Raw genomic sequence first — 57,671 nt, 5'->3', positions numbered from 1 at the left:
GATCCGGACAACGACTTCCTGCCGGCTACCGGTACGCTGGACCTGTACCGCGAATCCGCTGCCGGTCCCGGTCGGCGTGTCGACAGCGGCGTGACCGAAGGCGACCGGATTTCGCCCTTTTACGACCCGATGCTGGGCAAACTGATCGCCTGGGGCGAGAACCGCGAGGAAGCGCGCCTGCGTTTGCTGGCGATGCTCGACGAAACCTGCGTTGGCGGTGTGCGAACAAACCTCGCCTTTCTACGTCGCGTAATCGCTCATCCCGCTTTCGCGGCTGCAGAGCTGGACACCGGTTTCATCCCGCGCCACGAATCCGAGCTGATGCGAGCACCCGGCGAGTTACCGGATGCGTTCTGGCAACTGGCAGGCGAATGCTACATACAGACCGAACAGGAACATGTGCGGACCGACGACCCCTACTCGCCCTGGGCCAACCGAGAGGGCCTACGCTTGGGCATGCCGAAGCAGGTGACGGTGCACCTGCAGTGCAACGGCGAAAGACGACGCGTACGGCTGCTATCAGCGGCCTGTCTTGGCGAGGGAGACGCCCCAGTCCTTGCTCACGAATCAGCTACGGCCTCAGATGCGGCCTTCGCGAACAAGCTCGCGCCTGCGATGGCTAGGCGCCGGCCGAAAGCCATCCGTCAGGGCAAGACGCTGTACCTGGAATGGAATGGCGAACTGCAAGCCGTAACCGCGTTCGATCCCATCGCCGAGGTCGAGGCCAGCCATCAGCACCAAGGCGGCCTGACAGCCCCCATGAATGGCAGCATCGTGCGGGTGCTGGTCGAGGCCGGGCAACGTGTTGAAGCTGGCGCAACGCTGATCGTACTGGAAGCGATGAAAATGGAGCACAGCATTCGAGCTGCCGAAGCGGGCGTGATCAAAGCCGTTTACTGCGCCGAAGGCGAGATGATCAGCGAAGGCGCCACCCTGGTAGAGCTTGAGTGATGACAGCCACCTGCGGCTGGCAAATCAGGCAGCTGCCGGCCTCACCGAGTGCCGGCGGTGCAAGCCGGGTTGGTGAGAACGCGTTTTGCAGGAGCGCGCTTGCTCGCGAATGCAGCCCCCCGAGTCGGCTGATTCGCGCACATGCAACGGGACGTCGCCCCCGCTCCAGCAGAGGCATAGTCGCTGCGCAGCGGCTACGTCCTGAAGCGGCGTACCAGACCGTTCAGACCAACCGCCAGGCGCGACAGCTCCTGAGTTGCAACGCTGGTCTGTTGCGCGCCGGCGGACGTCTGCACCGAAAGGTCGCGAATGCTGACCAGGTTGCGATCGATCTCCCGCGCGACCTGCGCCTGTTCCTCGGAGGCGCTGGCAATCACCAGATTGCGCTCATTGATCCCAGCCACTGTTTCGGCGATCCGTCCCAGGGCGACGCCGGCCGCCTCGGCCTTGTCGAGCGTGCTCTGTGCCCGCGCTGCGCCTTGCTGCAACGCATCGACTGTCAGCCCGGTGCCTTGCTGGATGCTTCCGATCATCGACTCGATTTCGCGCGTCGATTCACCGGTGCGCTTCGCCAGCGCTCTCACTTCATCTGCCACAACGGCGAATCCGCGACCTGCATCTCCGGCTCGCGCGGCCTCGATGGCGGCGTTCAGGGCCAGCAGGTTGGTCTGCTCGGCGACGGCGCGGATCACGTCCAAAACACGGGTGATATTGTGCGTCTGATCGGCCAGCTCCCCAGCACGGGCCGAGGCGCTGACAACATCGTTTGCCAATGCCTGGATCGAAGCGATGGCATCTTCAAGCTGAATACGGCCCTGCTGAGCCGACTCGCTGGAAGCCCTCGACGCCTCAGAGGTGGATACGGCGTTGCTGGCCACCTCTTCCACCGCGCAGGTCATTTCATTGACTGCCGTAGCGGCCTGTTCTATCTGGTCGTTCTGCCGCTGCAGACCTTCGGTGCTGTCCAGCATGACGGCACTCATCTCTTCGGCCGAGGCCGTCAGCACGTGGGCCGAGTCGTTGATCTGCCTGATGATGCTACGCAGGTTGGTCTGCATGTCGCTCAGCGAGGTCAGCAGCTCAGTGGCTTCGTCATTGCCGTTAACATAGACCTCATGGGTCAGGTCGCCTTTGGCAATCTGCTTCGAAACGGCGACGGCCCGGCGCATGGGTCGTACGATACTCGCGGTCAACAGCAGCGCCAGAACAACCGTCGAAATCACTGCGATCAGGATCACCGAGGCAATCACCAGCTGCGCTTTCTTGTAAACGGAAGTAGCCACGTCGACAGCATGATGAGCGCCCTCCTCGTTGAAGGATCGGAGCTTCAACAGGGCCTGTTCGAATTGATGGCTGAGGTCGCCGATCCGCGCGTTGACTGCGGCGACCTGCTCAGCGCTCGGGTTGCTGGCAAGCACACGCTGCCGTTCCTGGAGTGCCTGTGGGTAGCTTGCGTATACATCCTTGACGATGCCAAACACGCGAGCTTCATCGGGGTTGGATATGTGCGCCTCGTAACGAGTCATCAGCTGACCAATTGCGTCCATGGCTGCAGCTATCTGCGCATCGCTTTTACGAAGCGACTCGGCATCGGGAAAAGCAAGCTGACGCATGGACTCGATCCGCACGTGCGCAAAATGCAGCGCCATATCGTCAGCGGCCGCCTGGCTCGGCATCCAATCGGAATCGATTTCACTGCCCGCGGCACGAATCGCCGCCATCTGCATCAGACTGAACAACCCAAGCGCGGTCAGCAATACAGCGACAAGCGCAAAGAACAACAGCGTGCGATGGGAAATTTTCAGTTTGCGTAGCATGGCGGTTCTCGAGCGTGATGCCCCGGCAGGGAGCGGGTCTGCTGTACTTATCTGCCATGCTGTCAAGAACTTGAGGGTGGAGAGTCTCCACATGACCCGGCGGTCAGGACTTTTTTCTACCGGAACGGAACCTGTACGTGTTGATGAGGATAAGCGATGACAACCACCACTGAGATGCCACGCCGAGTACGTCTGGTTGAAGTCGGTCCGCGTGATGGCTTGCAAAACGAAAAGCAGCCGATCAGCGTCGCCGACAAGGTGCGCCTGGTAGACGATCTAAGTGCCGCTGGGGTTCGCTATATCGAGGTGGGCAGCTTTGTATCACCCAAGTGGGTGCCGCAGATGGCCGGCTCTGCTGATGTTTTTGCGCAGATCAGGCAGAAACCCGGCGTGACCTATGCAGCGCTGACCCCAAACCTGAAGGGGCTCGAAGCGGCCATTGCAGCAGGCGTCAGCGAAGTGGCCGTGTTCGGGGCCGCTTCTGAAGCCTTCTCACAGAAGAACATCAACTGTTCCATCGACGACAGCCTGGCGCGCTTTGCGCCTCTGATGGCCGCCGCTCGCGAGAATGGCATACAGGTACGCGGCTACGTCTCCTGCGTGCTGGGCTGCCCGTACGAAGGCGAAGTGGACCCCAAGCGCGTGGCACATGTAGCTCGTGAATTGTTTGCCATGGGCTGCTACGAGGTATCGCTGGGCGACACCATCGGCACAGGCACGCCAGGCAAGACGCGCCAGCTGTTCGAGGCTGTCAGCCGCGAGGTGCCAAGAGACAAGCTGGCCGGGCATTTCCATGACACCTATGGCCAGGCGATGGCGAACATCTACGCCAGCCTGCAGGAAGGCATCTGCACCTTCGACAGTTCGGTTGCTGGCCTGGGCGGCTGCCCTTATGCCAAGGGAGCCAGTGGCAACGTAGCCAGTGAAGACGTGCTGTACATGCTGAACGGTCTGGGAATAGAAACGGGAATTGATCTGGACAGGCTGATCGCAGCAGGGCAACGCATCAGTGAGGTACTGGGTCGTCCCAACGGATCGCGCGTCGCACGTGCGCGGCTGACCATCCAATAGCCCAAACCCAAATAACAAGAGGCCTACATGAACAAGATTTATCCCAGCGCCGAGCAAGCGCTTGAAGGTCTGGTCGACGACGGCATGACGCTTGCCGTAGGTGGTTTCGGCCTATGCGGCATTCCCGAAGCGCTGATCGCCGCACTGCGTGACACCGGCAAAAAGGACCTCACGGTGATCAGCAACAATGCGGGTGTAGACGGTTTCGGCCTTGGTCTGCTGCTTGAGTCGCGGCAGGTTCGCAAGATGGTTTCCTCGTACGTTGGTGAGAACAAGGAATTCGAGCGCCAGTACCTGGCGGGCGAACTGGAACTCGAATTCACGCCGCAGGGCACGCTGGCGGAGAAGCTGCGCGCCGCCGGCTCCGGCATCCCGGCTTTCTACACCCGCACCGGATACGGCACGCTCATTGCCGAAGGCAAGGAAACGCGCCAGTTCAACGGCCAATGGTATGTGATGGAGGAATCGCTGCCGGCCGACGTGTCGCTGGTCAAAGCCTACAAGGCAGACAAGGCCGGCAACCTCGTCTTCAACAAAACCGCGCGCAACTTCAACCCGCTCGCAGCCATGGCCGGCAAAGTCTGTGTGGTAGAGGTTGATCATCTAGTGGAAACCGGTGAGCTGGACCCCGACCAGATTCACCTGCCTGGCGTCTATGTGCAGCGCATCATCCACAACCCGAACGCCGAAAAGCGCATCGAAAAACGTACGGTGAGGAGCTGATCATGGCCTGGACACGCGAACAGATGGCGCAACGCGCCGCGCAGGAATTGCAGGACGGCTTCTACGTTAACCTTGGCATCGGGCTGCCAACCCTCGTTGCCAACTACATTCCCGAGGGGATGGATGTCTGGCTGCAGAGCGAGAACGGCCTGCTCGGCATCGGCCCGTTCCCCACCGAAGACGAGATCGACCCCGACCTGATCAACGCCGGCAAACAAACGGTCACCGCACTGCCCGGCAGCGCCTTCTTCGACAACGCGATGAGCTTCGGCATGATTCGTGGCGGGCACATCAACCTGGCGATCCTCGGCGCCATGCAGGTCTCCGAAAAAGGCGACCTGGCCAATTGGATGATCCCCGGCAAGATGGTCAAGGGCATGGGCGGCGCAATGGACCTGGTGGCTGGGGTCAAGCGTGTCATCGTACTGATGGAACACACTGCCAAAGGCGCGCACAAGATCATCAAGCAATGCGATCTCCCGCTGACCGGCGTCGGCGTTGTGGACCGGATCATCACTGACCTCGGCGTACTGGACGTGACCGCGCAAGGGCTGACACTGGTAGAGCTGGCCGATGGCGTGAGCTTCGAAGAAATGCAAGACGCTACCGGCTGCACCATTCACCGCTGAGATCGCACGCCAAACGTTGCGACATGGCCCGACGCCACTGTGCATCGGGCCAGCACAGCGTGTAGCCTTGGCCGGCTTAACCCGTAGTAACCGCACCCGGCTCGTCGCGAGCTGCGGGTGGACAGGCAGGACTGGATACCTTTCATGGCAAAGCAGACGTACAGCATCTCCGATTTGGCCAACGAGCTCGACATCACCACCCGCGCAATCCGCTTCTACGAAGAACAGGGCATGCTGTCACCGACGCGCCGCGGTCAGGAGCGCATTTACAGTCCCAAGGATCGCGTCGCCCTGAAGCTGATCCTGCGCGGAAAGCGCATCGGATTTTCACTGGCGGAATGCAAGACGCTGATCGAACTCTACGACCCCAAGGCCGGCAACCAGAAGCAGCTGAATATCATGCTCGGAATGATTGCCGAACGCCGCCAGCAGCTCGAACAGCAATTGCTGGATATCCAGCAGATGCAGCTGGAGTTGGATACGGCGGAGGAGCGATGCCTGTCAGCTTTGAAAACCACCATCGGTAAGGAAGCGAGTTGACGCATCTGGGCTCGTTTATCTCGCTCGCCCACGGTGCCAGGGACGAGCTAAACGGTCGACCTCTCGACTACGAACCCCATAGCTGTGGGCTACAGGGTCCAGATTAGTAGACACATTTCCAGCATTCTGGACAGCTGTCCTGGCTTGATCGATCTATGTCTGACTGGCTGGACACAGTCGACTTGCACCACTCAGTTGCGCCGCTCTGATACGCGGGTTTCAGCTACATCTGAAGTCAGGCACAGAACCTGCTATAGCGTTGGTGTGCTACGCCAGAACAGCTGGCGGGACGACCAGTTACGGCAGTCTCGTTCCGCTAACGGCTTCAGAGCCGGATTCGACCACCGGTCAAAAACAACAAGAAAGAAGGAAACCTGCAATGTCGATCACCCGAAAACTTTCCCGCCTCGCCTGTGCCATCGGAGCCACCACGTTACTGAGCGCCACGTTGGTCAGCGGTCACGCCGTCGCTGCCGAAAAGATCCGCTGGCAAGTCCCGCTAGCCTTCCCCTCCCACCTGGTAGGCCTGACCACGCCAATCAAGCACTTGTCCGAATCACTCAAGACCATCTCGGGCGGTGATGTGCAACTGCGTTACTACGAGCCGGGCGAACTGGTGCCGCCGTTCGAAATCATGGATGCGGTCAGCAACGGTAAGTACCCAGCCGGCTACACCTGGATTGGCTATGACCAGGGGACAATCGCCGCACTGCCGCTCTATTCCGGAGCGCCGTTCAACATGGAGCCGCCGGCTTATCTGGCCTGGTACTACGAGGGCGACGGCAAAAAGCTGCTCGAGGAGATCTACGCTGAGCGCAATATTCACCCGATGCTCTGCAGCATCATCGGCCCAGAGGGTGCTGGCTGGTTTTCCAAGCCCATCGAGAAGCTTGAAGACATTGACGGCCTGCGCATCCGCTTCGCAGGTATTGGCGGCAAGGTGCTGGAAAAACTCGGTGCCTCGGTCACCATGATCCCCGGCGGGGAAATCTACCAGGCGCTTGAACGCAAGACGATCGACGCCACCGAGTTCTCGCAGCCGGCCGTGGACAAGATGCTGGGCCTGGACCAGATCATCAAGAATTACATCATGCCCGGCTGGCACCAGACGCTGACCACCTCCCACCTGCTGGTCAACAAGGACGTGTGGGACAAGTTGGAGCCGCAAAGCCGCGCGCTTATCGAGATGGGCTGTGAATCGGCCACGCTCAAAGGCTTCGCCGAAAGCGAGTGGGCCCAGCCAACCGCCTTGCGCGAGTACGAGAAGCAAGGGGTGAAGGCACAGGTGTTGCCCGATGAAGTCCTGCGCGAGCTTGAGCGCGTGACCAACGAGGTGCTCGATGAAATCGCCGCCAAGGATGAGATGTTCAACCGCGTCCTGACCAGCCAGCGGGATTTCATGAAGCATCACTCGATCTGGCACGGCAAAGGCTACCTGCCGCGCGAGTTCTACCAGTACGACTGACTGCTGCTCGTCCCTATGGGCGACTTGTGTGAGGCCGATCCACCGCATTTCACAGGCGTAGTTCCGGGACACGCTGCGACCGCTCATGGCTTGCCATGGTGAAGCGCAGCTTCGGCCCTCTCCTATCGCTTCAGGTGACCGTGCTTCCTACGCAGGCCGATCGCGGCACGGCCACTGGCCGTGCCATACCCCCGAGTATCGGATTACCGAGGTGGCTGTGTCCGTTCATCCCGTTTCCCCAAATGATGCATTGCCCGCTGATGAGTCAGGCGCATTGCCGCACAACAGGCTGTCTTGGTGGCTCGACCGGGCGCTGGTCGCCATTGGCGAAGCCAGTGCCTGGATCTGGCTGCTGGTGTTGGCCGTCGTACTGACCAACGTGTTCAGCCGCTTCGTTCTATCCCGCGGGTCCATCGCGCTGGAAGAACTGTCCTGGCACCTGTTCGGTGCCGCCTTGATGCTTGCCCTCGCCTACGCCGTGGTGCGTGACGACCATGTCCGCGTCGATGTGCTGCGCGAGAAGTTCACGCTGCGCAGCCAGGCCATTATCGAGCTGCTGGCCATTCTGGTACTGGCCTTGCCCATCGTGGTGCTGATGGTCGATGCGCTGGTGCCTTTCGCTTATCAAGCGTTCATCTATGACGAGCGCTCCCAGGCGCCGAGCGGATTGCCGCACCGTTTCATCTTCAAAAGTGTGCTGCCTATCGGGTTGACCTTGGTGGCGCTGGCGCTCCTGTCACGGGCAACGCGCTGCAGCACGCTGCTTCTCAACTTCCCACGGGCGCTACGTCGCCCCAACGAATGGCCGCGATCGCGGCCATGCGCAGCCCTGATGGAGTAGCCGTAATCATGGGTCTGGAAGAAATTCTCGTTATCAGCATGTTCGCCACGTTCATGGGGCTGTTGCTGCTTGGCTTCCCAGTCGCCTGGTCGTTGGCCGGCATCGGGCTGCTGTTCGCCGTGCTCGGTCATGTACTGGTCGAGCACTTCGATGCCGATCTCTGGTTTACCTGGGACGGCACTATCGGCGTGCTCGATGCGCGCATCTACGGCATCGTTGCAAATGAGCTGATGGTCGCGCTGCCACTGTTCATCTTCATGGGCATCATGCTTGACCGCTCCGGCATTGCCGAACGCCTGATGCACAGTCTTGTCCGGGTGCTCGGCCCGTTGCGCGGTGGCTATGCAGTCACAGTGGTGCTGGTAGGCATTCTGCTGGCTGCATCCACTGGCATCGTCGGTGCCTCGGTTGCGTTGCTTGGCATGCTGTCGATCGGTCCGATGTTGCAGGCCAAGTACAACAAGAGCCTGGCGGTCGGTACGGCCTGTTCGGTCGGCACGCTCGGCATTCTGATCCCGCCAAGCATCATGTTGGTCTTGATGGCCGACCGCCTGGGCACATCCGAAGCCTCGGTAGGCAAACTGTTCATGGGTGCGTTGATCCCCGGCATGATGCTGGCGGCGACGTACATCCTGTATATCGTCATCGTGGCCTGGCTGAAGAAGGACTTTGCGCCTGCTCCGACCAACCGCCAGAAGCTTGATGCAAAAGCCCTGATCGATGTGTTCTGGGCAGTGGTGCCGCCGTTCGTACTGATCCTTGCGGTGTTGGGCTCGATCTTCTTTGGCATTGCCACCACCACCGAGGCCTCCGCAGTCGGTGCCTTCGGTGCGGTCATCATGGCGGCTTGCAGCCGCAAACTGAACATGACGGTGCTCAAAGAAGCGCTATACCAGACCAGCCGGACCGCGGCGTTCATCTTCGGCATCTTCATCGGCGCCACGGTGTTCGCGGCTGTACTGCGCGGGCTGGGCGGTGATGATGTCATCCGCGCCGCACTGACCGGCTTGCCGTTCGGCCAGACCGGCGTGTTGCTGACCGTGCTGCTGATCACCTTCCTGCTCGGCTTCTTCCTCGACTGGGTGGAGATCACGTTGATCATCCTGCCACTGGTCGCGCCGGTGCTGTTCTCGATGGGCGTTGACCCGCTCTGGTTCGCGATCCTCTTCGCGCTCTGTCTGCAGACATCCTTCCTCACGCCGCCAGTAGGCTTCGCGCTGTTTTACATCAAGGGCGTCTGTCCGCCCGAGGTGACCACACGCGACGTCTATCTTGGCGTACTGCCCTACATCCTGATTCAGCTACTGGGGCTGGCGTTGGTGTTCGTTTTCGCACCACTGGCCACGTGGCTCCCCAACGAGGTGTACGCCCAATAAACCGACCGGCGTGGCATGGCTGCACTTATGCGGCTCGCCACGTTCCAACGGCTGCTTTAATTCTCGTTTCGGCTGCCTTGCCCCGCGTATTGAGCGCCTTTCATAATCGACCGATTCCAACCGGACTGTTCAGCTCATGGCCATTGCCCGCAACGATCTTGACCAAAACGGCCTGACGATCGGCGTTTCTCCTGAACGCTTTCGCGCGGTCGCCATGCCGCTGTTGTTCGACCATCTCAACGCTCAGTGCGAAGGCACCATCGCGGTGAATCGGCAGGCGCGTATTGTCTGGATCAACGACAAGTACGCGCAAAAGATCGGCATCAGCGATGCACGCAGCGTGTTAGGCAAGAAAATCGAGGAAGTGCTGCCCGCCAGCCGCCTTCGAGAAGTGGTTGAGAGTGGCCAGCCCAGCATGCTCGACCTGATGGCTTTCGGCAGCGAGCATTTCGTCGTGACCCGTATTCCACTTCGGGACGAAGACGGGACCCTGGTGGGCGCGCTGGGCTTCGTGCTCTTCGACCGTGCCCGGCACCTCAAGCCACTGATGTCCAAATTCACCACGTTGCAGACGCAACTGGTGGCGACCCAGAACGAACTGGCCAAAGCCCGGCGAGCCCGTTACACCATTGCCGGGTTCATCGGCACCAGCCCCGCCGCTAGCGAAGTGAAGCGTCAGGCCCGCCGCGCCGCGCAGCTGGACGCAACGGTGTTGATTCGCGGCGAAACCGGCACAGGCAAGGAGCTGCTAGCCCAAGGCATCCATAACCTCTCACCGCGCGCCAACGGACCTTTCGTTGCAGTGAACGTCGCTGCGATTCCGGAGACGCTGGTCGAAGCCGAGCTGTTCGGCACCGCGCCCGGTGCCTTTACCGGAGCGGATCGCAAGGCCCGCATCGGCAAGTTTGAACTCGCCAATGGCGGCACCCTGTTCCTCGACGAGATCGGTGACCTGCCGCTCGCCCTGCAAGCCAAACTGTTGCGCGTGCTACAGGAGCAGGAAATCGAGCCGCTGGGCTCCAATCAGGTCAAGCCGCTCAATGTTCGCGTCATCGCCGCCACACACATCGATTTGGAGGCCAAGGTCGCGGCTAACGAGTTTCGTGACGACCTTTACTACCGACTCAACGTCCTGGCGCTGAAGGTCCCGCCACTTCGCGAACGCGCCAGCGACATCCCGTCAGTCATCGAACATCTTCTCGACGACATTGCCAACCGCTCGGGGCAAGCGCCAATGGAGCTGACCGCGGACGCCGTTGCGCTGCTGCGCACCCAACCGTGGCGAGGCAACGTGCGAGAGCTCGGCAACCTGCTCGAACGGGCACAGCTGAGCACGGACGGCGCACCGCTCGAAGCCAGGCATTTCCTTCCGCTGTTGGCCGACCAGAACGGCAAGGCGATACAAGGGGCACCGGCAGTTCAGGAAACTGCAGCGCCCGCATCGCTGAACCTCTCCGAGGAAACGCCGCTGCAACGTCTCGCCGAAAGCATCGCCCAAGCGGAACGACGTGCCTTGCAAAGCGCTCTGCTCGCGTGCAAAGGCAACCGGAGAAAGGCCGCGATTGAACTGGGCATTTCCCGAGCGAGCCTGTATTCCAAGCTGCAGCTGCACGGGCTAAGCGAACGCTAGCGCCCGCGCTCGCCGCCGGTGCGGTCCGCTACTGCGCGACCCAACCGCCATCCATATTCCAGGCGACACCGCGGACCTGAGTCGCGGCATCGCTACACAGGAACAGAGCCAGCTCACCGAGCTGTTCCGGCGTCACAAAGTCCAGTGACGGCTGTTTTTCCATGAGTAGTTCACGGGTCGCCCGCTGGTGGTCGCCGTGGGCTTTGGCATTGTTGTCGATTTGCTGCTGAACCAGAGGCGTCAGCACCCAACCGGGGCAGATCGCATTGCAAGTGATGCCCGTCGTGGCCGTCTCCAGCGCGACGCTCTTGGTCAACCCAACCAGGCCGTGCTTGGCGGCCACGTACGCCGACTTCTGAGCCGAAGCCACCAACCCGTGCGCTGACGATACATTGATGATCCGGCCCCAGTTGCGCTGACGCATGCCGGGCAAGGCCAGGCGGATCGTATGGAAAGCCGAAGAGAGGTTGATAGCGATGATGCTGTTCCAACGCTCGACAGGGAAGCCCTCGATCGGCGCCACATGTTGAATACCGGCGTTGTTCACCAGAACGTCCAGCGTGCCGAATTCGCGCTCGGTCATGAGGACCATCTCGGCAATCTGATCGGCGTCCGACACGTCGGCCGGATGATGAAGCACCCGTCTGCCATACGCTGAGACTTGCGCCAAGGCGGCATCTACGTCACCAAAGCCATTGAGCATCACGTTCGCCCCCGCCTCCGCCAGCTTGCAGGCGACCCCCAGGCCTATCCCACTGGTCGAGCCGGTGACCAGAGCAGACTTACCATTGAGCTTCATGGCGGTCTCCGCTCGCAGTCGACGCTGGCGGTGCCGCGTATGTAAATGAAAGTCGGGCACTAGAGCAACTGGCGGGTAATGCCGGGGCAGATGGCGCGAGTAGAGCTAGCGCACCAGTGAGGTCGGAAAGGGGCGTCATTGCAAGGTCCTTATTGTTCTGGTTGCCACGTTCAGCGGGCCCGTCTCGCAACGTCATGTGCGGACAGGCGGGACCCTGGCTATAGAGCGAAAGCCGTGCCAATCCTCCAGTCGAATGGGAAGAGCCTGAGTTGCCGCCTGCGCCGCGCCATATGAACCGCCAGGGGCCCATGCCGCCGCGTGAGGCAAGCGGTCGCGATGTCCAGCGATCTGTACATGCGTGCTCTGATATACATTGGTCGGTCCTGCGTGTCCGGTCCGCTGGACCGCAGCACAACGGGTTCCTCACGGCCAGAGGCGACTGTCAGACCCTCCCAGAACCGGCATAGCGACCTGCTCCGTTACGCCCGGGTCTGCCTGGCCCGCGTTCGCTTTGGCGGCGATCTGATGACCGCCGGGAGATGGGCTGCTGCGGTAATTCCCCCTACGCAGCGTTCAGTAGATATTCAATCAAAGTGCGAGCGCAGGCGTGCATGCCGTCTTCTGTAATCAGCTCGTACCCGTGCGTATTTTCAGTCGGGATTGCCAGGCAGCCGGCGCGAGGCGAAGAACCCGAGCCGAGTACTGCGCTGGCATCCGACGCAAAGCCCGGCATCAGGGCAGGTTGAGGGGTGTAGCCACAGCGGATGGCCGCCCCCAGCAGGTCATCGGAGACGGACTTTGTATACAAGCCCTTCTCGTCCCCGGTCAGAATGATCGGATCCGAGCACAATCGGGTACCGTACTCCTCGGCGATGGGCCCTACTTCCACCGCGATGCAGACGTCACCCGGCAAGGTTCGTGCTGCGTACTGCGCACCCGAGTTGGTTTCCTCCTCGTTGGTGGTCAGCACGAAGTACAGGTCTTGCTTGAGTTCATCCCTGTGTTCCGCGAGCCGCTCGGCTGCACGCAATACAGCCACTACTGGCGCTCGGTCATCGAGAAAGTGTCCCGCTATCGCGTCATGCACGCGGAACGGCCGCCGCCAGTGTTGACTCAGGACGACCCGGGAGCCCGGCCTTACCCCTTTCTGCGCAAGCTCGTCTTTGGTTCGCCGGGTGATGACGTGCACATCGTTCCATTGCACGTTGCCGCTGAGAATGTGCATCGACTGGGACGATTCGGTCGTCCCGTGCATGGTTCCAAACGACAGAACCCCCGGCAGGTATTGCGCTTCGCCCATCACATCCACTGGGCACATCCCGAAGTTGACCGGGAAGGCGCCGCCCAATGCAACCACGTGAAGCCGACCATCGTCGCTGATGCGCTTGACCACCATGGCGATCTCATCCTGATGTGCCATGACCCGAATCGCTCGTGACTGCGCCGTTTCTCGTTCTACATTTGCGGCACGGATCACCCCGATCAGGTTGTTCGCCGCATCCACCCAGACCTCATCGCAGCTCGACTCGAGTTCCGCGCGGCACACCGCCCGGACTTCCTCTTCCTGGCCGCCTGGCCCGCGGGCTAGCAAGAGTGATTCGAGCAATGAAAAATCCGCTTCGACCGACATGCATCCTCCCGTTCTGTCTGCTCTACGGTGTGACAGCACAGCATCCGGAGGGTGCGACAGCGGTTAGGCGCCCTCTCGACGCACAACCGGCGCTTGCTGAGCCATCAACTCGGCGATCCAATCGATGAAAACCCGCAGCTTTAAGCTGACGTGCCGGTTCGGCGGGAATGCAACGTACATAGGCATTGGCTCGAGTTGCCAATCGTCGAACAGCGGCATCAGTTGCCCACTGTCCAGATGAGAGCTGGCCATATAGTCCGGCAGCCATAACACACCCAAGCCTGCCAAGCCGGCGGCCAGGTAGGCATTGCCGTCGTCGACCGACAGTACGTAACGACCCATTACGCTAACGCGTTCATCATCGCGATGCATGGCGTAGGGAAACACTTTTCCGGTCCGCGCCCAGAGGAAGCCCACGATGCGGTGGTGCGTGTTCTCGAGTTCATGCGGGTGGGACGGCGTACCGGCTCGTTCGAGGTAGCTGGGTGCTGCGTATACGCCCAGTTGCAAGTCGCCAATGTGCCGAGCCATGAGGGAAAGGTCGGTGAGCTCGCCCCCGCGCACAACGCAATCGACGTTCTCATCGATCAGATCCACCATCCGGTCGCTGACACCCAGGTCGAGCTGGATTTCTGGATATTTCGCATGAAAGGCAGGAAGTGCCGGTATCAGAATGGACCGCGCGAATGGACTGGGCACATCCACCCTCAGGCGACCCCGAGGCGACGTCGATGCACCGGACAGGCTGGTCTCAGCATCGTCCAGATCCGCCAGTAACCGCACCACGCGCTCGTAATACGCGGCGCCATCAGCCATGACATTGACCTTGCGTGTCGTTCGGTTGAGTAGCCTCACGCGCAGCCGAGCTTCGAGCTGTTGCACCAGTTGCGTCACGCTGGTTTTGCTCAGATGCAGGGTGTCAGCCGCTTTGGTGAAGCTGCCCGTTTCGACCACACGGGCAAAGGCCTGCATCGCAACAAAGCGGTCCATGTCGGCTCCGGCGCTAGGATTGTTTGGAGTTTGTGAACAGTGCTGATCAGGCTTGCGAGTTTATCCCTCCAGCGGGCAACCCTACAGTCTCTGCGTCAACTACCTGCTCGATATCAACTGACGCAAGAGGCTGTTATGAACACACGTGACGTGGTTTTCCCTGCTGGTCGACAAGCGTTGTATGAGCGTAACCGTTATTCGCCGGCCGTTCGATCCAACGGGATGCTGTACGTATCCGGACAAGTCGGCAGCCGTGAAGACGGATCGCCGGAGCCTGAGCTCGAAGCTCAGGTGGGGCTCGCCTTTGAAAATCTGAACGCGGTGCTAAAGGCTGCTGGCTGTACCTTTGACGATGTGGTCGACGTGACCGTTTTCATGGTCGATCCCCAGGCCAACTTCGAGCGAGTCTGGAGTGTCGTGCCGCAATACTGGGGCAGCGCACCGCATCCTACTGTGACAGCCGTCGGGGTGACCTGGCTTTATGGCTTTCAGTTCGAAATCAAGGTGATCGCAAAATTGCCTGAGTCATCTGCCGGCTGATGCCTCCTCTCAACCATAAAAAAGCCGCCGCCCATTGCGGGTGGCGGCTTACCTGCATCTTGCGTCTCAGTTGTTCAGCACAGCGTCAACCAGTGACTTGGCCTCGTCCTGAATGCGCTTGAGGTGCGCGTCGCCCTCGAAGCTTTCCGCATAAATCTTGTAGACGTCCTCGGTACCGGACGGACGGGCGGCGAACCACCCATTGTCGGTCACGACCTTGAGGCCCCCGATCGCGGCGCCGTTGCCCGGTGCTTCGGTAAGAATCTGTGTAATCGGCTGGCCAGCCAGCTCTCCTGCAGTGACCTGCGAAGCTGAAAGCTTGCCGAGTTTGGCTTTTTGCTCGCGGTTGGCGGGGGCATCGATGCGCTGGTAAACCGGGGCGCCAAAGCGCTCTGTCAGCGCCTGATAGCGCTCGCCCGGGTCCTTGCCAGTCACTGCGGTGATCTCCGCGGCCAACAAGCCAAGAATGAGGCCATCCTTGTCGGTGGACCAGGCGCCGCCCTGCTTGCGCAGGAAAGATGCGCCAGCGGACTCCTCACCACCGAAGCCCAAGCTGCCGTCCATCAAACCGTCTACAAACCACTTGAAGCCCACCGGCACCTCGACGACGTTGCGACCGATGCCCTTGGCGACGCGGTCGATCATCGAAGACGACACTAGCGTCTTGCCGATGCCCGCCCCAGCGCTCCATTCGGGGCGATGAGTGAACAGGTATTCGATGGCAACTGCCAGGTAGTGGTTAGGGTTCAGCAGACCCACCGAGCGCGCCACGATGCCATGACGGTCGTGGTCGGTGTCGCACGCAAAGGAGACGTCAAAGCGGTCCTTGTTCTCGATAAGACCGGCCATGGCGTGGGGCGAGCTGCAGTCCATACGGATCTTGCCGTCCCAGTCCAGGCGCATGAAGCGAAAAGTTGGGTCGACCCGAGTCGAGAGCACTTCAAGCGGAAGGCTGTAGCGCTCAGCGATGCGCGTCCAATAGTGCACGCCAGCGCCGCCCAGCGGATCAACGCCAAACGTCAACCCTGAATTTCGGATCGCTTCGAGATCGATCACCTGCTCCAGGCCACCGACATAGTTTTCGATGAAATCGAAGCGCTGAGTGGTCGGCGCTTTCAGCGCCTGTGCGTAATCCATCCGCTGGACGCCCTTGAGGCCGGCGACCAGTAGCGCATTGGCGCGCTCCTGAATCCATTTGGTCACGCCCGTATCGGCCGGACCACCATTGGTGGGGTTGTACTTGAAGCCGCCGTCGGCGGGCGGATTGTGCGACGGCGTAATAACGATACCGTCAGCCAGGCCGCTGCTGCGGCCTGCGTTGTATTCCAGGATCGCATTGGAGATGGCAGGCGTCGGCGTGTAACCGGGCTCGCCATGGGTTTCGCTGCAGCCAGCGTCGATGCGTGTCTCGACGCCGTTGGCCGCCAGCACTTCCAGCGCGGAGACGAAAGCGGGTTCGGATAACGCATGGGTGTCCATGCCGACAAAGATCGGTCCGTTGACGCCCTGCTCCTTGCGGTAGTCGCAGATCGCCTGTGTGGTCGCCAGAATATGCCACTCGTTGAAGCTGTTCTTCAGTGACGAGCCGCGGTGACCCGAGGTGCCGAAAGCCACTTGCTGCGCCGGATCGGATGGGTCCGGGCGCTCGCTGTAATACCGCGAAATCAACCGAGGTATGTTGGTCAGGGTCTGTTCATCAGGGAGGCGTCCTGCGTTGAGGTCGAGGCTCATCAGTCTTTCCTTTGGGGGATCGGTCGTTCGATTCAGGCAGAAACCTGGGGTCTGCCGATGGGTGTCGGGAAGCAAAATGACGGTAGTGGCCGGCATTTATCTACGCGCTTCGACCATGCACCCTCGGGCTTTGGTTCCCCACTGCTGCATCGAAAGCGCACGCGCATCGGCAACGCATGATAGAGCGCGCCACCGCTGCCGCGAAGATGGCGCGATTGGAGGCCTGCAACAGACCGAGATCAGACGAGCAAGCCGGCCCAGGCAGACGCCAGCAGCAACAATGCCATGCACTGATTGAATCGCTTGATCGATCGCGCTGATCTGAAGAGCCGCACCGCACCCTGCCCCAACGCAGCCCATGCGCACAAACAGGGAACTGCAACGAGAAAGAACAGCAATGCGTAGGTTCCGTAGTGCAACCAACCGGCGTTGGCGCCGGTAAAAACGCTGACCACCGCAAGCGCCGTCATCCAGGTTTTCGGATTAACCAGCTGCAGCCCGGCGCCTCCCCACGCGCCGACCCGGTCCTGGTCATCATGCGGATCGATTTCGGCAGCCGAGCTGCGAAACAGCTGCCAGGCGAGCAGACTGATCCAGCCCGCGCCCAGCCACGCCATGGCCTGTTGCAACCAGGGCAGTCCGAGCACCAGTTCGCCAAGCCCCAGCCCGACCAGGAGCACTATGGTCGCCGCCCCGGCACAGGCGCCAAACACGATCAATAGCGCAGCCCGCCAGCCATACTGGCTGCTGCTGCTGAGCACAAGGATGTTGGTTGGCCCCGGCGTGATCGACGCGACGAAGGCAAACAGAATGAAGGGCAGAAACTGGCTCATCGGCAACGCTCCACCCGGTTGCGCTGACCTATGCAGACGAAAGTGATCATGACGGAACACCTATTAGGGGGTTTCCGCCATATTCAGGCCCGAAGCCTTCAGCGATCTGGAAGGTTTGTGCAGCGTTTGCGGTAAGCGGCCGGGCTGAGTCCATAGGCACGACGGAACCAGCGCCCCAGATGGCTCTGATCAGCAAAGCCCAACTCCACCGCAACGCTCGCCGGCATCAGCCCCTGACGCAGGCGTTTGCGTGCCAGGCTCAGCCGCAGCTGAACCAGATAGGCATGCGGCGCGAGCCCGAATGACGCTTTGAACGCGCGCGTTAGCCGAAAGCGATCCACGCCGGCCGCCCGCGCTAGCTCATCGAGCCCCACATCCCGGTCCAGATGCGCATGCAGGTAATCCCTGGCCCTGACGGCAACGACCGGCAACCGGGGGTTGGTTTCCAGGCGTTGACGCCAGCGCATCCGTCCGGACAGTTTCTCCAGCACCCCATCGAGCGCGGCGTGGCGAATGATGCGCAGCTCCTCGGCATGCAGCGCGCTGAATGCAAAGGCGATGTGCTTAACCAGCTCGGGCTCATCGGCGAGGGTTTCGGTAAAGCTCGGGAGGCAGTTATCAGGCACGTCGTCGAACAGCTCGTGCAGCTGGGCCTCGAGCCAATGCGGCTGCAGGTAAAGCATCGAATAGGTGAAGCCGCCCGGCGTCGGTGCATGGCCGTCGTGTATTTCACCGGGTTCGAGCAGGAACGCTTGACCCGCCACGCTGCTATGCAGCGTCTTGCGGCAGTTGAACTGCTGCACCCCCTGTTCGGTAAAGCCGACAAGGTAGCTGTCATGCCAATGCGGGTCGTAAGCGTGCCCTTGGAAATGCGCGCGGATTAGCTCGATGCCCGTTTCAGCATCCAGCGTCAGGTCGACCCAACTGCCATCAATCATGTCGCCCCCGCTCTTGGTCTGCGCCTATTCGACGAAGATTATCGATTCACTGAGGACCAGGCGAGCTAGAACATCTGTGCAGCGATTGTTACCCCGCACGCCACTTGTCGGAATTCGTCAACCACAACAGCAACATCGCCCCCTTTCGGCCGATACAAACCGTGCAAGCTGTTACCTAGTGCAACTCCGTCGAGCCGGCCGTATCCAAATGACCTCTACCCTCGCAATCAGCACCTCCCATGAAGCGGCAGGCTATACCGCCTTGACCCGCAAGGCGTCCCTCAGCTTCATCTATGTCGTCGCTGCGCTTTTCATTACCGCCGCCCTGGCGTTGGTATACCTGTGCGTCACGCTGGACGAGCAGCAGGTGCAGCACAGCGAAACAGACGCAGCCAAGGCCATGGAGAGCAGACGAGACAAGATCGGCACCGCGCTGGCCGACTACGCCTTCTGGAACGACGCTTATAAGTACATGAACGGCGAGGTGGATGCCGCCTGGGCCTTCGATGGCGACAACATCGGCCCATCGCTATTTACGACCTACGGCCTGGACGGGGTGTTCGTTCTGGGTCCTGACGCGTCGACCCGCTATGCCATCGTCGACGGCAAGTTGAGCGACATGGATGCCAACGACTGGATGGCCGGCGACCTGCCTGCCCTGTTGGCCAGCGCACGCCAAAAGTCAGCTGAAGACGGTGTCACCCAAGTCTATTTCACCGTCATGGGTAAGCCGGCTGTAGTGTCGGCAGCGGTGATACGCCCGGACAGTTCCTACAATGATTTCGAGAATCTGTCCTATCTCGTCTATGTCGATGTCCTGACCAACCCGAAGCTGAAGGTGTTAGAGGAAGCATTCGATCTGACTGGCCTCACAGCGACCGTCGGTACCGTTCCGGACGGTGCGAGACCGAAGCTGACGCTGCAGGAAGAGATCGGCATCGCAACCACGTTGCAATGGCAAAGTGAGGAGCTGGGCCGGTCTGTTCTCAAGAAATTCCTGCCCATGCTTTTGCTGATCGGAACATTTGTCGCTGCGCTGATGTTCTGGTTACGCAGACGCATCATTCATGCAGCAGACATGATCGATGCAGTTCAGCAGGCACTGCGGGTGAGCGAGCAGCGTTTCAAGCATATTTCCGAAGCGTCATCGGATTGGATTTGGGAAACCGATCCAGAGCAAAGACTGACTTACCTGTCAGAACGCTTCACCCAAGTTACGGGCTTGCCTTGTCATGTCTGGGTCGGGCGTCCCCTCACCGATCTGCTGTCCTATGACAAACAACTGATGGCTGCGACCGCCGAGAGCGGCAACGTTACCGGGCGTAAACCAATCCCCTGCGAAATGCGCGACAGCAACCAGAGTCTGCGTTATTGCCAGCTTTCGGCCCGTGCCGTGCGAGTCGCAGACTGCTTACAGGGATATCAGGGTACCGTCTGCGATATCACGGAGGAGATCGAAGCCAAGGCGCGCATCGAGCACATCAGCCAGCACGACGCGCTGACCGGGTTAGCCAATCGCCACCGCCTGAATCATTTTCTTAATGCCCGCCTCAGCCAAGGCCTGAGTGGTGATCGCCCCGTCTTTCTTCTGGCGCTGGACCTTGACCGCTTCAAGCCCATTAATGACACCTTCGGCCATGCTGCGGGCGACCTGGTGCTGCGCGAAGTGGCCAACGCGCTCAAGGGTTGCACACGAGAGACGGACCTCGTAGCAAGGCTTGGCGGCGATGAATTCGTTGTGGTGGCCACCGACTGCCGGACCCAGGAACAGGCAGAACGGCTCTGCCAGCGCCTGATCGAGAAGATCAATCAGCCTATACGAATCGGAACGAACGACGTCAGCGTGGGCGCCAGCATTGGTATCGTCTCGGCGCCCTATGACGGGCTTACAGCAGAGGAGCTGCTGCGCTACGCAGACATCGCGCTCTACGAGGCCAAGTCCAGCGGCCGTAATCTGTTCAGGTTCTACGAGCCGGCGATGAACGAGCGAATCATGGAGCGCCGGCAATTGGAAATGGACATGCGTCAGGCGTTGCGCCGCCATGAGTTCCGCCTCGACTTCCAGCCTCGCTACGATGCGTCTTCGCAAACCATCGTCGGCGCTGAGGCACTGGTGCGTTGGAAGCATCCGATCCGTGACCTGCTCAGCCCCGGCTGTTTCATCCCATTGGCAGAAGAGACCGGCCTGATCGTGGAGCTAAGCGATTGGGTCCTGCGGGAAGCCTGCCTGAACGCACTGACCTGGAATGATGAGCTGATGGTCTCGGTAAACCTTTCACCGGTCGAGTTTCAGCGCAGTGATCTGGTTGACCGTATCGCCACCGTGCTCGAGAGTACCGGCATCGCGCCGCAACGTCTGGAGCTTGAGATCACCGAAAGCGTGATGCTCGAAGACGCCGCCTCGGCGCTGACGACCATGAACCAGCTGAAGGCGTTGGGAATCCGCCTGTCCATGGACGATTTCGGCACAGGTTATTCCTCGCTGAGTTACCTGCGCAGCTATCCGTTCGACGGTATCAAGATCGACCGCAGCTTCATTTCGGGGCTCGATCAATCGCAGAGCAGCGAGGCGATCGTTGATGCCATCGTCAGCATGGGCCACGCGCTCTCGCTGACGGTGACCGCCGAAGGTATCGAGACCCTTGCGCAACTGGACAAGTTGACTGAACTCTCCTGTGACCAGGCTCAGGGGTTCTACCTGGGTCGCCCCATGTCACCCCTGCTGTTCCAGCAGATGCTTGCTGATAAACAGGCCGAGGGCGTCGCCGCGCCCAGGTGCTAATCGCTCCGGGAGCCAGCATGATGGCTTCCGGCTCACCGGGCTCGCCTTTGCCCTTCAACCCGGGTTCGGTTTGGCCGGCCATTGTTCGTCCAACGCGGCTGAGACCGTTTCTGCCAGATGTTCGAGTGCGAACGGCTTTGTCATCATGCTCATACCCATCCCGAGAAACTCCGAGCGAATCGAGGCATTCTCGGCGTAACCGCTGATGAACAGAACCGGCAGACCTGGCCGCTTCTGCTGGCAGATCTCAGCTAATTGGCGGCCATTCAGACCGGGTAATCCGACGTCGGTTATCAGCAAGTCCAAGCTACTCAGACCATCGAGTAAACCCAGCGCTTGCTGACCCTCTTCAGCAATGTGCACCAGATAACCCAAGTCTCCGAGCGCAGCGGCGAGCAACAGGCGAACTGAATCGTCGTCTTCGACCACGAGGATAGTCTGCCCTCTTCCGCTGGTGACGTTCCTTCGCGAGGTGGTTGAAGACACGTCATCCACTGATGTGTGCGCCAAAGGAATATGCAAGGTTATCGACGTACCGGCCCCCTCCTGGCTGTTTACCGCGACGAAACCGTTGCTCTGCTGAACGAAGCCGTAAACCATCGAAAGGCCCAGCCCCGTGCCCTGACCCAGCGGCTTGGTCGTGAAAAACGGTTCGAAGATTTTGTCCAGCAAGGCCGCAGGAATGCCTACACCCGTATCCGCTACCCTGATGCTGACGTAGCATCCTTCCTGTCCGTTAAGGCGCATCGCCTCCGCCGCATCGATGTCAACCCGTGTCGTAGCGATTATCAGAACGCCGCCATCCGGCATTGCATCACGCGCGTTGATGCAGAGATTCAGCAATGCGTTCTCAAGCTGATTGGGATCAACCAGTGCAAGGCCGGCCTTGTCATCGAGCTGAACGTCGAGCCTGATGCGCTCAGTCAGGGTTCGCCTGAGCAAGTCGCACATTGACGTGATCAGCGGGTTGACTGGAACAGCGCGTGCTTCCAGCGATTGGCGACGGGAGAAGGCCAGCAGGCGCTGGGTCAACGCTGCCGCTCGGCTGGCGGAGGTATGGGCCGCCGTCATGTAACGGTCCAGATCGGCGTACTGCTGTCGGCCTATACGAAGGCGCATCAGGTCCAGCGCACCGATTACACCGGTGAGCATGTTGTTGAAGTCGTGTGCGATACCGCCGGTAAGCTGGCCAACCGCGTCCATCTTCATGGAATGCCGCAGCTGCTCCTCGGTTCGGGCACGCTCGTGGCTCTCCAGCTTCAGCTTTTCCATTGCTTCCTGCAGTGCTTGGGTTCGCGCCTCGACCTGGTCTTCAAGGTCGTCATTGAACCGCCGCAGCGTTTCTTCGTTCTGCTTCCCGGCGTTTACGTCGACAACGGCCAACGCAGCGCCTATCACCTGCTGCCGGGCGTCGTATAACGGCACGCCACTGACTCGGGTCCAGAGTTCGCCTCCTTCGTCCGGGAGGTAGCGAAAGTCGACACCAGCCACTTTTTCGCCACGAAGCACGCGAGCGCCTACGAACTGATCCCGCGCGATCGGTTGTCCCTGGCTGTCCACTCCCAACCACCGCTCGGCATGTTTCCCATCTACCGAAGGTATCATCTGGTTTGGCACGTATCGCTCATACGAAGGATTGCTGAGGATGGTCGCGCCACTTGCATCGATCAGGCATATGCCAATGGGCAAGTGCTCGATCAGGCTTTCAAGCATCAAGCGTCGTTGGCCCAGTTCAAGCAAGCGACCCTGTGTTGCGAGGTGGCGCCCGCGAGAGCGTGAAGCCATCGCAACGGTGCTGAGCAATGACGCCGGTGCCAGCGGTTTCTCCAATACAATCAGATCTGTCACAGACTCAGGCATCCGTGACTGGAGTGAGTGGAGCCCCGCGCGCGATTCGATCGGCTTCTCGACAACCACAACAAAGGGAACGTCCGTCCAATCATTCTGATTGCCCGTGGTAGCGGGCATCATGTGTGTCGACACGAAACTATCCGTAACGATCACAGCGCCTACCTGGCCGTCCAGCTGGCCGAACAGGTCATTCTCATCTGTGCAGAAGGAGATCGAATACCCCTCTTCAACCAACAGCTGGACCGTTCGGGGGTGTTCGATGTCGAAGCCTGTACCGACCAGCAGCCGCTTGGTCTCTAGGGAAATATCTGCAGTCACGTCAGAACTCATCTGGCTGGCAAGGGGCTATGATTACTGGGTTCAATGTCAGTCGCTGCGGCAGTTGCGTCCGGTGGCAGCACTGAAAAAGGCGCAGCAGCCACTACGGGCTGGAACAAACCAAAAATTGGCGATCGCGGAGAGACGACTTGGCCGCCGCGCATGGACCAACCAAATCGTAATGTTGAACGTTGGGCCTGATGGTACAGAACGATCTCGAGTCACAGAAGGTTCGATACGTCGCCGTTCGGTCATGTTGCGGTTGAAGGATATATAGCGAAGCAGACGACACGGCCTCTTTCCGCCCCGACATCCGGACAGGTGCGACTAATCAACTCGCCCGCCGGTCAAGGATGTAGTCACCGAGCTTGGCGAGGGGCATGGGCTTCGCGAACAGGTAGCCCTGCGCCTCATCGCAGGCCGAGCGCATGAGCTGCCGCAGCATATCGGCGTCTTCTACTCCTTCAGCGACGACGCGCATGCCAAGTGAATGGCACATCTCGGTCACCGCCTTGATGAAGTCAAGACAGCCGTCGATCTTGGCTGTTGGACAAAGGAAGGTTCGATCAAGCTTGACGACGTTGATCGGGTATTGCCGCAAGTAGGCGATGCCAGCATATCCGGTGCCGAAATCGTCTATTGCAAGCCGCACGCCGATGGCTCCCAGGTTCTTCAGAAGCTCATGCGACGTGTCGGTGTCCTCGATCAGCCCGGATTCGGTCAGCTCCAGTTCGAGACAGTGGGTATCCATCCCGGCCGCCTGCAGTGCCTGGCTGACGTCGCTGCACAGCGTCGGAGACTTGAGCTGAACGGGCGACACGTTCACCGACAGCATCAACTCGGCCCCGGTGCGTTCGGTTAGCTGCTGGATATCCTTGCATGCCTGGCGCAAGACCCAGTTGCCGATCTTGAAGATGAGCCCGGTCGCTTCGGCAATCGGTATGAAGACGCTCGGCGAAACCAGCCCCTTGCTCGGGTGGTTCCAGCGGATCAGTGCCTCGACGCCGCAAGCTGTGTCGTTGTCGAGACAGATGCGTGGCTGATAGTGCAGAACGAACTCGTTTCGCTCCAGTGCTTCGCGCAGGTCGAGTTCAAGGGCCATTCGGTTCTTGGTCTCGATGCTCATTTCCGCCGAGAAGATCTGCATTCCGGTGCCGCCTGCGTCCTTGGCTCGATACATAGCGATATCAGCGTGCTGAAGCAGTTCGTCAATGCTCGTGTCGGGGTCGGGATACAGGCACATGCCCATCGATGCGGACGGGTAATAGCGGGTGCCGAGCACATCACAAGGCAGCTGAATTGCGTTCAATAGATCGTTGGCGAGCAGTTCCGCCGAACGAATACCGTCAGGCAGATGTGCCACCACGACAAATTCGTCCCCACCCAGACGCGCCACCAGATCGCCGGACGGCAGCGCCTCGCGCAGGCGATGAGCAATCTGAACCAGCAACACGTCCCCGTAGCCGTGACCCATCGAGTCGTTCACTTCCTTGAAACGATCAAGATCGATCAGCATGATCATTAGCTGCTGGCCTTCGGGTATGAAGTTGACCAGCGCCCGCAGGTGCTCGTTGAGATAGGTGCGGTTGGGCAGACCCGTCAGCGAATCATGGGTCGCCATGTGATGAAGCCGATGCTCTACCTGCTTGCGGTCGGTGATGTCGGTCAGTCCGCCGGACCATTCTCTCATCTTCCCCTGGTCGTCGAAGATCGGCACTGCATGGCCGAACATATGCCGATACTGACCGTCAGCCCGGCGGATGCGGTACTCCGCGCGCTTGTTGGTATAGACCGAACGCATTTCCTCGACGACGACCTCAAGCTCAGGACGGTCTTCCGGATGTACGGCTTCCAGCCAGCCTTTACCTTGCGACTGTTCAAAGGTCTGCCCTGTGAACTCAGCCCAATCCTGCTGCGGCTCGACCAGGTCGACCTCTGGAGAAGCTGACCAGACCAAGCTGTTCGTCGCCTTGACCAGCCCCCTGAAGCGGCGCTCATTGGCAGCCATTTCTCGCTGCGCGCTGGCACGCGCCCGGTTGGCGCGCTCGCGCTGTACCACCAGCGCAGCGGTGTTGGCCAGCAGAGTGATGCCCTCCTGCTCCTGCGATGACGGCGCTGCGCAGGTGCTGCTGTAACAGGCGATCGTACCCATCACCTCACCGTCCAGCGAACGGATGGGCGTAGACCAGCACGAACGCAGACCATGTTCGAGCGCCTTGTCTCGCAGCTGCTGCCAGGACGGATCGGTACTGATATCGACCGTAATGCTGGGCTCGCCAGTATGTACGGCCACACTGCAGGTGGTTACATCCGAGCCTGCGTCTATGCCATCGAGCGCGGCGACGAAATCCGGAGGGAGGCTCGATGCTTCGACAAAGCGCAGCTTGCCATCTTCGTCCAGCCGCATGACTGCGGCGCGAATCATGCCAGCAGATTGGTTCTGTGCGGATCGGGAGAGTTCAACCAGTACTTCATTGAGCGGTGCTCCGGACACAGCCAGTTCAAGCGATCGCATTTGCCCCTGTGCAATGGCTTCGGAGCGGCGACAATCGGTAACGTCCTGGCTGACGAAGTGCAACGCCCGGAGCTCTGGGTGGGCCGTGGAGCGCCCCGTTACGCTGACCAATTGCACGCCGCTTTCGCCTACCAGGACGCGGCATTCGAAGCGCACCTCATCGCCCGTCGAGAGCGCAATCGCCACATGCTCGGCGACCGAGTCGCGATCCTCAGGATGAATGTGCTCGAGAAACTCGGTGAGCGAGGTACTGCCCAGCGAACAGGCGTCCAGCGCATGGGTGACGGCTTCGACCGTCGCCCGCGTATCGTTCAGCGACTCGTCCAGTTCGACATACCACTCCAGTAGTCCGGCTGACTGCAGCGTGAACGCAAGACGCGAGCGGAGATCTGGCTGAGTCATGCGGTAATCCAACCTGTGGTAAGTGCCTTAGGGCTTTGACCTCTATAGCAGGTCGCTGTTCTTCGTGACGGCCGGACGCGCAGCGATTGTCTGCCTTTGTCTAGTAATCAGGCTAGCGCATGGGTAGTTCGGGCCCGCTCAAAACCGACCCATTCCCGACGTTCGGCTCAGGTTTTCCGCGTAATAGCGTCTATTCCCATGCGCAACTCGCCAGATGAGGACACCTCGTGTTCCATCACCTCCAATACGCAACAGCGAAACAGCTGCTGCACCGGCAGTCTCCGAGCACTGTGCCGTGCGATCAGGACCAGTTCCCGGTAGAAGGTTGCCTCGCCCAGCCGCAGAACCCGGACGGTCGGCGCCCGTTCGAGCCACAACCCGGCCTCCGGCACCAAAGCCACGCCCAAACCACAGGCGACCATCTTGACGATGGCATCCAGTTCGTCGAGCTCAAGACCGGGACGGACGTCCAGATGGTGTTTACGGAGGAACTGACTCACCTGCCGGCCGCCAAACGAGCTGCGGTCATACCGCACAAACGGCTGCTCGACCAGCAGCTGCAGCGGATCGTTCCCAGGTACGTCCAACGGTGCGATGAGCACGAACGGCTCGCGCTTGATCAGTTCGGCGTGAAGTTCCTTGGGCAGCGCGAACGGCGGCCGAATCATCACGGCCAGATCGATCTCACCAGCATCGATCTGCGCGAGCAGATTCAAAGACACGCCCGGTACCAGCTTGGGCGCAACACCAGGCGCTTGCTCCAGCAGACGGAGCAGTACCCGAGGCAACAATCCGGTTTGCACCGTGCCAATGGCGCCGATGCGCAGCTCACCTTGGTAGTCGCTGAGCGAGTCGGGCTGGCCCATCAGATTGAAGGTTTCGAGAATCTGCTCGGCCAGAGGAATAGCCCGCAGGCCGGCCGCATTAAGGTGAGCGGAGCGACCGGTTCGATCGAATAGGCGAAGGCCCAGCGCCTTTTCAAGGTTACTCATTTGCGCGCTGACTGCAGACTGCGTCAGCCCGACACGCTGGCCTGCTGCAGCGAAACTGCCACACCGGGCAATCGCGAGAAAGGTTTTCAGTTCACGAATCATAAGGTCTTCGATTGATCGAAATTTTCGAGGCTCGACTCAGAAGATATGCGCTTTAGGCTGCCACGCCAAACGGGCAAGATGTCGTACGCGCACATAACAGAAGGAAGCCCTGATGAGCCTCTCCCCGTTCCACCTTGCGATACCTGTATACGACCTGCCAGCCGCGCGCCGCTTCTACGGTGAGGTTTTTGGCCTCGCCGAAGGTCGCTCGTCCGAGCACTGGGTCGACTTCGACTTCTATGGTCACCAGCTGGTGATCCACGAACATCCTCGCACCGCTACTCAAGAGGCCGCACACACCAATGCGGTGGACGGCCACGACGTCCCTGTCCCGCATTTTGGCATCGTGCTTAGCTGGCCCGAATGGGAAGCCCTGGCCGACCGCCTGCGCGCCCGCGGCACCCGGTTCGTGATTGAGCCCTACGTGCGATTTCAGGGACAAGTGGGCGAACAGGCGACGATGTTTCTCTTCGACCCCTGCGGCAACGCTCTGGAATTCAAGGCGTTCAAGGACATGAGCCAGCTATTTGCCAAGTGACGATGCGGGCCTATGCATTTGCCGCGGCCTGCCATTCTCGCGGACTTGATCCAGTCTTGCGGCGGAACGCGCGGGCCAGCGCCGATGGACTGTCGTAACCTACTTCATCGGCGATCAGCGCAATCGGCCTTCCTTCGCGCAGACGCTTTTGCGCAAGGCTGATCCGCCAGCTGGTGAGGTAGTCGGCAGGCGTCTGACCGACCACGGCACGGAAGCTGGCCGCGAAGCTGGCACGCGACATGTTCGATTCGGCCGCCAGTTCAGCCACTGACCATGGGCGCTCTGGTTCGGCGTGCATCAGCGTTAGCGCGCGAGCCAGGCGCATGTCGGCGAGCCCAGCCATCATCCCGGAGCTCATGGTCTGACTGGACATCAGATGGCGCAGCATCTGTACCATGAGCAGCTCGAATAAACGTCCCATGACCGCTTCACGCCCGCAGTAGCTGGCAAATGCTTCTTCGAAAAGCCAGGCCAGCGCGCCGTCGAGAATCGGCGTTTTGGCGACCGGCAGCAACAGCACATCGGGCAAGGCCGCTGCGAGCGGGTTGTTCGCACCTCCATCGAAACGCAGCGTGGCGCATACCAGCCGCGCACCGTCCGACTCGCTGGCCAACATCCGGTGACGATACGGACGGGGAAACACCATCACAGTCGGCTCGGTCAGCCTCACCTCGCTGTTGTCCGCTAACCGCAAGGTCATGCTGCCTTGATGCAAGACGTGAATGTAGCCCACCTGATCAGCCGTTTCGAACGCTGCGACCCCGCATAGATCCCCGCTGTGATACAGGCCAGCGTGCATACCGAAATGGGTCAACAGGCTTGATAAGCGATCCATGTAATAGCCTCGATAAGACGATCAGTTGTTCATGTGGCGAAAATTCTCATCCAAACGGCGTCCCGCCTGTGCCCTTCTGTTCAGGCATCTGATGCAAGGCGCCTCGACGTTCCGAGCCGTTTTCCGTGCTGCTGCTTTGCTTGGCTGAACAACCGTCCGTTTTGCCTAGGTGCCTCGTGTTAGACAGGGCCCCCGGCGATCGACGACCGCCTGCCGGAGAAACTTTTCGTGCATTTGAGGCTAAACAAAACCCTCGACCAACCGATAACCCGGCAAGCCAAGCGAAGCGTGCCAGTTTAAAGCGGACAGCCGAGCGCGGCACCTATCTCGCCGGTTTCGTCCTGTTGCATGACGCAGCAGCTCGAAATGCGTGTTCTAACCCTGCAAACGGAAGCCCCTATCGTGCAACTCATCGATAACCGAGCGTTGATCAACGAAGCCCTGAGCGAATCCGCGGCGCTGACCGGCGGCCGTTTCGATCACCGCTACTGGTTGAGCAAGGTTACAGACGTGAAGTTGCTGATCATCTCCAAACCCGAAGTGCTCTTCGACCTGTCGGTCAAGGTCTACATTCCGCTGGCGCCTGGCCAAAGGACCCCGGTGACCTATGGGGACGGTTGGTTCAACTGGCATTTTCTCGGCAGCAAGAGCGCGGTGGTTACGATTGCCCGCGAGATCCTGTCGATTGCGATGCGCAACCAGAAAGCGCATTCACCTGTGCTGCAGGCCTGGCTGACCCAACTGGTGTCCTTCAAGCACAGCGACCATACGATCGCCGTGCTTGAACCCGAGCAACAACAGGATCTGGTCGGCCGTTAAGCGGTCTCGCCAGCCCCCAGCGCGGCCTCCTCATAGTCGAGTTCGCGCAGCAGGGTCTGCAGCATCTGCTCGTCGATCTCGTGCCGCTTTCTCATCCGGTACATTTCCTTGCGCTGCACGCCGATGGCCTGAAGGCGAATGTCTCGTTCCAGGGCCATCGTTTCACGGGCCTGGTTTTCCCGACCGTGATGATCCATCAACGCCTCGATGTCGTGACGGTATGACTCGGTGACCCGGGCGGTCACCTCGCTGCGCAGCAACGCGCTGTCCGCATCTTCGACCGGGTTGGCCTGCTTCCAACCCTCGAGCCAGCTGACCGCAGCCTGAGCGGCGAGCCGTCGCGCTTTCTTCAGCTCTTCTCGGTGTTCTTCGAAATCGTTGTTGGGCAGCTGTTTCAAGAAATACGGAATGCCCAGCGCACCCACCAACAACGACAGGATGATCACCGCGGCTGCCAGGAAGATCATCAGGTCCCGGCCCGGAAACGGCGTATCGCCGATCATCAGTGGAATCGAGAGCACACCGGCCAGGGTGATCGCACCCCGCACCCCAGCGACAGCGCTTAGCGCAGAGAACAAGCGAAGGGGTTTGGGCTGTACTGTCTTTCCGAGCAGGCGACGCACGCGCGCCTCGCTCCAGTGATAGGCGTAGACAAAGACGAAGCGCACCACCAACAAAAGTGCCATGATCGCCAGCGCGCTGAACACCAGCATTGGCATGCTGTAGCTCTCCTGCCCCGCCGCCTCCCAGACGCGCTCGACAATCCGCGGGAACTGCAAGCCCAGCAGCAGGAACACCAGGCCGTTGAAGCTGAAATCAAGCATTTCCCAGATGCTGCGGTTGAGGATGCGGGTGCTGGTCTTGACCGGCAGCATGTCGATGCGACTCTGCACCATCCCCGCCGCAACCGCCGAAAGAATGCCGGACATCCCAGCATGTTCAGCCAGGAAGAACGCGGCAAACGGCAGCAGCAGGATCATCACCACATAGGTCGAGGGATCGAACAGGCCCCTCGCTGTCATCCACTGTTTGGCCTTGCCCACCGACCAGCTCAGCCCCGCGCCAATCGCCAGGCCACCCAGCGCGATGACGAAGAACTCACCCGTTACGGTGACCAGCGAGAAAGAACCGGTGATAGCCGCAGCCAACGCAAACTTGAATGAGACCAAGCCTGTAGCGTCATTCATCATCGCCTCACCTTCAAGCTGGTGAGACATATGCCGCGGCAAGCGACCCTGGGCGATAGCGATCACCGCCAGCGCGTCGGTCGGCGAAAGAATCGCAGCCAGGGCGAAGCTGGCCCCAAGCGGAATGGCGGGCAGTAACCAGTGAATGAAATAGCCCACCACCACCAGGATGATCAGCACGAGCACCAGGGCCATGGCGGTCATCTCCGCACCGTGCTCGGTGAATTCGCGCTTGGGTATCTTCCAACCGTCGTAGAACAACAACGGCGGAATGAACAGCAGCATGAAAATTTCGGGCCGCAACTCAACTCCCATGCCGAACGGTGGAAGCGCCAATAGGCTACCCATGATGATCTGCAGGATGGGCAACGGCAGCGGCACGAGATTAGCCAAGATACGGCTTACGCCCACTGCGAGCAGCAGCAGGAAAATGAGGTAAAGCGTTTCCATTAGTTGAGCGGATCTCTACGAAGTAGGCGGGACATGCACGTATCGAATGCACTAGACGAAAGTATAGGCCGGGTTATGGATATAGCAGCGTCGTGTTTCATATCTATCCGCACTAAACAACGGATCACGCCGTCCTGCTTGATCCACTGGGAGACGTCATCGCGCTCTCGCCCCGTCACGCTCGAACGCGGCTTTATTCGACATCCTTCGCACCCTCTGTCGCAAAACGTCAGCGTTGCCAGACAGTGTGTCCAGCGGCGACGACATCCCACGTGATGATGTCTTGGATCATGGACTCGATTCGTATCGTCAGATGGCGCAAAGCGGAACGAGCGTCGCTGAGCTAGAGCAGCCGGACGCAGCTTTAAGACCGGTTATCGGCTGCCCCGCCATCTCAGGTTTCGCTGGCACAGCTTTAGCTCAGGTCAGCAGGCCTGAGCCAGTGTTCCTTGGGCATCACCTTGTGGCCTCAGCCACACGGGCATGACAACAAGAACAAGGAAACCCGTATGAAAACATCATCCCCTGCGCTGCACATTCGCAGCGTATTTCCACCACGACTACTGCTCGCTTGTCCTGCTCTTGTGGCGTTGGCGATTTCGGAACCGGCCATTGCTGCCAGCTGCAGCGAGCTGTCCGGCGCCCAGATCCCTGCAGCCGCAATCACGCTTCCGACGTCCGGTGCGCGAGTCACAGCGGCCACCCTGACGCCAGCCGGCGGCAGCGCACCGCAGACGTTCGGCCCGTATTGCGATCTGAGCGTGGCAATTGCTCCCATCGACCCAAGCGCGCCAGCCATCAGGATGCGCATCGTTCTGCCCGAACAGTGGAACGGCAAAGCGATGATGTATGGCGGTGGGGGCTATAACGGCATCGTACCCAACGTGACGGGTAATGTTCCGGCAGGGCCCATTGACCAGCCCACCCCGCTCGGGCGGGGCTATGCAGTGTTCGCCAGTGACTCGGGCCACGTCGCCAACCCGGTCAATCCCGGCGACTTCGCCTGGAATGAAGAAGCACTGGCGAACTACGGGCATGACGCGCTGAAGAAAACCCGTGACGCTGCGATGTACCTAATCGAACAGCGCTACGGCCGCCCGCCCGCTCACAGCTACTTTGCAGGCGGCTCGACGGGTGGCCGCGAGGCGCTTGCGGTGGTTCAACAATGGCCGACGGATTTCCAAGGCGCGATCGTCCTCTACCCGGCCTATAACGCCGCTGCACTTGATCTGCAGTTCGGCCGGATCACCCGCGCTCTGGCAGCACCGGGCGCTTATCCAAATTTGCAAAAGCGCTCGGCGTTGCTGGAGGCAGCCATGCAGGCGTGCGACGCGCTCGACGGGGCGCAGGACCGCGTCATCAGCAATCAGGCGGCGTGCAACGCCCGCTTCGATCCCGCCAAAGCCAAACTGAACGGACGACCGTTGCGCTGCCATCGCGGAGCCGACACCGGTGACAGCTGCCTGTCCGACGCCCAGATCAATGCGTTGAAAGTCTTCGATACACCGATCAGATTCAGCCAACCACTGGCCAGCGGCGAGCGAGGTTACCCCGGATTCAATACTTGGGGCAGCGATCTGGGCCGTCCTGGCGAAGGGTTACAGCTGGTGGTTAACCGCTTGGGTCTCAATACCTTGCAACCGGACTATCCGATGCCTGTGCACGGCACCAGTTTCGCCGACGGTGCGCCTTACCATTCCGGTTTCTGGGACGAGTGGGTGCGCTACTTCGTGACCCGCAACCCCGCTTTCAACTCACTGGAACTGGACCCGACCCAGCTCGGCCCCTGGCAAGCGCGGGTCGATGCGCTGTCGTTGCGCCAGGATGTCAATCAGACCGATTTGTCCGCATTCGCCGCTAACGGCGGGAAGATACTCATGGCGCATGGCACCTCGGACCAGCTCGTCAGCACCCGCGCCACGGCTGACTACTACGAGCGCGTTCAACGTGACATGGGCATCGGCAAAACACGGCATTTCATGCGCTATTACGAGATTCCGGGCTATGCCCACGCCGCCAGCACCGTATTCAATGCAGCCTGGGATTCGGTGACGGCGCTGGAGAACTGGGTCGAACAGGGCATTGCGCCCAGACGCCTGACGGTGACCGACACCGTAGCCGTACCCGGACGCACACGCCCGCTATGCAGCTACCCGACCTGGCCTCGATATCGTGGTCAGGGCGATGTGGATGTTGCCTCGAGTTTCGTCTGCGTGCGGAGCCGAATAGCCCGTCATTGATAGCTAAAGCCCGGCGCACTGGATATCAGCTGCGCCGGCACCTCGTCAGTCAATCGGGGGGTCGGCTTGAGACAGCAAACCACGAAGTGCACGGATACAGGCTAATCAAAGGCATCGCTCATCAACGTGTTGAGAACATGTGTTTGAATACCCGAGCCGCGTGATGCATCAGACTTTCTCGATGGCCAGGGCCAAGCCCTGCCCCACGCCCACGCACATGGTTGCCAGGCCCAGCTTGCCGCCGTTCTTTTCCAGCGCGTGCACCGTCGTCAGCACCAGCCGCGCGCCGCTCATGCCCAGCGGGTGACCGAGGGCGATGGCACCGCCCTGTGGATTGACCTTGGGGCTGTCGTCTTCCAGGCCCAGGTCCCGGGTCACCGCTAGCGCCTGTGCGGCGAACGCTTCATTGAGCTCGATCACGTCGAAGTCGCTCACGGCAAGATTCAGCCGCTCACACAGCTTGCGCACCGCCGGCACCGGGCCGTAGCCCATGACACGTGGCGCCACGCCGGCACTGGCCATGCCGAGCACCTTGGCGCGCGGCTTGAGGCCGTACTTCTGCACGGCTTCAGCACTGGCGAGAATCAACGCCGCAGCACCATCGTTCACGCCCGACGCATTACCCGCAGTCACCGTCTTGTCCGGGCCGTTGACCGGCTTTAATTTGGCAAGCGCGTCGGCCGTGGTATCCGGCCGCGGGTGCTCATCGGTGTCCACGACGGTGTCACCCTTGCGACCCTGAATCACAACCGGGACGATTTCTTCGGCGAAGAACCCAGCGGCTTGTGCCTTGCCGGCGCGCTGCTGGCTGCGAAGCGCGAACGCATCCTGGTCCTCACGGCTGATGTTGTGTTCCTCGGCGACGTTGTCGGCGGTCTGCGGCATCGCATCGACGCCGTACATCTCCTTCATCTTGGGGTTGATGAAGCGCCAACCGATGGTGGTGTCCTCGATCTTCTGGGTGCGGCCGAAGGCGGTATCGGCCTTTCCCATCACGTAGGGCGCACGGGTCATGGACTCGACGCCGCCCGCGATGGCCAAGTCCATCTCGCCGCAGGCAATCGCGCGAAAGGCGCTGCCCACCGCATCCATTCCCGAAGCGCAAAGACGATTGAGCGTCACGCCCGGCACGGTTTCCGGTAGCCCGGCCAGCAGCGCGGCCATGCGCGCCACGTTGCGGTTGTCCTCGCCGGCCTGGTTGGCGCTGCCCATGAAAACTTCTTCGATTGCCGCCGGATCGAGCCCGGGGTTGCGCTCCAGCAGCGCCTTGATTGGCGTGGCCGCCAGGTCGTCCGCACGCACCGCGGCCAGCGAACCGCCGAACCGGCCTATGGGCGTACGTACCGCATCGCAGATGAAAACGTCGCGTGTCATTCGTCACCTCCAACTTGTCCGTGGGCGGTAGCGGTGCGTGCCTCCAAGGCGCGCAGCGCTAGCAATTCAGTCTCGGTCGGTGCCTCGGTTTCGCCCAGTTGATCGTCGAAACGGATGGCCCAGCCCGTGTTCTCGATCACCTGATCGCGGGTCACGCCAGGGTGTAGCGATGTCACCACGAACTCGTTAGACCCGGCCTCAGGCTCCATGATGCACAGGTCCGTGATGATGCCCACCGGGCCCTGCCCCGGTAGTCCCAGACGCTGCCGATGATCATTACCTTCGCCAAAACCGACCGAGGTAATGAACGCCAGCTTGTCGACAAAGGTGCGGTGCGATTGCTTGAGGATAATCAGCACCTTTTTCGCCGACCCGGCAATCTCCGGCGCCCCGCCCGCCCCTGGCAAGCGAACTTTCGGTTGGTGATAGTCGCCGATCACCGTGGTGTTGATGTTGCCGAACTTGTCGACCTGCGCGGCACCCAGGAATCCGACGTCAATGCGGCCACGTTGCAGCCAGTAACGAAAGATCTCTGCGGTGGGGACCACCGTGTCTGCAGTCTCGGCCAGCTCGCCGTCGCCTATGGACAACGGCAAAACCGATGGCTTGGCGCCAATCGGACCGGATTCGTAGATCAGCACCACGTCCGGTGCGTGGGTCAGCCGCGCCAGATTCGCCGCCTTTGAGGGCAGGCCGATCCCGACGAAGCAGACACTGCCGTCTCTCAGCCAGCGGGAGGCAGCCACCGTCATCATTTCATGGGTGGAATAGTTCATGAAGCGGCCTCCTGCTGCGCGGCCAGTTTGGCCTGAAAGGCCGAATAGTCGTCGGTGCCGCGGATGAATTCATCGACCCAGGCGCTGAAGCTGTCACGGTCCCGAGCGATCGGGTCCCAATGCTGATAGAAGCGATTGTCGCGCTCGTAGTAACCATGCGCGTAAGACGGGTGCGCGCCGCCAGGCACGACACACACAGCGGTGAGCGCCCAGGTGGGCAACACGCAGGCGTTCATCGGCGCCTGTAGGTCATCGACTACCTCTTCCACGGTCACGATGCAGCGCTTGGCCGCGAGTGCCGCTTCCTTCTGCACACCGAGGATGCCTTGAATCAGCACATTGCCCTTGCGGTCGGCCTTCTGCGCATGGATAACGGTCACGTCCGGACGCACGCTAGGCACGGCCGCAAGCTTTTCACCGGTGAACGGACACTTGATGAAACGGATCATCGGGTTGACCTTCGGCAGGTCAGAGCCTAGATACGCCCGCAATACCGCAAACGGCAGCCCAGACGCGCCTGCGACATAGGCGTTGGCCAAGTCAGCATGGCTGTGTTCCTGAATCTCCAGCGGCTGCGGCCACTGTTTTTCCACGGCATCGCGCAAGCGGTGCAGCGAGCCGACACCCGGATTGCCGCCCCAGGAGAACACCAGTTTCTTCGCGCACCCAGCGCCGATCAGCAGGTCGTAAACCAGATCGGGCGTCATCCGCACCAGCGTCAGGTCCTTCTTGTCCTGACGGATCAGCTCATGGGCGGCCGCAGTTGGAATGAGGTGGGTGAAGCCTTCAAGGGCGACGGTGTCGCCATTGCTGACGAAGCGATTTATTGCTTCATGAAGGGAGAGGAACTCGGCCATGGTCAGTCTCGGAATGATGTGCCAATGCGCGGACGTGTCCTCGCGCTAATCCACACTAATCATCGACCTCAGACCGGACAATCCGGTAATCGAATCACCGTTCGATTACCGAACAACTTCCTTTGTTTTCAGCGTTGCATGGCGCCCACGATTCAATGAAACAAGCGCGTACTTAGCTCTTTACTCGCCTCGAGTAGCACCGGAAGGAAGCGCGACTCCAGCTCCTGCTTACTCACGCGATTGGCATGAGTACTGACGTTGAGCGCAGCCAACACCAGCCCTGCGGAGTCCTTCAGCGGCACGGCCAGGGAACGCAAGCCGACTTCCAGCTCCTGATCGATCATCACCCAGCCTTGCTGGCGTATCTCGGCGATAGAGGCGCGTATGGCTTCCGGTGTATGCAGGGTGCGGCTGGTTTTGATCTGCAGCTCGGCGTGTTCGAGATAGTCGTTCAGCGCCGCGTCATCCAGCGCCGCCAGCAGTATCCGCCCGGTGGACGTGCAGTACGCGGGTAACCGGCTGCCTACGCTGAGATCCACCGAAATCAATCGTTGTGGCGTGGCCGAGCGTGCCACGTAGAGCACTTCCTCGCCCTCCAGCGTTGCCATGGAGCAGGCCTCGTGCAGCTGACCGCTGAGCTGATCGAGTATGGGCTGTGCGGTCACAGCCAGTGGCGTCGAGGACAGATACGCGTGTCCCAGCGTCAGCACCTTGGGTAAAAGCGAATAGGTGCGTCCGTCGGTAGTCGCATAGCCGAGCTTGATCAATGTATGAAGACAACGGCGAACCGCAGCGCGTGGGATTTCGGTGCGATGGCTGATTTGCGCGATGGTCAGGTGACGTTTGCGCTCCTGAAACGCATGGATCACAGCCAAGCCTCGCGCTAAAGAGGTCATGAAATTCGGATCGCCTGTAAACGCTTCAATGCGTTTGGCCGGTGAAGCAACAATCGCCGGCGCCATCCGTACCGGGCGCGGGCGGGTTTCGTCGGTCATGGCGAACCATCTGGCGTGGAGAGGTGTTCGATTATTGCCCCGGCTGCGGCAAAATTCCAAGGCGTCGAGCTCGCCTGCGGTTGATTAGCTCAGAGAGGAAACAGACGAAACGCGTAACTCGACATGCCGGTGACCAGGGTGGCCAACAGCACGTCGAGATAGGCAGGAGGGACTTAGATCGAGAAACGGGTGACCAAGGTGCGCAGCCCTACGGCGAGCTGCGACAGTTCCTGGCTCGCGGCACTCGTCTGGTTCGCGCCGGCGGAGGTTTGCATGGACAGGTCGCGGATGTTCACCAGGTTGCGATCCACTTCACGGGCAACCTGCGCTTGTTCCTCAGAAGCACTGGCGACCAGCAGGTTGCGCTCGCTGATGGTTGCGATGGCAGCTGCGATCTCGTCAAGCGCTGCACCGGCAGCCTGGGCGACCACCAACGTCGAGCGGGCCTGGCTATTGCTGTGCTGCATCGCCTGTACCGCTCGATCAGTGCCGTGCTGGATGCCGCCAATCATCTCCTCGATTTCCTGCGTCGACTGCTGAGTGCGGTGAGCCAGCGCGCGGACCTCGTCGGCCACGACTGCGAAACCGCGACCCGCGTCGCCTGCGCGAGCAGCCTCAATGGCGGCGTTCAAGGCCAGTAGGTTGGTCTGCTCCGCAATGGCACGAATCACATCGAGCACCTTGCTGATATCACGAACCTTGTCGGCGAGTTCGCCAACCTGCCCCGCCGTTACGGTTACGCCTTCGGCCAGATCAGTAATCGACTGGACGGTGCGAACCACTTGCTGCTGACCTTCGCGACCGGAACGCTCCGATTGTTTCGAGGCTTCTGAGGTGGTAACGGCGTTGCGCGCGACCTCATCGACGGCTGCTGTCATCTGATTGACGGCGGTCGCAGCCAGTTCAATTTCGCTGTTCTGTTGCTGCAGGCCACGACTGGAATCCTCAGTGACCACATTGAGTTCCTCGGCTGCAGAGGCGAGCTGGGTGGAGGAATCGGATATGCGCTGGATAGTGTCGCGCAGGTTGGCCTGCATGTTTTTCATCGAATCGAGCAGCCGCGCCGGCTCGTCCTTGCCCACTACGGCGATCGGCCGGGTCAGGTCTCCGGAGGCGATGACCTCAGCAACGCGCACCGCTTCGGACAGCGGCTGGACGATGCTGCGGATCAACAGCCAGGCAAGCAGCGCGGTAACCAGAGCGGCGACGATAATCGAAGTAATGACCGAGATACGAGAGCTGTCGTACGTCTCGGCGGACATGTCGGCTGCGGCCTTGATGCCTTTGGTATTGAACTCTCCGAGCGTGATGAGAGTTTTCATCAGCGCATCGGCGTTAGCGGACATCGTTCCATTGAGATAATCGCGCGCCTCATCGGACCGACCTTGATCTACCAGCGAGAGCACCTGTTTCTGGTCGTTCAGGTAAACGCCATAGGCGCTTGCGAGACTGTCGAACAGCCCTTGCTCTTCGGCGCCCGTCACGTAGCGCTTGTAGTCCTCGAACTGCTGCGCCACCTCGTTCCTCAGTTGCAGAATCGTGTCAGTGGTTTTGGCCAGCGATGCAGCGTCGGTAAGCATTAGTGCCCGGAGTGTGAAAATGCGCTGCCGCAGAATCGACTGGTTCATCTCTTTGAGCGTCGTTACAGAGGGCATCCAATTGTTGCTGATGTCATCTGAAGCGCTGTCCATCCGCGCCATCTGCGTGAGCGAAAAGACGCCGATGCACAGCAGAAAGAATGCGACCAAACCAAACCCCAAGGCAGCCCGGGGCGCGATACGAAAGTTTCGTAGAGACATATGTCACCTATCCATGAATGAGCCAACAACGCACCCCAGGGGTGCTGGCGGACAGGTGGTCGAGCCAACCCAATCCTTGTAGCTTTTATCGGTTAGCTCAGTCTGTACTTAAGTACCGGCAATCGCATTCCCTGATCGAAGTCAATGGTACTGTCTATGGCGATCTAATCTGGATAAGCATTCGCAGCGCGCAGCGTGTCAGCGATCGCCTGTGCTGCCACCGAAAGCTCGTGTCCCGGCTTGGTCAGGATGCCGACCGGCTTTTCGATCACCGGATCGCTGAGCGCGACGCAGCGAGCACCCAGTTCAAGCATCTGGTCTCGGCACAGGGCCGGAACTGCGCTCACGCCCAGCCCGCTGGCAACCATCCGCCCAACGGTTGCCAACTGGTGACTCTCGAACTGAACCGGAAGGCTAACGCCCCTTTGTCGGAGGTGATCTTCGAGCATGAAGCGAACGGTGGAAGGCCTCTGCAGCGTGATGAAAGGTTGTTCGAGCAAAGCATGCCAGGTGATCTCAGGCAGGCCCGCTAGCGGCGAGCCTGCCGGGATCACAGCAACGAAGCGATCGCTATAGAGCGGCGTGAACGTCAGCGGCATGCTCGGCTCCGGCTCGAAAGCGATACCCAGCTCCACCTGCCGGTCGCGAACCATCTCCATCACCTGTTCATTGATCACGTCGTGCACCGTAACGCTGATGGACGGGTATTGATCGGCGAAGGCGCGGAGCACCGCTGGCAACAGATTACCGGCGAACGAGGGCATCGAGGCCAGCGACACCCTGCCCTGTTTCAGCGTGAAGCGCTGACGCAACTCATCCTCGGTGTTCTCCCAGTCGGCCAGCAACCTACGCGCCAAGGGCAGCAGCGCCTCGCCCTCCGGGGTGAGGCTGACGGCGCGTGTGGTGCGGCTGAACAAGCGGCCGCCCAATCCTTCCTCCAACGCCTTGATGGTCAGGCTCAGGGCTGATTGGGACAGGTGCAGACGCTCGCATGCCTGCGCAAAGTTCAGGGTGTGGGCAACTGCCAGAAAGGCACGCAGTTGTTTGACGGTCATCAGTGCTTCCGGTTGTAACGATCGCGGCCAAGCCGCCCGATTTATTTGATTTTATCAATCAATAGTGCTTAAAAATCAACTTAATAAATGGACGCTACGGAGTGACACTCGGAGGTACGGCCTTCGGGTCTCCAACAACAAGAAGGAATGGTTTATGGCTGGTTTCGACAAGCGCGTGAATTCCTATGCCGAAGCACTCGAAGGTCTCGAGGATGGCATGACCGTCCTGGCGGGCGGCTTCGGGCTGTGCGGTATTCCGGAAAACCTGATCGCCGAGATCAAGCGCAAGGGCACCCGCAACCTCACCGTTGTATCCAATAACTGCGGCGTAGACGGGTTCGGTCTTGGGGTGCTGCTGGAGGATCGGCAAATCCGCAAGATGATCGCCTCTTACGTGGGCGAGAACGCGTTGTTCGAAAAGCAGTTGCTCAACGGTGAACTGGAAGTTGAGCTGACGCCCCAAGGCACCCTGGCTGAAAAGATGCGCGCAGGCGGTGCCGGCATCCCCGCGTTCTATACCGCCACCGGCTACGGCACGCCTATCGCTGAAGGCAAGGACGTCCGCGAATTCAACGGCCGCCCGCACATCCTCGAACATGCCATCACCGGTGACTTTGCCATCGTCAAAGGCTGGAAGGCCGACCGTTACGGCAACGTCATCTACCGTCACACGGCACAGAACTTCAATCCGCTGGCCGCAGCGGCCGGGAAGATCACAGTCGTCGAGGTCGAGGAAATCGTCGAGCCTGGCGAGATCGACCCCACCCAGATCCATACGCCTGGCATCTACGTCGACCGCATCATCTGCGGCACCTTCGAAAAGCGCATCGAAAAGCGCACCGTCCGCTCACAAGAATAAGAGGAATAGACGATGGCACTTTCCCGTGAACAAATGGCCCAGCGCGTCGCCCGCGAGCTGCAGGACGGTTACTACGTCAACCTTGGTATCGGTATTCCGACCCTGGTCGCCAACTACGTGCCCGACGGCATGGAAGTGATGCTGCAGTCTGAAAACGGTTTGCTTGGCATGGGCGCGTTCCCTACCGAAGACGAACTTGATGCGGACATGATCAACGCCGGCAAACAAACGGTCACCGCACGCGTCGGTGCGTCCATTTTCAACTCGGCCGAGTCCTTCGCGATGATTCGCGGCGGCCACATCGACCTCACCGTGCTGGGCGCTTTCGAGGTCGACGTCCAGGGTAACATCGCCTCGTGGATGATCCCTGGCAAGCTGGTCAAAGGCATGGGCGGCGCAATGGATCTGGTCGCCGGCGCAGAAAATATCATCGTGCTGATGACCCACGCCTCCAAGGACAGCGAATCCAAGCTGTTGCCCAGATGTAACCTGCCGCTGACGGGTGCCGGCTGCATCAAACGTGTGCTGACCGATCTGGCCTATCTGGAGATCGAGAACGGCGCGTTCATCCTGAAGGAACGCGCCCCAGGCGTGAGCGTCGAGGAAATCGTCGCCAAGACTGCGGGCGAGCTTGTGGTACCGGACCACGTACCGGAAATGACGTTTTGAGTGAACGCTCGCGGTTGCAGCAGCGAGCTTGCTCGCGATCATGCAGCCGCCGGGCACCGCCCTTAACACACCACAGTCCAACCGGAGCACAGATATGCAAGACGTCGTTATCGTTGCCGCTACTCGCACCCCCATCGGGGCCTTTCAGGGCGCCTTGGCCAGCATCGCCGCGCCGGACCTGGGCGCCGCTGTCATCAAGCGCCTGATCGAGCAAAGCGGCGTGAACCCGGCTGAGGTCGACGAAGTCATCCTCGGCCAGGTGCTGACTGCCGGCGCCGGGCAGAACCCCGCGCGTCAGGCCTCGATCAAGGCCGGTCTGCCGCATGCAGTGCCGTCATTCACGCTGAACAAAGTTTGCGGATCGGGCCTAAAGGCGCTGCATCTGGCGACCCAGGCGATTCGCTGCGGCGACGCCGAAGTAATCATTGCAGGAGGCCAGGAAAACATGAGCCTGGCGCCTTACGTGCTGCCCAAGGCGCGCACCGGGCTGCGCATGGGGCACGCCGAGCTGGTCGACAGTATGATCAGCGACGGCCTATGGGATGCCTTCAACAATTTTCACATGGGCATTACCGCCGAAAACCTGGTCGAACAGTACGGAATCAGCCGTGAAGCACAGGACGCGTTCGCCGCGTCATCGCAGCAAAAGGCTGTCGCCGCGATTGAGGCCGGACGCTTCAAGGACGAGATCACACCGATTGAAATCCTCCAGCGCAAGGGTGATCCGCTGCGTGTCGACACCGACGAACAGCCACGCGCCGGCACCACGGCCGAGTCATTGGCCAAACTCAAACCGGCCTTCAAAAAAGACGGGACAGTCACCGCCGGTAATGCGTCCAGCCTTAATGACGGCGCGGCGGCAGTGCTGCTGATGAGTGCGGGGAAAGCGAAGGCGCTCGGCCTGCCTGTGCTGGCACACATCAAAGCCTACGCCAACGCGGGCGTTGATCCGGCAATCATGGGTATCGCCCCGGTTTCTGCCACCCGCCGCTGTCTGGACAAAGCAGGCTGGTCGCTGGACGAGCTGGACCTGATCGAAGCCAACGAGGCCTTCGCCGCCCAGGCGCTCTCGGTCGGTCAGGCGCTTGGCTGGGATGCCGAGAAGGTCAATGTCAATGGCGGTGCCATCGCGCTCGGCCATCCCATCGGGGCCTCGGGCTGCCGTGTTCTGGTCACCCTGGTACACGAAATGATCCGCCGCGATGCCAAGAAAGGCCTCGCCACGCTGTGTATCGGTGGCGGTCAGGGCGTTGCGCTGGCTATCGAACGCAACTGAACGGCTAAGGCCAGCTCATATAGGGAGGACCGACTGCGGCCTTGGCATGGCCGCTTGCGGCAGCCATCAGGATGCGGCTCACACCATGCGCGTGCGCCGCCTATAAAAAAGAAAAACAACACAGGGTCACAACCAATGCTCAGCTCAGTTACCGCCTTGAGCGTCAAGCTCATCCAGCGATACCTACCCTCACCTTTCGTTTTTGCGATCATTCTCAGCCTCATCGTGCTGGCCGCGAGCATGCTCGTCACCGGCCAGGGCCTGCCTTCGATGGCACGGCATTGGGGCACGGGCTTCTGGAATCTCCTCACCTTTGCCATGCAGATGGCCTTGATCTTGGTGACCGGTCATGCGCTGGCCAGCGCACCGGCAATCCATCGCCTGCTGGCCGGGCTGGCACGAATTGCTCGTACGCCTGGGCGCGCCGTGGTCATGGTGACACTGGTTGCACTAGCCGGCTCCTGGATCAACTGGGGGTTCGGTCTGGTAATCGGTGCGGTCTTCGCCCGAGCGCTGGCTCGCGAAGTGAAAGGTGTCGACTACCCGCTGCTGGTCGCTGCGGCCTATTCGGGCTTTCTGATCTGGCACGGCGGCCTGTCTGGCTCGATTCCTCTGTCGCTGGCCACCGGCGGCGCGGATCTGGAACGCATGACCGGCGGCGTCGTCACAGCGGCGATCGGTGTTGGCGACACGCTGTTCACGCCCATGAATCTGACCATCATCGCGTTACTGGTCATTGGCCTGCCCATCCTCAACTGGGCGATGCACCCTAACGACCCCAAGGTTGCGGACCCAGCGAAGCTGCTCGACCCGACTCATGAGGCGCTGCCGCGCAACACCCTGGCCCAGCGGCTGGACGACAGCCGCATCCTCAACCTGATCATCGTCGCCTTGGGTGTGGTGTACTTCGGTTACTACTTCGCCGAGAACGGCTTCGCCCTCACGCTGAATATCGTCATCGGCCTGTTCCTGTTTATCGGCCTGGCATTGCACGGTTCGCCAGAACGCTACATGCGCGCGGTACAGGACGGAATCGGGGGCATCAGCGGCATCGTCATCCAGTTTCCCTTCTACGCCGGCATCATGGGGATGATGGTGGGCGCCAACGCCGAGGGCATGTCGCTTGGCCGGCAGATCACTGACACCTTCATCGCCTGGTCTTCGGCTGACTCCTTCCCGGTGCTGGCCTTTCTCAGCGCCGGCCTGGTCAACGTCTTCGTGCCGTCCGGTGGCGGCCAATGGGCAGTGCAAGGCCCGATCATGCTACCCGCTGGTCAGGCGCTTGGCGTTGCGCCTGCAGTGACCGCCATGGCAATTGCCTGGGGAGATGCCTGGACCAACATGATCCAGCCGTTCTGGGCGTTGCCCATCCTCGGGATTGTCGGCCTCGGCGCACGCGACATCATGGGCTATTGCCTGCTGATGCTGGTGTACTCGGGCCTCGTGATTTCGGGATGCCTGTATTTTTTCGGCTAATAAAAGGGGTGGGCCGCAACGGCCCACCCTCTCAGCTTCAAACGCCCCGTCACCGGGACTGAATATCGATCAACAAGCGCCGCCTCTGGCTTCAGACCAGGCGGAACCGACCGACCTGGGCTTGCAGTTCGCTACCCAGCCGTGCGAGATCGGAACTGGCGGCAGACGTTTGTTCAGTGGCCGCAGCCGACTGATCAGCAACTTCACGAATGTTGGACACGCTCCGATTGATCTCTTCGGCAACCGCGCTCTGCTGCTCAGAGGCTGTCGCGATCTGCTGGTTCATCTGCTGAATACTCGAAACCGCGTCGTTGATGGCAGTGAGGGCTTCACCCGCCAGTTGTGCGGCTTCGACGGTTTGATCGGCGAGCTCACAGCTCTTGCCCATCACTTGAACTGCGCCTTCGGTACCGGTCTGAAGTGCAACGATCAGCTGTTCGATCTCGGACGTGGACTGTTGCGTACGCCGCGCCAATGAGCGCACCTCATCGGCCACAACGGCAAATCCTCGACCGGCCTCGCCTGCACGAGCCGCTTCGATAGCCGCATTGAGCGTGATTAGACGAATCTAGCGATCCGCCACAACGGCAGACGCCGCGAGACATGCTCACGGCGTCTTGATTGAAGCTCCAACCGACCTAACAATTTCGCCTGGTCAGCTGTTTCAGATCCGGAACTGACGAACCAGACCGCCCAGACGCTCGCCAACATTTGCCAGATTGCGCGCTGTTTGTGCGCCTTGCTGGGTTTCCTCGGCGACGTTCTCAACCGCCGTGGCGATCTGATGAACGCTGCGGTTGATTTCTTCTGCTACTGCGGTTTGCTCTTCTGCAGCGCTGGCGATCTGCGCGTTCATGCTGTTGATCGTGGCGATCAGTTGGGCAATGGCATCCAGTGAAGCGCCGGCCTGATTGGCTTGAGAGCTGCTGGCGTCACCCGCCTCGCTGGAGCGGCTCATGGCGGCGACAGCCTGCTTGGCTCCGGTCTGCAGGCGATCGATCATGCCCTGGATTTCCTGCGTACTCTGCTGGGTACGGCTGGCCAGTGCACGAACCTCGTCAGCAACCACTGCAAATCCGCGTCCAGCTTCACCGGCCCGAGCGGCTTCGATGGCAGCGTTGAGCGCCAACAGGTTGGTCTGTTCAGCAATGGAGCGAATCACGTCGAGTACACCGACGATCGCATGGACGTCCTGCTGCAGAGCGTCCAGCGACGTGCCGCTGCTACGAATCTCCTCAACCAGCGAATGAATCTGGCGGATGCTGGAATCGACGACCGCTTTGGCCTGCTGGCCTTCCTGGTCGGTTTTCTGTGCAGCTTCAGCGGCACCCTGAGCGCTGTGGGCGACTTCCTGCGCGGCAGCCGACATCTCGTTGATGGCGGTGGCAACCTGGTCGGTCTCCTGTCGCTGGGTCTCCATTGCTTTCTCGGAGCGCTGTGCCTGGGCCGCCACTTCAGCAACCATGCCAGTCAGCTGGCCAGTCATTTCCGCGACCTGGCTGACCATGGTGTGAATCTTACCGACGAAACGGTTAAAGGAACTGGCCAGCTGGCCTAGTTCGTCGTTGCGGTTCTCCGGCAGGCGGTGAGTGAGGTCGCCGTCACCGGCAGCGATGTCATCGAGCTGTTCGCGGATGACCTTGATCGGCTTGACGATGGAGTTGCTGATCACCACGCCGGCGATGCCCAGCGCTGCAAGCATGAGACCGGCAATCACGATGATACTGCTGAGGATTGAGTTCACTCGGCTGTCGATTTCCTGCCGTTCCTCGTCCAACGCCGCTTCGATGTTGTCCAGATTAACCGCGGTGCCCACTGCCATATCCCACTTGGGTAAGTAAAAACTATAGGCGAGCTTGGGAACCAGCACCGTTTCGTCGCTCGGCAGCGGGGACGAATAGTTGACGTAATAGGTGTTGTTCTTGGCGACTGCGACCAACTCACGGTTGATGTAAACACCGTTCGGGTCACGGCGGTCGCTCAGGTTGACGCCAACGTCTACCGGGCTTTGGCCTCGGAACAGGCGTACCACGTTGGAATCGTGGCCGAAGAAGTAACCGTCTTTGCCAAACTTGATCTTGGACAGAATGGCAATCGCTTCGGCGCGACTGGCCAAGTCGCCTTGAGCGGCTGGCTCGTAGAGGTGCGCGACGCTACTGATGCCGATGCGCATGTAGTCCTCAAGTCGAGCGCGAGCCTCGTTGGTCAGTCGTTCACGTGTGGTTTCAATTTCCTCCTCGGCAAGCGAGTGGAGAATTTGCGCCGCTGCACCGCTCAGCACTAATGCGAACAGGGTGACCGGGACGAGTGCGAGCAGCAGGACCTTAAATCTCAGAGTCATTCGCATTGGATAAACATCCGAAGTGTGTGGGTACTGACAGGTCATCGGCTGTCCGCCAGAGAAGTTCAACCCAGACCACCACCTACGCTCCTGAATGAGACGGACGACTCATTTCACTCCCCACTGCCGGCTGCAAGTCGCAGGACCCATTGCTGCATAGCCCACTACTGCGAGATTGATGATTACGCAGAGGCCGACGCTCAAACCCGGCCGTTTCGCTTGTTTTAGCAGCGTTTCCGTCGGTCAGAACCAGCGCCTCCATCTGACGAATGGCGCAACTTTTCCTTACAACTCCAAGTCGCAACTTGCAGTCCGGGCCTTAACTCGTCTGTTGCCAACAGAATTGATGCCCGAGTGCAAAGCCGTTCTTTTTGCTGAATTTTGGGGATGAGAGGCTTTGCATCGATGAAGACCATCGATGAGCGACTCAGTATGCAATCGCTGTCCTGAACGGAAGGCAGCGGTAGTGGAGATTCAAATAAAAGGAAAGGGAAGATGCTCTTCAACTCCATGGTGTTCATCGCCGGTTTCCTTCCGGTCGTTCTTTTCGGTTTCATCCTCCTTGCAGGCAGCGGCAAACAACGTTACGCAGCGATCTGGCTGACGCTGACGTCACTGGTCTTCTATGGCTGGTGGAATCCTTCATATGTGCCACTGCTGGCCGGAAGCATGCTGGTGAACTACCTCATCGGCGGCTACCTGATGCGACGCCCATCGCGAGCGGTATTGATCCTGGGTGTTTCCGCAAACATCGCCCTGCTGGGTTACTACAAGTACACCGAGTTCCTTTTCGGCGCTGTAGACACAGCATTCGGCCTCGGCTGGTCGGTCGATGACATCCTCTTGCCGCTGGCGATCTCGTTCTTCACCTTTCAGCAAATCGCTTACCTGGTTGATGCCCATGACGGCGAGGTCACCGAGCACGACTTCGTCAATTACTGCCTGTTCATCAGTTTCTTCCCGCAACTGATCGCCGGCCCCATCACCCACCACGGGGAGATGCTCAAGCAGTTCAACGACAACAACACCTTCCGGCCGCGGCTGGACAACATTTCGCTGGGCCTGACGGTGTTTCTGCTCGGCCTGTTCAAGAAGGTGATCATCGCCGATCCCCTGGGCGCCAAGGCATCGCCAATATTCGCAGTGGCGGCAGACGGCACCGTCCCGGCACTCTACGACGCCTGGTTTGGCGCGCTCACCTACACCCTGCAGATCTACTTCGATTTTTCTGGTTACAGCGACATGGCGATCGGCCTGGGCCTGCTGTTTGGCCTGCGCTTACCGGTGAACTTCAATAGCCCGTTCAAGGCACACAACGTGATCGACTATTGGTCGCGCTGGCACATGACGCTCACGCGCTTCCTGACGGCCTATATCTACAACCCCATCGTCATGCGAATCACTCGCTCGCGGATGGCTGCCGGCAAGCCCCTGCCAAGGCGCGGCAAGATGAGTCTCGGGACCTTCGTCGTGCTGATCGCCTATCCCACAGTGCTGACCATGTTTATTTCGGGCGTCTGGCATGGCGCCGGCTGGCAGTTCGTGGTGTTCGGGCTGCTGCATGGTTTCTACCTGGTGGTTGCCCACGGCTTCCGTGCCTATAAGGCGCGCCGCGGCCTGCCGCTCGACAGCGACAAGTTCCTGCACCACGCCGGCGCCGTCCTGCTGACCTTTCTCTGCGTCGTGGTGGCGATGGTGTTCTTCCGTGCATCCAGCGTTACAGCCGCGATGGCGATGCTGTCGGGCATGGTCGGCTTGAGCGAGCTGAGCACCAAATTCGACAAGTCCGACTACATCACCGTCGCGCTGCTGCTGGCGTTCGTCTGGCTGATGCCCAACGTGCAGCAATGGATGGCGCGTTTCCGCACCGCCCTCGATGCCCAGCCACGCGAGCACTGGCTGCTGCGCTGGTTCCCTATCGCCGCCTGGTCACCAACGCCTGCAGTAGGCCTCGCCGTTGGCGTGCTCGGCTTCTTTGCGCTGGCCGTGGCGTTCTCAGTAGCCCCTACCGAGTTTCTCTACTTCCAATTCTGAATTTCGTTTTAGCAAAAAAGGAGTTAACCGCTAATGGATCAGCTTCTCTGGTTAGCGCAACACCCCGATCTTGGCGCTGCCCTTGGCGAGGCCAAACGTGAGACCGATCCAATTGCACGCTTGGGCCTGGCGACCGGGCTCGCCGCCTACCGCCGCGACTTCACGCTGACCACGCGGCTAGACCGGCTGGCGGGTGAAGGCCTGCGCGCGGTGACGGGTGGCGAAACGACAGTCAGCGGGCTCGGACCGTTGCGCATCGCCCTGCTCTCTTCACACACCGTCGACCACTTGGTACCGGCCATTCGTGTCGCTGGGTTGCACCGTCGCCTCGCGCTCAGCGTGCATGTCGCGCCCTACGGCATGTACCGTCAGGCACTGCTGATGGATGACCCAGAACTTGCGAGTTTTGCACCCCAGCTGATCGTGCTCGCGCTGGATGCCAGAGACGCGCCATTACAACTCCCGCTGGAGGCCTCGCAGGAAGACGTGGATGCAGCAATTGCCGAGCGGGTCGACGAGCTGCGCTTGCTCTGGCGCCGCGCGCGGGAGCGCTACGCAGCACAGGTTGTGCAGCAGACGATCGTGCCAGCTGATCCACCATTATTCGGCTCATTCGAAGCGCTGGTCCCAGCCTCGCCCTTTGCGCTGATCGATCGGCTCAACGCAGCCATCCGCAGCGCCGCGCGCGAAGACGGCGTACTGCTGATGGACCTCGCCTGGGAAGCCGCACGCGGCAGCTACGGCGATGGCTTGGCCGAGCCGGTACGCTGGCACCAGGCCAAGCAGCTGGTCAGCCCGAATCTGGCACCGCTCTATGGCGATCAGCTGGCACGTATCGCCGCGGCCAGCGTTGGCCTCTCGCGCAAGTGCATGGTGCTGGATCTGGATAACACCCTATGGGGTGGCGTGGTCGGTGACGATGGCGTGGACGGCATTCAGCTTGGTCAGGGCTCGCCAAGTGGTGAAGCCTTCCTCGCGTTCCAGCGCTACGCGGCGCTGCTGGCCCGCCGCGGAGTCATTCTTGCGGTGTGCAGCAAAAATGATCTGAGTGTCGCCGAGGCGGCCTTTAACCACCCCGACATGGCGCTCAAGCGCAGCGATATCGCCGCCTTTGTTGCCAACTGGGAAGACAAGGCCGGAAATCTTCGCCGTATCGCCTCGATGCTCGACATAGGCCTGGACAGCCTGGTCTTCGTCGACGACAACCCGGCCGAGCGCGACATCGTGCGCCGCGAGTTACCAGAAGTCGCCGTGCCGGAGCTACCCGACGATGTAGCCGACTATCCCGCCCGTGTTGCAGCAGCCGGTTATTTCGAAGCGGTCTCCTTCACCTCCGACGACGCCACACGCGGCCGCAACTATGCGCTGAACGCGGAACGCAAAGCCGCGATGAGTCAGGCCACCGATATGGAAGGCTACCTGCGCGGCTTGGAAATGGTGCTGACCGCAACGCCAATCGGACCGGCCGAGCTGGCCCGAAGCACGCAGCTGATCAACAAGACCAACCAGTTCAACCTCACTACACGACGCTACAGCGAGGCCGAAGTCGAGCGCATCGCCGCCGACCCACACTCCGTTGCACTGGCGATCCGCCTGACTGACAAATTCGGTGATAACGGGCTGATCAGCGTCGTACTGGCACGCCCGGATGCAGCAGTCGCGGACGATGAACTGCTGATCGACAGTTGGCTGATGAGCTGCCGCGTATTGGGTCGGCAGGTCGAAGAGGCGGTGCTCGACGTCCTCATCGATTTCGCCATAGCAGCAGGTTACCGAGCATTGATAGGCGAATTCCGTCCCACAGAACGTAACGGCATGGTCGCTGAGCATTATCCGCGACTCGGCTTCGCCCAACACCCGGCACCCGCCAACGCCGCGAGCGAAGCGACCTTCTGGCGCTACGAGCTCACATCCACAGACACTTCACGCCATTTCATCGAGGTAAAGGCATGACCGAAGCGGACGTACTAAAGGAACTCACACAGGTTTTTCACGATGTGTTCGACGACGACAGCATCGTCCTGTCGCCGGAGATGACCGCTCAGGACATCGACGGCTGGGACAGCCAAACCCACGTCATGCTCACCGTCGCCGCTGAGCAGCGTTTTGGCATCAAGTTCCGCACCGCGGAGCTGGAATCCTTGCGCAACGTTGGCCATTTCGCCGAAGTCATCGGCGCCAAGCTCGAAGGAAGGTAGGTCATGATCCATACCGCAAACGTACCCAGGGATGGGAGCTCCGCCGAACAGGGAACAGCGAGCACGGCCCGTGCGCCGGGGCAAGTGCGTTCGCGGTATCTGGTTTCCCTGTTTGTTGGGCTGTTCGGGGCTCTGGCGCTGTTCTGTCTGACGCTTTTCGCCTTGGAACGGACCGGCAACCTACCGCCGCCGGCATTCTCCAATAATCTGTGCGTCGATGAAAAACTAGCTTTCCTGCGCGACAACCCCATCGACTCCCCTAACCTGCTGGTGATTGGCTCATCGGTTGCGTGGCGGCACGTCGATGGCCATGCGCTGGTCAACGCCATGCCCGAAGTGCGACCCATGAATGGTGCTTTCTGTGGGCTGTTCGCCAACCAGTCGACCTACGTCGGGCACTGGTTGCTCGATCGCCAACCGAGCATCCGCAGCGTTGTGATGATCGCCGACCCGCAGGACTTTGCCGGCTGCTGGCGTGTACCGGCGGCCGTGTTCAACCGCGAGCATGTCGACCCCTATGTCTATGAAGACACGTCACGCTGGGGCTATTACATGCGCTACTTTGCGCCCAAGTCACTGGCCCGCAACGCGCTGACCGTCAAGGCGCAACGCGCAGGCCGGATCGAATGGGACCCGCTGGTGTTCAACCGCTTCGGGGACGGCCCGCTGAGGACCCGCAATACCCGCGAACTCATGTACGGCAAACCCGACGCACTGGACCACAACTGCTTCAGCGCGCTGCAAGCCATGGGCGAACGGCTCCAGCGAGAAGGCCGGGATCTGATGGTCGTCTCCACCCCACTGCACCCGGAATGGAAGGAACGGTACGACCCGGACGGCACCTTTCTCGCCAACTTCGATCAGCGCATCGCCGATGCGCTCGGCGACAGCGGCACCTACTGGAACGCCGACAAGGACTGGAGCACACCGGTGGGTTCGTTCGTCGACGCGGTTCACCTGCGCTGGTCGGCTGCCCAGGCGTTCACCGAAGCACTGGCCGAACAGATGCAGCGTGCGGCAACCGGCCCGAGCGCGCCAACCACAATGGATACCGCTGTCCTTCCCTGACTGCTCGCCTCACGAAAAAACCCGGCTGCGTTGATCGCAGCCGGGCTTTGGTTGAAGTGGCTTAACGCGAGGCGGGCATCACGCGACCGCGGCACTCGCCAAACCCGATCGAGACCTGGCCATCCCGATGGCACCGCGCCTTGAGGATGATCTCGTCGCCGTCTTCCAGAAAGGTTCGGGTTTCGCCGTTTGGAAGCTCCAACGGCTGCTTGCCGCCTGCGGTGATCTCCAACAGGCTGCCCAGGCTGTCAGCGCTGTTCCCGGACAGGGTTCCGGACCCGAAGAGGTCGCCGGGCTGCAAACTGCAACCGTTAACGCTGTGGTGCGCGACCATCTGGGCGACCGTCCAGTACATATTCTTCGTGCTGCTCAGGGCGATGCGCTGCGCCGGCTGGCCTTGATTGCGCATGGCCTCGGTCAGCAGCAGCACCTCGAGTTCGATATCCAGGGCGCCCTGCTGTTGATCCTGCTCATTGTAGAGGTACGGCAACGGTTGTGGATCGCCTTCAGGGCGCGATGGCTGCGCGCACCGGAACGGCGCCAGCGCTTCTGGCGTTACGACCCAAGGCGACACGCTGGTGGCGAAACTCTTGGAGAGAAACGGACCAAGCGGCTGATATTCCCAGGCCTGTAGGTCGCGCGCGGACCAGTCGTTCAGCAGGCAAAAGCCGGCCACATGGCCACTGGCCTCGCCGACCGGGATCGACTCGCCACGCGCATTGCCCTGGCCAATCCAGATACCCAGCTCCAGCTCGTGATCGAGCCGCTTGCTCGGGCCGAAGTCTGGTTCGCTGGCGCCCGGCGGCATCGTCTGGCCATTGGGGCGTCTGACGGTCGCGCCGGACACCTCGATGGTCGATGCACGACCGTGATAGCCGATGGGTACATACTTGTAATTTGGCAACAAGGGATTGTCCGGACGGAACAGCTTGCCAACGTTGTTGGCGTGATGGATACCCACGTAGAAATCGGTGTAGTCGCCTACCTTGGCGGGCAGGTGCATTTGACAGTGGCTCATTGGTTGAAGCAGCGATTCGCCCATGGCTTGAAGCCGCTCACGCTGCGCGCTGCCCTCACCCAGCAGCTCCTGCAGCGCGCCTCGAAGCGCTTTGCGTGCGGCGGTTCCTAGCGCAAAGAAGTCGTTGAGGCTGCTTGCGCTGGCCGCGTTGGCCGCTTCACGCGCCAGCCCTTCGAACAGACCCGCCTCGCAGGCAGCGCGCAGGTCGAATATGAAATCACCAATGGCGACACCGCCGCGTAGCTCATCGCCGTCACGGCTGAACACGCCCAGCGGCAGGTTGGCGAGGGGGAAATCCGAATGGCTATTGGCCGACTCGACCCAGCTGCGTTGCTCTTTCTGTACGGTCATGTTTTGTGCCGTCCTGTCATTTCTGGTTCTTGTCGAATGTCTTGGCCAGGCCGGCCCAGCAGCTGTCGTAATCGGTCTGCAGTAGCGGGCTTTCCAATGCCTGGCGTGTGGGCCGAAGCACCTGGCCGGTCTCGAACATGAAGGCCATGGTGTTGTCGATCTTGTGCGGTTTGAGTTCGGCCCTGATCGCCTGTTCGGTCGATACATGATCCGGGCCGTGAGCGCTCATGCAGTTATGCAGCGAGGCGCCGCCAGGCGAGAAGCCGTCAGCTTTGGCGTCGTAGGCGCCATCGATCAAGCCCATGAACTCGTTCATCAGATTGCGATGGAACCACGGCGGACGGAAGGTGTTCTCCGCCACCATCCAGCGCGGCGGGAAGATCACGAAGTCTATGTTAGCCATGCCATGAATGGCGCTGGGTGAGGTCAGCACCGTGAAAATCGACGGATCGGGATGATCAAAGCTGACGGTGCCGATGGTATTGAAACAGCGCAGGTCGTACTTGTACGGCACGTTGTTACCGTGCCAGGCGACGACGTCCAGCGGTGAGTGATCCAGCTCGGTCACCCAGAGCTCACCAAGGAACTTCTGAACCAGCTGTACGGGTTCGTCCCGCTCCTCGAAGTGTGCAACCGGCGCAAGGAAGTCCCGAGGATTGGCCAGCCCGTTGCTGCCGATAGGCCCGAGGTCAGGCAGGCGCAACGCGCAACCGTGATTTTCGCAAACGTAGCCTCGCGCGGTGGCATCCAGCAACTCGACACGGAAGCGCATGCCGCGCGGGATAACCGCTATTTCCAGAGGCGCTACCTCGAGCACACCGAGTTCAGTGGTCACTTTCAAGGTGCCCTGCTGTGGCACGAGCAACAGCTCGCCGTCGGCATTGAAAAAAACCCGCTCCATCGACACATTCGCGGCGTAGCGATAGATGCTCGCACCGGCTGGCTGGCCGGGCTCGGCATTGGCCGTGACGCACTTCAGCCCGCCGAGAAAGTCCGTCGGGTTTTCTGGAAGCGGCTCTGGATTCCAACGCAACCGATTGGGCGTGACCGGGCCCAGCGCGTTATCCAGCTGTTGGCCCATGCGCTGATACTGTCCGTGATTGGCTGACGGCCGAATGCGATACATCCAGGTCCGGCGTGCTTCGCTGCGTGGCACGGTAAAAGCAGTACCGGATAGCAATTCCGTGTAGAGGCCGTACGGCACCTTCTGCGGTGAGTTCTGCCCGACCGGTAGCGCGCCGGGCAAGGCCTCGCTGCTGAATTCATTGCCGAAGCCAGACAGGTATCGAGAGGTTTCGCGCATTTGTTGTTGTGGTTGCATAGCCGTCTCTCATTTAGCGTAATGCGTTTACGCAAAAAGTAATTTGTACTGAACCGATGCGTCAAGCTATAAACAGCGCCTCCCTAGAGAGCGGTTAACAGGCAGTTCGAATTGACGACAGACAGCAACGCCGATACGGCACCTCGCCGCCAGAAAGTTCAGGCTGCCGAGGTGGGCACGGACATCCTCACGGCACTCGCCGAACTGGCCCCGGCGACCTCGTTGTCGCGTCTGGCCGAACATGTCGGGATGCCCGCCAGCAAGGTGCATCGCTATCTACAGGCATTGATGGCCAGCGGCTTTGCCGAACAGGACCCGTTGACCAATCACTACGGTCTGGGCCGTGCGGCCCTGTTCGTAGGGCTTGCAGCCCTGGGCCGGCTGGATGTGGTCAAGCTGGCGACGCCCCATCTGGCGCAACTGCGCGACGAACTCAACGAGACCTGTTTTCTGGCGGTATGGGGCAACCGTGGCCCGGCCGTGGTGCATGTCGAACAGGCCGTGCGCGCCGTGACATTGGTGACTCAGGTGGGATCGGTATTGCCTCTGCTGGGCTCGTCCACTGGGCTGGTTTTTAACGCGTTCATGCCGAACGCTGAAACTGCCCAGCTGCGCGAGGATGAGATGAACCTGCCGTCAGCCCCGTCTTCCGACGCCCTGCTTGCAGCGATGAGCGAACTGCAACGCACCCATGTACAAGCCGTCCACGGCCTGCTGATGGCGGGCGTCAATGCGCTTTCTGCGCCTCTTTTCGGCAATGGGAACAAGCTGATGGGAGTCATCACCATTGTCGGCGCCGCACCCGGCTTCATGGCCGAGGCCGAGGGGAATGCGGCCAAGCGTCTGCTGGAAACAGCACGTACCATAAGCGCCCGCATGGGCGCTTGAGCAACGGCCGTCCGGGGTGGCAGACGAGTGGTGGTGCTGCGTCAATTCTGCAAATTGACGAGCAGTTCGCACAAGACTAGCGTTCGCCTGTCTTTTCCAGACCCGGAGGCATCATGGATATCCAAGTCCGACCGCTTACGTCATTCGAAGGCAGCACCTGGGAAGTCCGCATGGACCGGAACAAGGTCACGTTCCGCAGTGAGTCCGAGGCGCGTGCTTTCGTCCAACTCCTCGAGGCACGGTTATCAGCGCCCCATCATCTGCCCGATCTTCCAACCGACCGTCAATTCCACAGCCAGGCTGGCTGAACGCTTGAGGCAGGGGTGACGGCGCCAGACGCCGTGTCCCCTGCCGCGTTCTTTTTACGGCTCAGATACGTAGCGCCACGCCCAGGCGCAGCTCGCGACCCGGCTCGTAGCTGCCGCGTACACCTTCGTAACCTGCAATACCTTCGAAATCCTCGTTGCTGGCGTGATCCAGATACTGTTTATCGAACAGGTTCTTCACCGTCAGGTTGAACAAGAGCCGGTCGTCGCTCAACGCCGCCCATTGAGCGTAGAGGTCATGTACCCCATAGCCTGGCTTCGCAACTGTGCCGACACCGGTCCGCAACGAATCAACCGCCGTGACGAAGCGTCCCTGCCATCCAAAGGTCAACGTCTCAGTGGCACGGTAGTCGGCAAAACCGGTCCAGGTGTCGCCCAGTGTCGTGCCCAGTCCGTTGTGCTCATAGACGTTCAGTGCCTCACCGTCCAACTCCACGTCGTTGTGGTGGTAGCTCAGTCCAACGCTCAACTGCTGCCAGTGATAGGCGCTTCGCAGAAGCACGCCTTGCGTTTGCAGCGTCCCACCGTTGACGTAGAGGTTGGGACGGCCGCTTGGATCATAGATAGCGTCACGTACGCGGGTGTCATACACCCGCCCGGAAAGCTCCAGACGGTTCAGGCGATACTCGAAACCCACCTCATGGGTGCGTGCCTTCTCGGCATCGAGTTCCGGATCGTTGCCGGCCGCATCAAGCTTGAAGGCATCGCGGATCTGTACGCCGCGTAACGCCTGGGCATGGCTGGCGAGGAGTGCCAGCTCAGGAGTCAGTTGATACCGAATGCTGATGTTAGGGCTGACGCCCGAATCAGAGAACGACTGGCCGTCACGGTCGTCGAGGCGGTAGCGGTCGTAGCGCAGCCCCATTCCGAGGAGCAGCTTGCCGGTGACCTGGTATCGGTCCTGCAGATAGACGCCCAGCACATCGCCGTTCTCCTCATCCAGGTTGCGATCGCCGTCCGGTCCCAGACGGGCCCGGTCGTCGCGGTAGTCGATGCCGTAGGTGATGCGATGAGCGCCCAGTTCGCTGGTATTCCGCACATCCAGACCCGCACTGGTGGTATCGCCGAAATACAGGCCATAACGACCATCCTGCTGCAGCTCCGTAGAGGTGTGATAGGTGGTTACTTCAACATCGAGCAGGTCGTGGCCCAGCGGGTTCCAGCCGTAATTCAGCGTCCAGGTTTCCCGCTCCGTCTCCAGGGGGAACAGCGGGTTGAAGCTGCTTGGTATCCACTGAGGACGCTGGCTGCGTTCGCCCTCGTCGGTACGCCGCTCATAAGCCAGGCGAAAGGTTTGCTCATCCGTCAGGTGGCCGACCAACTTGGCGAACCCCAACTGCTGCCGCGCTCCGGTCCCTAGCACGTCCCGCCCGTTGCCGTCCTCGTAGTCGTTCTGGTCCTGGTAAGTGGCCATGGCCAGGGCAGACCACGAGTCGTTGAATCTGCCGAACAGGC

The 57,671-nt window shown here is 60.6% G+C and carries 46 protein-coding genes and 1 pseudogene (2 of these 47 running past the window's edge); 24 read left to right on the top strand and 23 right to left on the bottom strand.

Going from position 1 to position 57,671, the window contains the following annotated elements:
* Nucleotides 1-951 carry the end of an acetyl-CoA carboxylase biotin carboxylase subunit gene (locus tag JQR87_RS09355; protein ID WP_407290709.1) on the top strand. Its footprint begins 1,026 nt before the window's first position, so the window shows 951 of its 1,977 coding nt (coding positions 1,027-1,977); its start codon lies off the left edge, out of view; it ends in the stop codon at nucleotides 949-951.
* Between the two features lie 194 nt (nucleotides 952-1,145).
* Here the strand turns inward: JQR87_RS09355 and JQR87_RS09350 are convergent, their stop codons facing one another.
* On the bottom strand, nucleotides 1,146-2,768 hold the full coding sequence (locus JQR87_RS09350; protein WP_407290710.1) for a methyl-accepting chemotaxis protein: 1,623 nt from the start codon (nucleotides 2,766-2,768) through the stop codon (nucleotides 1,146-1,148).
* A 156-nt stretch (nucleotides 2,769-2,924) separates the two neighbouring features.
* Between JQR87_RS09350 and JQR87_RS09345 the strand changes: the two genes are divergently transcribed.
* From JQR87_RS09345 to JQR87_RS09310, 8 genes are all read left to right on the top strand, one after another.
* Nucleotides 2,925-3,839 (top strand): hydroxymethylglutaryl-CoA lyase, encoded by a 915-nt coding sequence (locus JQR87_RS09345; protein WP_407290711.1) that lies wholly within the window; start codon nucleotides 2,925-2,927, stop codon nucleotides 3,837-3,839.
* Between the two features lie 27 nt (nucleotides 3,840-3,866).
* Nucleotides 3,867-4,562 carry a CoA transferase subunit A gene (locus tag JQR87_RS09340; RefSeq protein ID WP_407290712.1) on the top strand — a complete coding sequence of 232 codons (696 nt, stop codon included), beginning with the start codon at nucleotides 3,867-3,869 and terminating at the stop codon, nucleotides 4,560-4,562.
* Between the two features lie 2 nt (nucleotides 4,563-4,564).
* On the top strand, nucleotides 4,565-5,191 hold the full coding sequence (locus JQR87_RS09335) for a CoA transferase subunit B (protein ID WP_407290713.1): 627 nt from the start codon (nucleotides 4,565-4,567) through the stop codon (nucleotides 5,189-5,191).
* 144 nt (nucleotides 5,192-5,335) lie between these two features.
* Nucleotides 5,336-5,731, top strand: a complete 396-nt coding sequence (locus tag JQR87_RS09330) for a MerR family transcriptional regulator (protein ID WP_407290714.1) — start codon at nucleotides 5,336-5,338, stop codon at nucleotides 5,729-5,731.
* A gap of 379 nt (nucleotides 5,732-6,110) precedes the next feature.
* Nucleotides 6,111-7,196 (top strand): TRAP transporter substrate-binding protein, encoded by a 1,086-nt coding sequence (locus JQR87_RS09325; protein WP_407290715.1) that lies wholly within the window; start codon nucleotides 6,111-6,113, stop codon nucleotides 7,194-7,196.
* A 217-nt stretch (nucleotides 7,197-7,413) separates the two neighbouring features.
* Nucleotides 7,414-8,037, top strand: a complete 624-nt coding sequence (locus tag JQR87_RS09320; protein ID WP_407290716.1) for a TRAP transporter small permease subunit — start codon at nucleotides 7,414-7,416, stop codon at nucleotides 8,035-8,037.
* Nucleotides 8,038-8,045: 8 nt separating this feature from the next.
* Nucleotides 8,046-9,413 (top strand): TRAP transporter large permease, encoded by a 1,368-nt coding sequence (locus JQR87_RS09315; protein WP_407297768.1) that lies wholly within the window; start codon nucleotides 8,046-8,048, stop codon nucleotides 9,411-9,413.
* Between the two features lie 136 nt (nucleotides 9,414-9,549).
* Nucleotides 9,550-11,043: a sigma-54 interaction domain-containing protein gene (locus tag JQR87_RS09310; protein WP_407290717.1), complete on the top strand. Its 1,494-nt coding sequence runs from the start codon at nucleotides 9,550-9,552 to the stop codon at nucleotides 11,041-11,043.
* Nucleotides 11,044-11,071: 28 nt separating this feature from the next.
* Here the strand turns inward: JQR87_RS09310 and JQR87_RS09305 are convergent, their stop codons facing one another.
* From JQR87_RS09305 to JQR87_RS09295, 3 genes are all read right to left on the bottom strand, one after another.
* A complete protein-coding gene (locus JQR87_RS09305; RefSeq protein WP_407290718.1) occupies nucleotides 11,072-11,842 on the bottom strand; it encodes a 3-hydroxybutyrate dehydrogenase in 771 nt (256 codons plus the stop codon).
* A 562-nt stretch (nucleotides 11,843-12,404) separates the two neighbouring features.
* Nucleotides 12,405-13,472 carry a M42 family peptidase gene (locus tag JQR87_RS09300; protein ID WP_407290719.1) on the bottom strand — a complete coding sequence of 356 codons (1,068 nt, stop codon included), beginning with the start codon at nucleotides 13,470-13,472 and terminating at the stop codon, nucleotides 12,405-12,407.
* Between the two features lie 63 nt (nucleotides 13,473-13,535).
* Nucleotides 13,536-14,462, bottom strand: coding sequence for a LysR substrate-binding domain-containing protein (locus JQR87_RS09295; protein WP_407290720.1), 927 nt, complete (start codon nucleotides 14,460-14,462; stop codon nucleotides 13,536-13,538).
* Nucleotides 14,463-14,597: 135 nt separating this feature from the next.
* Here JQR87_RS09295 and JQR87_RS09290 point away from each other — a divergent pair, with 135 nt between their 5' ends.
* The gene (locus JQR87_RS09290; RefSeq protein WP_407290721.1) at nucleotides 14,598-15,002 is read left to right on the top strand and encodes a RidA family protein; all 405 of its coding nucleotides are present in this window, start codon (nucleotides 14,598-14,600) and stop codon (nucleotides 15,000-15,002) included.
* A gap of 66 nt (nucleotides 15,003-15,068) precedes the next feature.
* Here the strand turns inward: JQR87_RS09290 and pgm are convergent, their stop codons facing one another.
* The 3 genes from pgm to JQR87_RS09275 form a co-directional block, all read right to left on the bottom strand.
* Nucleotides 15,069-16,733 carry a phosphoglucomutase (alpha-D-glucose-1,6-bisphosphate-dependent) gene (pgm, locus tag JQR87_RS09285; RefSeq protein WP_407290722.1) on the bottom strand — a complete coding sequence of 555 codons (1,665 nt, stop codon included), beginning with the start codon at nucleotides 16,731-16,733 and terminating at the stop codon, nucleotides 15,069-15,071.
* A 239-nt stretch (nucleotides 16,734-16,972) separates the two neighbouring features.
* Nucleotides 16,973-17,566, bottom strand: a complete 594-nt coding sequence (locus tag JQR87_RS09280) for a LysE family translocator (protein WP_407290723.1) — start codon at nucleotides 17,564-17,566, stop codon at nucleotides 16,973-16,975.
* Nucleotides 17,567-17,664: 98 nt separating this feature from the next.
* Nucleotides 17,665-18,504: an AraC family transcriptional regulator gene (locus tag JQR87_RS09275; RefSeq protein WP_407290725.1), complete on the bottom strand. Its 840-nt coding sequence runs from the start codon at nucleotides 18,502-18,504 to the stop codon at nucleotides 17,665-17,667.
* A gap of 208 nt (nucleotides 18,505-18,712) precedes the next feature.
* On the opposite strand from JQR87_RS09275, the gene JQR87_RS09270 reads away from it, so the two are divergent.
* Nucleotides 18,713-21,286: a bifunctional diguanylate cyclase/phosphodiesterase gene (locus tag JQR87_RS09270; RefSeq protein WP_407290726.1), complete on the top strand. Its 2,574-nt coding sequence runs from the start codon at nucleotides 18,713-18,715 to the stop codon at nucleotides 21,284-21,286.
* A 54-nt stretch (nucleotides 21,287-21,340) separates the two neighbouring features.
* Here JQR87_RS09270 and JQR87_RS09265 read toward each other — a convergent pair whose 3' ends face one another.
* The 3 genes from JQR87_RS09265 to JQR87_RS09255 all read right to left on the bottom strand — a co-directional run bounded on the left by JQR87_RS09265 (nucleotide 21,341) and on the right by JQR87_RS09255 (nucleotide 27,466).
* A complete protein-coding gene (locus JQR87_RS09265; protein WP_407290727.1) occupies nucleotides 21,341-23,455 on the bottom strand; it encodes an ATP-binding protein in 2,115 nt (704 codons plus the stop codon).
* Between the two features lie 331 nt (nucleotides 23,456-23,786).
* Nucleotides 23,787-26,372, bottom strand: coding sequence for a sensor domain-containing phosphodiesterase (locus tag JQR87_RS09260; RefSeq protein ID WP_407290728.1), 2,586 nt, complete (start codon nucleotides 26,370-26,372; stop codon nucleotides 23,787-23,789).
* Between the two features lie 167 nt (nucleotides 26,373-26,539).
* A complete protein-coding gene (locus tag JQR87_RS09255; protein ID WP_407290729.1) occupies nucleotides 26,540-27,466 on the bottom strand; it encodes a LysR family transcriptional regulator in 927 nt (308 codons plus the stop codon).
* Nucleotides 27,467-27,578: 112 nt separating this feature from the next.
* Between JQR87_RS09255 and JQR87_RS09250 the strand changes: the two genes are divergently transcribed.
* Nucleotides 27,579-28,004, top strand: a complete 426-nt coding sequence (locus JQR87_RS09250; protein ID WP_407290730.1) for a VOC family protein — start codon at nucleotides 27,579-27,581, stop codon at nucleotides 28,002-28,004.
* Nucleotides 28,005-28,014: 10 nt separating this feature from the next.
* Here JQR87_RS09250 and JQR87_RS09245 read toward each other — a convergent pair whose 3' ends face one another.
* Nucleotides 28,015-28,839: an AraC family transcriptional regulator gene (locus JQR87_RS09245; protein ID WP_407290731.1), complete on the bottom strand. Its 825-nt coding sequence runs from the start codon at nucleotides 28,837-28,839 to the stop codon at nucleotides 28,015-28,017.
* Nucleotides 28,840-29,205: 366 nt separating this feature from the next.
* On the opposite strand from JQR87_RS09245, the gene JQR87_RS09240 reads away from it, so the two are divergent.
* A complete protein-coding gene (locus tag JQR87_RS09240) occupies nucleotides 29,206-29,658 on the top strand; it encodes a hypothetical protein (protein WP_407290732.1) in 453 nt (150 codons plus the stop codon).
* Here JQR87_RS09240 and JQR87_RS09235 read toward each other — a convergent pair.
* Nucleotides 29,655-31,295 (bottom strand): Na+/H+ antiporter, encoded by a 1,641-nt coding sequence (locus tag JQR87_RS09235; protein ID WP_407290733.1) that lies wholly within the window; start codon nucleotides 31,293-31,295, stop codon nucleotides 29,655-29,657. The two genes, JQR87_RS09240 and JQR87_RS09235, sit on opposite strands and share 4 nt — an antisense overlap.
* A 509-nt stretch (nucleotides 31,296-31,804) precedes the next feature.
* Here JQR87_RS09235 and JQR87_RS09230 point away from each other — a divergent pair.
* Nucleotides 31,805-33,535 carry a tannase/feruloyl esterase family alpha/beta hydrolase gene (locus JQR87_RS09230; RefSeq protein ID WP_407290734.1) on the top strand — a complete coding sequence of 577 codons (1,731 nt, stop codon included), beginning with the start codon at nucleotides 31,805-31,807 and terminating at the stop codon, nucleotides 33,533-33,535.
* Nucleotides 33,536-33,703: 168 nt separating this feature from the next.
* Here JQR87_RS09230 and pcaF read toward each other — a convergent pair whose 3' ends face one another.
* From pcaF to JQR87_RS09200, 6 genes are all read right to left on the bottom strand, one after another.
* Nucleotides 33,704-34,909: a 3-oxoadipyl-CoA thiolase gene (pcaF, locus tag JQR87_RS09225; protein WP_407290735.1), complete on the bottom strand. Its 1,206-nt coding sequence runs from the start codon at nucleotides 34,907-34,909 to the stop codon at nucleotides 33,704-33,706.
* Nucleotides 34,906-35,685, bottom strand: a complete 780-nt coding sequence (locus tag JQR87_RS09220) for a CoA-transferase subunit beta (RefSeq protein WP_407290736.1) — start codon at nucleotides 35,683-35,685, stop codon at nucleotides 34,906-34,908. Before JQR87_RS09220 ends, pcaF begins: the two co-directional genes overlap by 4 nt.
* Nucleotides 35,682-36,542, bottom strand: a complete 861-nt coding sequence (locus JQR87_RS09215; RefSeq protein ID WP_407290737.1) for a CoA transferase subunit A — start codon at nucleotides 36,540-36,542, stop codon at nucleotides 35,682-35,684. The genes JQR87_RS09220 and JQR87_RS09215 overlap by 4 nt, the downstream gene beginning before the upstream one ends.
* 152 nt (nucleotides 36,543-36,694) lie before the next feature.
* On the bottom strand, nucleotides 36,695-37,537 hold the full coding sequence (locus JQR87_RS09210; RefSeq protein WP_407290738.1) for an IclR family transcriptional regulator domain-containing protein: 843 nt from the start codon (nucleotides 37,535-37,537) through the stop codon (nucleotides 36,695-36,697).
* 173 nt (nucleotides 37,538-37,710) lie between these two features.
* Nucleotides 37,711-39,336: a methyl-accepting chemotaxis protein gene (locus JQR87_RS09205; protein ID WP_407290739.1), complete on the bottom strand. Its 1,626-nt coding sequence runs from the start codon at nucleotides 39,334-39,336 to the stop codon at nucleotides 37,711-37,713.
* Nucleotides 39,337-39,500: 164 nt separating this feature from the next.
* On the bottom strand, nucleotides 39,501-40,391 hold the full coding sequence (locus JQR87_RS09200) for a LysR family transcriptional regulator (protein WP_407290740.1): 891 nt from the start codon (nucleotides 40,389-40,391) through the stop codon (nucleotides 39,501-39,503).
* Nucleotides 40,392-40,545: 154 nt separating this feature from the next.
* On the opposite strand from JQR87_RS09200, the gene JQR87_RS09195 reads away from it, so the two are divergent.
* The 4 genes from JQR87_RS09195 (at nucleotide 40,546) to JQR87_RS09180 (ending at nucleotide 44,671) form a co-directional block, all read left to right on the top strand.
* Nucleotides 40,546-41,250 carry a CoA transferase subunit A gene (locus tag JQR87_RS09195; protein ID WP_407290741.1) on the top strand — a complete coding sequence of 235 codons (705 nt, stop codon included), beginning with the start codon at nucleotides 40,546-40,548 and terminating at the stop codon, nucleotides 41,248-41,250.
* Between the two features lie 12 nt (nucleotides 41,251-41,262).
* Nucleotides 41,263-41,919, top strand: a complete 657-nt coding sequence (locus tag JQR87_RS09190) for a CoA transferase subunit B (protein ID WP_407290742.1) — start codon at nucleotides 41,263-41,265, stop codon at nucleotides 41,917-41,919.
* Nucleotides 41,920-42,013: 94 nt separating this feature from the next.
* The gene (locus JQR87_RS09185; RefSeq protein ID WP_407290743.1) at nucleotides 42,014-43,195 is read left to right on the top strand and encodes an acetyl-CoA C-acetyltransferase; all 1,182 of its coding nucleotides are present in this window, start codon (nucleotides 42,014-42,016) and stop codon (nucleotides 43,193-43,195) included.
* 135 nt (nucleotides 43,196-43,330) lie between these two features.
* Nucleotides 43,331-44,671 (top strand): short-chain fatty acid transporter, encoded by a 1,341-nt coding sequence (locus JQR87_RS09180; protein ID WP_407290744.1) that lies wholly within the window; start codon nucleotides 43,331-43,333, stop codon nucleotides 44,669-44,671.
* 91 nt (nucleotides 44,672-44,762) lie between these two features.
* Here the strand turns inward: JQR87_RS09180 and JQR87_RS09175 are convergent.
* Together JQR87_RS09175 and JQR87_RS09170 are read right to left on the bottom strand one after the other, a co-directional pair.
* A pseudogene (locus tag JQR87_RS09175) lies at nucleotides 44,763-45,233 on the bottom strand (methyl-accepting chemotaxis protein); the annotation flags it as partial.
* A gap of 102 nt (nucleotides 45,234-45,335) precedes the next feature.
* Nucleotides 45,336-47,018, bottom strand: a complete 1,683-nt coding sequence (locus JQR87_RS09170; protein WP_407290745.1) for a methyl-accepting chemotaxis protein — start codon at nucleotides 47,016-47,018, stop codon at nucleotides 45,336-45,338.
* A 489-nt stretch (nucleotides 47,019-47,507) separates the two neighbouring features.
* On the opposite strand from JQR87_RS09170, the gene JQR87_RS09165 reads away from it, so the two are divergent.
* Genes JQR87_RS09165 through JQR87_RS09150 form a run of 4 tightly spaced genes read left to right on the top strand, consistent with a single transcriptional unit; the run spans nucleotide 47,508 to nucleotide 52,312 of the window.
* On the top strand, nucleotides 47,508-49,046 hold the full coding sequence (locus tag JQR87_RS09165; protein ID WP_407290746.1) for an MBOAT family O-acyltransferase: 1,539 nt from the start codon (nucleotides 47,508-47,510) through the stop codon (nucleotides 49,044-49,046).
* A 33-nt stretch (nucleotides 49,047-49,079) separates the two neighbouring features.
* A complete protein-coding gene (locus JQR87_RS09160) occupies nucleotides 49,080-50,999 on the top strand; it encodes an HAD-IIIC family phosphatase (RefSeq protein ID WP_407290747.1) in 1,920 nt (639 codons plus the stop codon).
* Nucleotides 50,996-51,244 (top strand): acyl carrier protein, encoded by a 249-nt coding sequence (locus tag JQR87_RS09155; protein ID WP_407290749.1) that lies wholly within the window; start codon nucleotides 50,996-50,998, stop codon nucleotides 51,242-51,244. The genes JQR87_RS09160 and JQR87_RS09155 overlap by 4 nt, the downstream gene beginning before the upstream one ends.
* Nucleotides 51,245-51,247: 3 nt before the next feature.
* Nucleotides 51,248-52,312 carry a hypothetical protein gene (locus JQR87_RS09150; protein WP_407290751.1) on the top strand — a complete coding sequence of 355 codons (1,065 nt, stop codon included), beginning with the start codon at nucleotides 51,248-51,250 and terminating at the stop codon, nucleotides 52,310-52,312.
* Nucleotides 52,313-52,373: 61 nt separating this feature from the next.
* Here JQR87_RS09150 and fahA read toward each other — a convergent pair whose 3' ends face one another.
* Together fahA and hmgA are read right to left on the bottom strand one after the other, a co-directional pair.
* The gene (fahA, locus tag JQR87_RS09145) at nucleotides 52,374-53,681 is read right to left on the bottom strand and encodes a fumarylacetoacetase (protein ID WP_407290752.1); all 1,308 of its coding nucleotides are present in this window, start codon (nucleotides 53,679-53,681) and stop codon (nucleotides 52,374-52,376) included.
* A 16-nt stretch (nucleotides 53,682-53,697) separates the two neighbouring features.
* Nucleotides 53,698-55,002: a homogentisate 1,2-dioxygenase gene (gene hmgA / locus JQR87_RS09140; RefSeq protein WP_407290754.1), complete on the bottom strand. Its 1,305-nt coding sequence runs from the start codon at nucleotides 55,000-55,002 to the stop codon at nucleotides 53,698-53,700.
* A 111-nt stretch (nucleotides 55,003-55,113) separates the two neighbouring features.
* Here hmgA and JQR87_RS09135 point away from each other — a divergent pair, with 111 nt between their 5' ends.
* Together JQR87_RS09135 and JQR87_RS09130 are read left to right on the top strand one after the other, a co-directional pair.
* Nucleotides 55,114-55,890, top strand: coding sequence for an IclR family transcriptional regulator (locus tag JQR87_RS09135; RefSeq protein WP_407290755.1), 777 nt, complete (start codon nucleotides 55,114-55,116; stop codon nucleotides 55,888-55,890).
* Nucleotides 55,891-56,003: 113 nt separating this feature from the next.
* Nucleotides 56,004-56,198, top strand: coding sequence for a hypothetical protein (locus tag JQR87_RS09130; protein ID WP_407290757.1), 195 nt, complete (start codon nucleotides 56,004-56,006; stop codon nucleotides 56,196-56,198).
* 61 nt (nucleotides 56,199-56,259) lie between these two features.
* Here the strand turns inward: JQR87_RS09130 and JQR87_RS09125 are convergent, their stop codons facing one another.
* A protein-coding gene (locus JQR87_RS09125; protein ID WP_407290758.1) for a TonB-dependent receptor domain-containing protein crosses the window boundary here: on the bottom strand, nucleotides 56,260-57,671 show its 3' portion. 550 nt of this gene lie beyond the right edge of the window; only the last 1,412 of its 1,962 coding nucleotides appear in the window; the start codon falls outside the window, past its right edge; the stop codon is at nucleotides 56,260-56,262.

Origin of the sequence: Stutzerimonas stutzeri (genome assembly GCF_051028275.1) — a bacterium.
Classification (GTDB): Bacteria; Pseudomonadota; Gammaproteobacteria; order Pseudomonadales; family Pseudomonadaceae; genus Stutzerimonas; species Stutzerimonas stutzeri_AS.
Note: the sequence above shows the minus strand (reverse complement) of the source record. Positions and strands in the feature narration are given on the sequence as shown.

What these genes read in the sequence shown, in the direction of transcription:
- JQR87_RS09210 (WP_407290738.1), bottom strand. Translation starts at nt 37,537, where the DNA reads ATGACCGACGAAACCCGCCCGCGCCCGGTACGGATGGCGCCGGCGATT.
- JQR87_RS09150 (WP_407290751.1), top strand. Translation starts at nt 51,248, where the DNA reads ATGATCCATACCGCAAACGTACCCAGGGATGGGAGCTCCGCCGAACAG.
- JQR87_RS09235 (WP_407290733.1), bottom strand. Translation starts at nt 31,295, where the DNA reads ATGGAAACGCTTTACCTCATTTTCCTGCTGCTGCTCGCAGTGGGCGTA.
- JQR87_RS09185 (WP_407290743.1), top strand. Translation starts at nt 42,014, where the DNA reads ATGCAAGACGTCGTTATCGTTGCCGCTACTCGCACCCCCATCGGGGCC.
- JQR87_RS09280 (WP_407290723.1), bottom strand. Translation starts at nt 17,566, where the DNA reads ATGAGCCAGTTTCTGCCCTTCATTCTGTTTGCCTTCGTCGCGTCGATC.
- JQR87_RS09345 (WP_407290711.1), top strand. Translation starts at nt 2,925, where the DNA reads ATGACAACCACCACTGAGATGCCACGCCGAGTACGTCTGGTTGAAGTC.
- JQR87_RS09165 (WP_407290746.1), top strand. Translation starts at nt 47,508, where the DNA reads ATGCTCTTCAACTCCATGGTGTTCATCGCCGGTTTCCTTCCGGTCGTT.
- hmgA (WP_407290754.1), bottom strand. Translation starts at nt 55,002, where the DNA reads ATGCAACCACAACAACAAATGCGCGAAACCTCTCGATACCTGTCTGGC.
- JQR87_RS09205 (WP_407290739.1), bottom strand. Translation starts at nt 39,336, where the DNA reads ATGTCTCTACGAAACTTTCGTATCGCGCCCCGGGCTGCCTTGGGGTTT.
- JQR87_RS09155 (WP_407290749.1), top strand. Translation starts at nt 50,996, where the DNA reads ATGACCGAAGCGGACGTACTAAAGGAACTCACACAGGTTTTTCACGAT.
- JQR87_RS09245 (WP_407290731.1), bottom strand. Translation starts at nt 28,839, where the DNA reads ATGGATCGCTTATCAAGCCTGTTGACCCATTTCGGTATGCACGCTGGC.
- JQR87_RS09275 (WP_407290725.1), bottom strand. Translation starts at nt 18,504, where the DNA reads ATGATTGATGGCAGTTGGGTCGACCTGACGCTGGATGCTGAAACGGGC.
- fahA (WP_407290752.1), bottom strand. Translation starts at nt 53,681, where the DNA reads ATGACCGTACAGAAAGAGCAACGCAGCTGGGTCGAGTCGGCCAATAGC.
- JQR87_RS09290 (WP_407290721.1), top strand. Translation starts at nt 14,598, where the DNA reads ATGAACACACGTGACGTGGTTTTCCCTGCTGGTCGACAAGCGTTGTAT.
- JQR87_RS09270 (WP_407290726.1), top strand. Translation starts at nt 18,713, where the DNA reads ATGACCTCTACCCTCGCAATCAGCACCTCCCATGAAGCGGCAGGCTAT.
- JQR87_RS09300 (WP_407290719.1), bottom strand. Translation starts at nt 13,472, where the DNA reads ATGTCGGTCGAAGCGGATTTTTCATTGCTCGAATCACTCTTGCTAGCC.
- JQR87_RS09130 (WP_407290757.1), top strand. Translation starts at nt 56,004, where the DNA reads ATGGATATCCAAGTCCGACCGCTTACGTCATTCGAAGGCAGCACCTGG.
- JQR87_RS09305 (WP_407290718.1), bottom strand. Translation starts at nt 11,842, where the DNA reads ATGAAGCTCAATGGTAAGTCTGCTCTGGTCACCGGCTCGACCAGTGGG.
- JQR87_RS09180 (WP_407290744.1), top strand. Translation starts at nt 43,331, where the DNA reads ATGCTCAGCTCAGTTACCGCCTTGAGCGTCAAGCTCATCCAGCGATAC.
- JQR87_RS09230 (WP_407290734.1), top strand. Translation starts at nt 31,805, where the DNA reads ATGAAAACATCATCCCCTGCGCTGCACATTCGCAGCGTATTTCCACCA.
- JQR87_RS09190 (WP_407290742.1), top strand. Translation starts at nt 41,263, where the DNA reads ATGGCACTTTCCCGTGAACAAATGGCCCAGCGCGTCGCCCGCGAGCTG.
- JQR87_RS09315 (WP_407297768.1), top strand. Translation starts at nt 8,046, where the DNA reads ATGGGTCTGGAAGAAATTCTCGTTATCAGCATGTTCGCCACGTTCATG.
- JQR87_RS09295 (WP_407290720.1), bottom strand. Translation starts at nt 14,462, where the DNA reads ATGGACCGCTTTGTTGCGATGCAGGCCTTTGCCCGTGTGGTCGAAACG.
- JQR87_RS09350 (WP_407290710.1), bottom strand. Translation starts at nt 2,768, where the DNA reads ATGCTACGCAAACTGAAAATTTCCCATCGCACGCTGTTGTTCTTTGCG.
- JQR87_RS09170 (WP_407290745.1), bottom strand. Translation starts at nt 47,018, where the DNA reads ATGCGAATGACTCTGAGATTTAAGGTCCTGCTGCTCGCACTCGTCCCG.
- pgm (WP_407290722.1), bottom strand. Translation starts at nt 16,733, where the DNA reads ATGAGCCTCGACCTCAACGCAGGACGCCTCCCTGATGAACAGACCCTG.
- JQR87_RS09325 (WP_407290715.1), top strand. Translation starts at nt 6,111, where the DNA reads ATGTCGATCACCCGAAAACTTTCCCGCCTCGCCTGTGCCATCGGAGCC.
- JQR87_RS09335 (WP_407290713.1), top strand. Translation starts at nt 4,565, where the DNA reads ATGGCCTGGACACGCGAACAGATGGCGCAACGCGCCGCGCAGGAATTG.
- JQR87_RS09195 (WP_407290741.1), top strand. Translation starts at nt 40,546, where the DNA reads ATGGCTGGTTTCGACAAGCGCGTGAATTCCTATGCCGAAGCACTCGAA.
- JQR87_RS09250 (WP_407290730.1), top strand. Translation starts at nt 27,579, where the DNA reads ATGAGCCTCTCCCCGTTCCACCTTGCGATACCTGTATACGACCTGCCA.
- JQR87_RS09240 (WP_407290732.1), top strand. Translation starts at nt 29,206, where the DNA reads ATGCGTGTTCTAACCCTGCAAACGGAAGCCCCTATCGTGCAACTCATC.
- JQR87_RS09255 (WP_407290729.1), bottom strand. Translation starts at nt 27,466, where the DNA reads ATGATTCGTGAACTGAAAACCTTTCTCGCGATTGCCCGGTGTGGCAGT.
- JQR87_RS09330 (WP_407290714.1), top strand. Translation starts at nt 5,336, where the DNA reads ATGGCAAAGCAGACGTACAGCATCTCCGATTTGGCCAACGAGCTCGAC.
- JQR87_RS09160 (WP_407290747.1), top strand. Translation starts at nt 49,080, where the DNA reads ATGGATCAGCTTCTCTGGTTAGCGCAACACCCCGATCTTGGCGCTGCC.
- JQR87_RS09220 (WP_407290736.1), bottom strand. Translation starts at nt 35,685, where the DNA reads ATGAACTATTCCACCCATGAAATGATGACGGTGGCTGCCTCCCGCTGG.
- JQR87_RS09260 (WP_407290728.1), bottom strand. Translation starts at nt 26,372, where the DNA reads ATGACTCAGCCAGATCTCCGCTCGCGTCTTGCGTTCACGCTGCAGTCA.
- JQR87_RS09310 (WP_407290717.1), top strand. Translation starts at nt 9,550, where the DNA reads ATGGCCATTGCCCGCAACGATCTTGACCAAAACGGCCTGACGATCGGC.
- JQR87_RS09200 (WP_407290740.1), bottom strand. Translation starts at nt 40,391, where the DNA reads ATGACCGTCAAACAACTGCGTGCCTTTCTGGCAGTTGCCCACACCCTG.
- JQR87_RS09215 (WP_407290737.1), bottom strand. Translation starts at nt 36,542, where the DNA reads ATGGCCGAGTTCCTCTCCCTTCATGAAGCAATAAATCGCTTCGTCAGC.
- pcaF (WP_407290735.1), bottom strand. Translation starts at nt 34,909, where the DNA reads ATGACACGCGACGTTTTCATCTGCGATGCGGTACGTACGCCCATAGGC.
- JQR87_RS09340 (WP_407290712.1), top strand. Translation starts at nt 3,867, where the DNA reads ATGAACAAGATTTATCCCAGCGCCGAGCAAGCGCTTGAAGGTCTGGTC.